Annotated in this window: 47 protein-coding genes; 18 read left to right on the forward strand and 29 right to left on the reverse strand. The window is 46.0% G+C overall.

Annotated elements, in window-relative coordinates; all coding sequences use genetic code 11:
• Positions 1-140 precede the first annotated feature (140 nt).
• The 5 genes from L5M28_RS18285 to L5M28_RS18305 all read right to left on the reverse strand — a co-directional run bounded on the left by L5M28_RS18285 (position 141) and on the right by L5M28_RS18305 (position 4855).
• A complete protein-coding gene (locus L5M28_RS18285; protein WP_263204121.1) occupies positions 141-602 on the reverse strand; it encodes an alpha/beta hydrolase in 462 nt (153 codons plus the stop codon).
• A gap of 259 nt (positions 603-861) precedes the next feature.
• Positions 862-2349: a DUF3300 domain-containing protein gene (locus L5M28_RS18290; RefSeq protein WP_263204122.1), complete on the reverse strand. Its 1488-nt coding sequence runs from the start codon at positions 2347-2349 to the stop codon at positions 862-864.
• Positions 2350-2497: 148 nt separating this feature from the next.
• A complete protein-coding gene (locus L5M28_RS18295; protein WP_105250673.1) occupies positions 2498-3862 on the reverse strand; it encodes an ATP-binding protein in 1365 nt (454 codons plus the stop codon).
• Entirely contained in the window at positions 3855-4550 is a 696-nt protein-coding gene (locus L5M28_RS18300) for a response regulator transcription factor (protein ID WP_105250672.1), read from the reverse strand. Before L5M28_RS18300 ends, L5M28_RS18295 begins: the two co-directional genes overlap by 8 nt.
• Before the next feature lie 2 nt (positions 4551-4552).
• Entirely contained in the window at positions 4553-4855 is a 303-nt protein-coding gene (locus L5M28_RS18305) for a PepSY domain-containing protein (RefSeq protein WP_263204123.1), read from the reverse strand.
• Positions 4856-5222: 367 nt separating this feature from the next.
• Between L5M28_RS18305 and L5M28_RS18310 the strand changes: the two genes are divergently transcribed.
• A complete protein-coding gene (locus L5M28_RS18310; RefSeq protein WP_263204124.1) occupies positions 5223-6167 on the forward strand; it encodes a choice-of-anchor H family protein in 945 nt (314 codons plus the stop codon).
• An 80-nt stretch (positions 6168-6247) separates the two neighbouring features.
• Positions 6248-6721, forward strand: a complete 474-nt coding sequence (locus L5M28_RS18315; protein WP_113940228.1) for a peroxiredoxin — start codon at positions 6248-6250, stop codon at positions 6719-6721.
• Between the two features lie 71 nt (positions 6722-6792).
• On the opposite strand, the gene L5M28_RS18320 is transcribed toward L5M28_RS18315, so the two are convergent.
• From L5M28_RS18320 to L5M28_RS18330, 3 genes are all read right to left on the reverse strand, one after another.
• Positions 6793-7182: a YgiW/YdeI family stress tolerance OB fold protein gene (locus L5M28_RS18320; protein WP_113940229.1), complete on the reverse strand. Its 390-nt coding sequence runs from the start codon at positions 7180-7182 to the stop codon at positions 6793-6795.
• A 154-nt stretch (positions 7183-7336) separates the two neighbouring features.
• Positions 7337-8602, reverse strand: coding sequence for a sensor histidine kinase (locus L5M28_RS18325; RefSeq protein WP_263204125.1), 1266 nt, complete (start codon positions 8600-8602; stop codon positions 7337-7339).
• Positions 8574-9242: a response regulator transcription factor gene (locus L5M28_RS18330; RefSeq protein ID WP_131525518.1), complete on the reverse strand. Its 669-nt coding sequence runs from the start codon at positions 9240-9242 to the stop codon at positions 8574-8576. Before L5M28_RS18330 ends, L5M28_RS18325 begins: the two co-directional genes overlap by 29 nt.
• Positions 9243-9328: 86 nt before the next feature.
• Between L5M28_RS18330 and L5M28_RS18335 the strand changes: the two genes are divergently transcribed.
• Positions 9329-10621: a DUF5666 domain-containing protein gene (locus L5M28_RS18335; protein ID WP_263204126.1), complete on the forward strand. Its 1293-nt coding sequence runs from the start codon at positions 9329-9331 to the stop codon at positions 10619-10621.
• Positions 10622-10658: 37 nt separating this feature from the next.
• Here the strand turns inward: L5M28_RS18335 and L5M28_RS18340 are convergent, their stop codons facing one another.
• From L5M28_RS18340 to ompR, 3 genes are all read right to left on the reverse strand, one after another.
• Entirely contained in the window at positions 10659-12629 is a 1971-nt protein-coding gene (locus L5M28_RS18340; protein WP_263204127.1) for a methyl-accepting chemotaxis protein, read from the reverse strand.
• Between the two features lie 128 nt (positions 12630-12757).
• Positions 12758-14074 (reverse strand): two-component system sensor histidine kinase EnvZ, encoded by a 1317-nt coding sequence (envZ, locus tag L5M28_RS18345; RefSeq protein WP_263204128.1) that lies wholly within the window; start codon positions 14072-14074, stop codon positions 12758-12760.
• Between the two features lie 42 nt (positions 14075-14116).
• Positions 14117-14842, reverse strand: a complete 726-nt coding sequence (gene ompR, locus L5M28_RS18350) for a two-component system response regulator OmpR (protein WP_006079507.1) — start codon at positions 14840-14842, stop codon at positions 14117-14119.
• A 394-nt stretch (positions 14843-15236) separates the two neighbouring features.
• Here ompR and greB point away from each other — a divergent pair, with 394 nt between their 5' ends.
• From greB to L5M28_RS18365, 3 genes are all read left to right on the forward strand, one after another.
• Positions 15237-15740, forward strand: a complete 504-nt coding sequence (gene greB / locus L5M28_RS18355) for a transcription elongation factor GreB (protein ID WP_006079584.1) — start codon at positions 15237-15239, stop codon at positions 15738-15740.
• Positions 15741-15903: 163 nt separating this feature from the next.
• On the forward strand, positions 15904-18267 hold the full coding sequence (locus L5M28_RS18360; protein WP_263204129.1) for a Tex family protein: 2364 nt from the start codon (positions 15904-15906) through the stop codon (positions 18265-18267).
• Between the two features lie 218 nt (positions 18268-18485).
• Positions 18486-20450 (forward strand): LTA synthase family protein, encoded by a 1965-nt coding sequence (locus tag L5M28_RS18365; RefSeq protein ID WP_263204130.1) that lies wholly within the window; start codon positions 18486-18488, stop codon positions 20448-20450.
• Between the two features lie 99 nt (positions 20451-20549).
• Here the strand turns inward: L5M28_RS18365 and L5M28_RS18370 are convergent, their stop codons facing one another.
• Positions 20550-21107 (reverse strand): hypothetical protein, encoded by a 558-nt coding sequence (locus L5M28_RS18370; RefSeq protein WP_263204131.1) that lies wholly within the window; start codon positions 21105-21107, stop codon positions 20550-20552.
• 61 nt (positions 21108-21168) lie between these two features.
• Complete coding sequence (gene bioH / locus L5M28_RS18375) at positions 21169-21963, reverse strand: pimeloyl-ACP methyl ester esterase BioH (protein WP_263204132.1); 795 nt, start codon at positions 21961-21963, stop codon at positions 21169-21171.
• A gap of 32 nt (positions 21964-21995) precedes the next feature.
• On the opposite strand from bioH, the gene L5M28_RS18380 reads away from it, so the two are divergent.
• The 7 genes from L5M28_RS18380 to nfuA all read left to right on the forward strand — a co-directional run bounded on the left by L5M28_RS18380 (position 21996) and on the right by nfuA (position 29211).
• Positions 21996-22778: a ComF family protein gene (locus tag L5M28_RS18380; protein ID WP_263141465.1), complete on the forward strand. Its 783-nt coding sequence runs from the start codon at positions 21996-21998 to the stop codon at positions 22776-22778.
• A gap of 177 nt (positions 22779-22955) precedes the next feature.
• On the forward strand, positions 22956-23702 hold the full coding sequence (locus L5M28_RS18385) for a helix-turn-helix transcriptional regulator (protein WP_173248236.1): 747 nt from the start codon (positions 22956-22958) through the stop codon (positions 23700-23702).
• A 2-nt stretch (positions 23703-23704) separates the two neighbouring features.
• Positions 23705-24382, forward strand: a complete 678-nt coding sequence (locus L5M28_RS18390) for a response regulator transcription factor (protein WP_263204133.1) — start codon at positions 23705-23707, stop codon at positions 24380-24382.
• Entirely contained in the window at positions 24369-25613 is a 1245-nt protein-coding gene (locus L5M28_RS18395) for a sensor histidine kinase (protein WP_263204134.1), read from the forward strand. The genes L5M28_RS18390 and L5M28_RS18395 overlap by 14 nt, the downstream gene beginning before the upstream one ends.
• A 174-nt stretch (positions 25614-25787) precedes the next feature.
• Positions 25788-26552: an outer membrane protein OmpK gene (locus L5M28_RS18400; protein ID WP_263204135.1), complete on the forward strand. Its 765-nt coding sequence runs from the start codon at positions 25788-25790 to the stop codon at positions 26550-26552.
• 92 nt (positions 26553-26644) lie between these two features.
• Entirely contained in the window at positions 26645-28393 is a 1749-nt protein-coding gene (gene urdA / locus L5M28_RS18405; protein ID WP_263204136.1) for a urocanate reductase, read from the forward strand.
• A 239-nt stretch (positions 28394-28632) separates the two neighbouring features.
• Entirely contained in the window at positions 28633-29211 is a 579-nt protein-coding gene (nfuA, locus tag L5M28_RS18410; protein WP_006079591.1) for a Fe-S biogenesis protein NfuA, read from the forward strand.
• Between the two features lie 74 nt (positions 29212-29285).
• On the opposite strand, the gene rdrD is transcribed toward nfuA, so the two are convergent.
• The 4 genes from rdrD to L5M28_RS18430 all read right to left on the reverse strand — a co-directional run bounded on the left by rdrD (position 29286) and on the right by L5M28_RS18430 (position 37009).
• Positions 29286-30008, reverse strand: coding sequence for an antiviral RADAR system accessory protein RdrD (gene rdrD, locus L5M28_RS18415; RefSeq protein ID WP_263175686.1), 723 nt, complete (start codon positions 30006-30008; stop codon positions 29286-29288).
• An 11-nt stretch (positions 30009-30019) separates the two neighbouring features.
• Entirely contained in the window at positions 30020-32743 is a 2724-nt protein-coding gene (gene rdrB / locus L5M28_RS18420; RefSeq protein ID WP_263175685.1) for an antiviral RADAR system adenosine deaminase RdrB, read from the reverse strand.
• Positions 32743-35475: an antiviral RADAR system adenosine triphosphatase RdrA gene (rdrA, locus tag L5M28_RS18425; protein WP_263204137.1), complete on the reverse strand. Its 2733-nt coding sequence runs from the start codon at positions 35473-35475 to the stop codon at positions 32743-32745. Before rdrA ends, rdrB begins: the two co-directional genes overlap by 1 nt.
• A gap of 169 nt (positions 35476-35644) precedes the next feature.
• Positions 35645-37009 (reverse strand): MATE family efflux transporter, encoded by a 1365-nt coding sequence (locus L5M28_RS18430; RefSeq protein WP_263204138.1) that lies wholly within the window; start codon positions 37007-37009, stop codon positions 35645-35647.
• A gap of 22 nt (positions 37010-37031) precedes the next feature.
• Here L5M28_RS18430 and L5M28_RS18435 point away from each other — a divergent pair, with 22 nt between their 5' ends.
• Positions 37032-38078: a polysaccharide deacetylase family protein gene (locus tag L5M28_RS18435; RefSeq protein WP_263204139.1), complete on the forward strand. Its 1047-nt coding sequence runs from the start codon at positions 37032-37034 to the stop codon at positions 38076-38078.
• Here L5M28_RS18435 and L5M28_RS18440 read toward each other — a convergent pair whose 3' ends face one another.
• The 5 genes from L5M28_RS18440 to L5M28_RS18460 all read right to left on the reverse strand — a co-directional run bounded on the left by L5M28_RS18440 (position 38079) and on the right by L5M28_RS18460 (position 42057).
• The gene (locus L5M28_RS18440; RefSeq protein ID WP_263204140.1) at positions 38079-38711 is read right to left on the reverse strand and encodes an SCO family protein; all 633 of its coding nucleotides are present in this window, start codon (positions 38709-38711) and stop codon (positions 38079-38081) included. It abuts the gene before it with no gap.
• 47 nt (positions 38712-38758) lie between these two features.
• Positions 38759-39664 (reverse strand): heme o synthase, encoded by a 906-nt coding sequence (gene cyoE, locus L5M28_RS18445; RefSeq protein ID WP_263204141.1) that lies wholly within the window; start codon positions 39662-39664, stop codon positions 38759-38761.
• Positions 39665-39678: 14 nt separating this feature from the next.
• Positions 39679-40656 carry a COX15/CtaA family protein gene (locus L5M28_RS18450; RefSeq protein WP_263204142.1) on the reverse strand — a complete coding sequence of 326 codons (978 nt, stop codon included), beginning with the start codon at positions 40654-40656 and terminating at the stop codon, positions 39679-39681.
• Positions 40656-41201 carry a hypothetical protein gene (locus tag L5M28_RS18455; protein ID WP_263204143.1) on the reverse strand — a complete coding sequence of 182 codons (546 nt, stop codon included), beginning with the start codon at positions 41199-41201 and terminating at the stop codon, positions 40656-40658. Before L5M28_RS18455 ends, L5M28_RS18450 begins: the two co-directional genes overlap by 1 nt.
• 91 nt (positions 41202-41292) lie before the next feature.
• Positions 41293-42057, reverse strand: a complete 765-nt coding sequence (locus tag L5M28_RS18460; RefSeq protein WP_263204149.1) for an SURF1 family protein — start codon at positions 42055-42057, stop codon at positions 41293-41295.
• On the opposite strand from L5M28_RS18460, the gene L5M28_RS18465 reads away from it, so the two are divergent.
• Positions 42056-42274: a DUF2909 family protein gene (locus L5M28_RS18465; RefSeq protein WP_263182675.1), complete on the forward strand. Its 219-nt coding sequence runs from the start codon at positions 42056-42058 to the stop codon at positions 42272-42274. The genes L5M28_RS18460 and L5M28_RS18465 overlap by 2 nt on opposite strands.
• A 4-nt stretch (positions 42275-42278) precedes the next feature.
• On the opposite strand, the gene L5M28_RS18470 is transcribed toward L5M28_RS18465, so the two are convergent.
• The 6 genes from L5M28_RS18470 to lexA form a co-directional block, all read right to left on the reverse strand.
• A complete protein-coding gene (locus L5M28_RS18470; RefSeq protein WP_105250644.1) occupies positions 42279-43154 on the reverse strand; it encodes a cytochrome c oxidase subunit 3 in 876 nt (291 codons plus the stop codon).
• Positions 43151-43732, reverse strand: a complete 582-nt coding sequence (locus tag L5M28_RS18475; protein ID WP_263204144.1) for a cytochrome c oxidase assembly protein — start codon at positions 43730-43732, stop codon at positions 43151-43153. The genes L5M28_RS18470 and L5M28_RS18475 overlap by 4 nt, the downstream gene beginning before the upstream one ends.
• A 1-nt stretch (position 43733) precedes the next feature.
• Positions 43734-45326, reverse strand: coding sequence for a cytochrome c oxidase subunit I (gene ctaD, locus L5M28_RS18480; RefSeq protein ID WP_105250642.1), 1593 nt, complete (start codon positions 45324-45326; stop codon positions 43734-43736).
• Between the two features lie 9 nt (positions 45327-45335).
• Positions 45336-46871 (reverse strand): cytochrome c oxidase subunit II, encoded by a 1536-nt coding sequence (gene coxB / locus L5M28_RS18485; RefSeq protein ID WP_263204145.1) that lies wholly within the window; start codon positions 46869-46871, stop codon positions 45336-45338.
• 403 nt (positions 46872-47274) lie between these two features.
• A complete protein-coding gene (locus L5M28_RS18490) occupies positions 47275-47787 on the reverse strand; it encodes a cell division inhibitor SulA (protein ID WP_263204146.1) in 513 nt (170 codons plus the stop codon).
• Positions 47784-48404, reverse strand: coding sequence for a transcriptional repressor LexA (gene lexA / locus L5M28_RS18495; protein ID WP_105250639.1), 621 nt, complete (start codon positions 48402-48404; stop codon positions 47784-47786). Before lexA ends, L5M28_RS18490 begins: the two co-directional genes overlap by 4 nt.
• A gap of 160 nt (positions 48405-48564) precedes the next feature.
• Here lexA and plsB point away from each other — a divergent pair, with 160 nt between their 5' ends.
• The 3 genes from plsB (at position 48565) to L5M28_RS18510 (ending at position 53166) form a co-directional block, all read left to right on the forward strand.
• Complete coding sequence (plsB, locus tag L5M28_RS18500) at positions 48565-50988, forward strand: glycerol-3-phosphate 1-O-acyltransferase PlsB (RefSeq protein ID WP_263204147.1); 2424 nt, start codon at positions 48565-48567, stop codon at positions 50986-50988.
• Complete coding sequence (gene mtr / locus L5M28_RS18505) at positions 50988-52244, forward strand: tryptophan permease (protein ID WP_173497974.1); 1257 nt, start codon at positions 50988-50990, stop codon at positions 52242-52244. The genes plsB and mtr overlap by 1 nt, the downstream gene beginning before the upstream one ends.
• A gap of 148 nt (positions 52245-52392) precedes the next feature.
• Entirely contained in the window at positions 52393-53166 is a 774-nt protein-coding gene (locus tag L5M28_RS18510; RefSeq protein ID WP_263204148.1) for a VOC family protein, read from the forward strand.
• Positions 53167-53262: 96 nt separating this feature from the next.
• Here L5M28_RS18510 and L5M28_RS18515 read toward each other — a convergent pair.
• The coding region (locus L5M28_RS18515) for a transposase (RefSeq protein WP_263196414.1) at positions 53263-53491 on the reverse strand (229 nt) is incomplete at its 5' end.

The following is a 53491-nucleotide window of genomic DNA, read 5'->3' on the forward strand; positions in this document are numbered from 1 at the left end:
TTAACGATTAACCAACCAGCAAGTTGCTAAGACACTTGATTTGATGATGAGACAGTCAGACTGATCTACTAAAAACCTTACGAAAACACAGGCTCTGATGAAGCCGCAGGGATGATAAGGACAGTAGAAGCAAATATCCATCAGGGCCAGAGGAATCCCTCAATAAGAGGCCGAATATATGGGTGCAATGAACTCTTCTCAAAATTGATATCGAATGTCTTGCAAACCGGATGGGTCCATATATGTTTTGGCAACAAGTGTTTGATCGTTTTAGTGCCATCGTGTTCAGGCAGAATGTGTCCATTCTCTGAAAATCGTGCTGGGGATGCTGGCGCGACTAAAATAGCTGCAGCTACCCGCTGTGGGTGACGAGCAATTGCCAAGCTTGTCGCTAAACAGCCAAAACTGTGGGCGAGGATCAGGATTTCACCTTCGATTTGATCGATTGCGCGGCAAATGGTATTGGCCCAGATATGAATCTTAGGCTCCAATAGTGGTAAGTTATTGACCCATATAGCTGATTCATATTTTTGTGCAATCCAACTTTGCCAATGTAAAGGGCCGCTACCACCAAACCCTGGCACAATTAATAAGGTTGCCATATTTCATCCTCCAAGATGTGAGTTTATAAGAGAGCCAAATGACGACCGGATGAAGCCAGTTTGACTCGCACTCTGACTATATCTACAAATTTGGTTATTAAAATTGTTATTTGTAGTTCATTTTGGAATATGAGATATATTTAGGATATTAACTCTGGAGGAAGTTGCCTTTGTGAGGTGATGTTACAGATAAATAATCCATAAAAATGCCCAGTAAGAGGGTGAGTCTTCTGGGCACTCGTTTTCAGTTTATATCTTGTTATTCCCTATGACGGCGTTCTTGATTTTGAGTTGATCGACCTTGGTTATGTTCTACCGAGCGAGCGGTTTGCGCATTTTGGCGTGGCTCACTTTGTCTCACTCTCACTTCTTCGTGTTGTCTAGGCGCCGCTTGTCTTGGTTGTTCAATCCGTTGTGGCTCTGTACGTCTTGTTTCAGGTCGTGGCGTCATAGTTCTTGGTTTTTCTTGCCTTTGAGACTGTGCCCTTTGTTGTTCGATATTACGCGGCTGTGACTCCCGAGTTTGATATTGCCTTTGCTGAGACTCCTTCGATGGCATTGGTTTTGACTCCACGGGTCTTGATTGCGCGTCATTACGCTCCTTGTGAGTCGGCGTTTGTACCATAGTCGCGGATCGACGTTCCTTTAACTCGGCTTGCGTTTTCTGATAACTCGGTGTGTGGTTATCACGTTCACGGCTGACGTTGTGATAGTCTTTATTATCACGACTTTTATTGCCCTGATTACTCATATTACCCAGATTACTATGGGTATCTTGGCGTTCTTTAGACTTCGAATATTGGCTATTGAAGTGCTGTTTACTGCCGCTTGAGTGTGAATCTCTGCCGCGATATTTATCATCACGGTAATAGCGTTGTTTCACCACTGGATTGTGATAACTCACGCCGCGTCTATGTTCGGGTTTATGTTTCCAAGGTTGTGCGCCATGGCTAACACTGTATCTTTCCCGTGGGCGATATCGGTGTGAATGGCGATAGTCGATCACCACCACTTTATGGTTGTGCCAGTGGAACGAACTGAAGAAGTAGTTAAAGGAAATATGGATGCCCGGTGACCAGTAGAAATGGTTATGACTCGGACGATAGGGATAGCCAGCATAGCCGCCAAATTCCCAATATACAGGTGGATAAGCCACACCCCAACGCCATGTGCCGTAAACCACGCGTGGATCGTAATAGGGGACGTAGACGATTTCTCGCTTAGCGGGTTCTATGATGATCTGATTGTTGGCGCGGGTAATTGCCATGTTATCCATGTCCGCTAAGCTATTCGCTTTATCAGCCTGTTGTCTAAGGGACTGAATGCTGTTCATCACTTGGCCTTCATCTTCTAAGAAGGCTTCACCGAGTCTTTGAGTCCATTCGAGATCTTCACTCATTTTTTGCAGCAGAGTCGGGAAGGCCAGCAAGGCTTTGACGCTCGGGTCCCAGTCCTGATCTTCGGCTTGCGACATAATTTGGTCGATCGATGATTTGGGGCGTTGGGTTAACCAACGCTGTGCCTGCACTATTTCGAGTGGATAAGTTGAGGCAATAAGTATGTGGGTCAATAAGCTATCGGGATACAGGGCAATAGGCGCCAGCATTTGTTCGAGTTCGGCTTGGCTTGCCGCTGTGCTCGATCCTTGGCTCGCAGATATGCCCGCAGCCTGTGCTGTGGTAGTGAAAGGTAAGGCCACTAATGCCGCCGTTAACACTAGCCAATTCCATCGATGTAGTCTGTTCATGGTTTGCTCCAATAATCCTGTTCGAGGATGTTATGGGCATATTAGGCGTGTGAATATGAACATAAGCTGAAAGTGTTTTGCGGTTAAATATTTATTTATAGCCAAGTTTTAAGAGAAGTAATAAATCTATCGCATTGAAAATAAAGACTTAAACTGAGTGTGCAAAGCTGATGCTAAATTTGGCACCACCTAAGGTTTCTGAACGAGACACAGAAATTCTGCCGTTATAGCTGTCGACTAAATCGCGCACGATAGCAAGCCCAATACCATTACCTTGAAGGTAGGAGTCTGCGCGAATACCACGTTCAAAGATTTGATTTTGCAGGGCTTCACTGATCCCTGGGCCATCATCTTCGATACAGATTAGCAGTTGATAGGCATCGCCTGTGACCGTTAATGTCACCGTAGACTTCGCGGCTTTACAGGCGTTGTCGAGTAAATTGCCTAGAATTTCAGTCAGATCTGCTTCATCCCCCTTGAATACTGCGTGTTCTACCATCTCGCCGCTGAGATTGATTTGTGGCTCTCGATAAATTTTAGCTAATGTGCGTAATAACTTAGCGGCGACTTCATCGACACGAATACCTAAATGCCACGAGGCCGCCGCTGCGGTTTGGGCGCGTTTTAGCTGGTGGCCAATGATCCGGCTGATCACTGATACTTGCTCACTAGAGGATTCGCTTAAGTCGGCCTGACTCTTGATCACCGCCAGTGGTGTTTTGAGGCTATGGGCTAGGTCGGCCAAGGCATTACGATAGCGTTTTCGTTGGGTTTGTTCGGTATTGAGCAAAATATTGAGCTGCCGAGCAACCGCTTGTAATTCAGTGGGGTATTGGCTACTTAGCTGCATCGACTTACCTTGCTCGACGGAATGTAGCTCTTGGGTAAAGCGTGCTAAAGGCCGCAACGTCCACAGTAACCAACTCAATTGAAACACTAACATGACTAACATTAAGATCAGCAGCCAAGTCCAAAGCTGTTGATTAAACTGATCAATTTGCTGCTGAAATTCTCGCTCATCTTTAATGATGTGGATTGTCACTGGCACGTTTTGATTTTGGCTGGCAAAACTGACACTAAAGCTATAAATCAAATGGAGTTGATCGGCGAGCTCAATTTGCTCAAATGCGCTTTGACCCGTGGCTGGGATGGTAAAATGTGGCGGTGGCGTAATCCCCATAAAAGATTGCGAATGCCACACTATATCTTGTTTGCCGCTGGCGTCTTCAGTGGTTGCAATGGCATACAGCCCTGATTGAATGAGGTTAAAACGATTCTCTAACACTAACTCTGGGATGGAGATTTGTTTGTTTTCGACTTCAGTCACCGCGAGAATCGAATAGACATAGGCACTGAGTTCATTCTTGGTTGCGCTTTTAACTTGTTCAGTAAAGGCATCGTTTAAGGCAACGCCGATCAAAGGTAATAACACTAAGATAAATAATAGCGCGCTGGCAACTAAGCGTGCTTTTAGGGAGTTCAACACTTGCCACGCCATGGCGCGTTTACTCATCGGCTGCTTGCCCGGACGTTAACGCTTTTAGGCGATAACCTTGGCCGCGCAGAGTTTCAATTAAGTTGTATTGATTATCTGGGTCGAGTTTTTTGCGTAACCGGCGGATAAAGACTTCGATGACGTTAGAATCTAAATCAAAATCCTGATCGTAGATGTGCTCTGTGAGGACGGTTTTTGATTTGACTTCGCCTTGATGCAACATAAAAAATTCGAATAACTTGTATTCAGAGCCGCTGAGGTTAACCAGTTCTTCGCCTTTACGTACTTCTAGACTGCTGGTGTTAAGGCTAAAGGGGCCGTTGTAGATCAGGGGGCTGGCCTTACCGGCGGAGCGACGGATCAGGGCTTTTAGTCGTGCGATGAGTTCTTGGGGATGGAAAGGTTTCGTCAGATAGTCGTCGGCACCGGCATCGAGTCCTTCAACCTTATCTTGCCAACTGTCCCTTGCGGTTAAAATCAGGATAGGAAAGTCGCGTTTTTGTTCACGCACGCTACGGATCAAGGCGATACCATCGAGTTTAGGTAAACCTACATCGATAATTGCTGCATCATAGTTGTATTCGAGCGCTTGAAATAAGCCTTCTTCACCATCACTCGCCACATCGATACTGTAATGGGCATCGAGCAGATGTTGCTTTAAGTTAGTCTGTAGTTCTATATCATCTTCAACTAGTAACAATCGCATCGTTAGTTCCTTGAGACTCGGCCCGTTGCGGCATCTACTGAAACAGAAAATACTTGGCCATCATTATTGAGGATTTTAATACGATATCCTGATCCGCTGGATTGTACGCTCAATACTTTGCCTTGAAATTGTCGTTGCGCCATTGCCACCGCTTGATCAGGGCTATTGACCGCTAGACGGCGCTGCTCATTCTTCGCACCTTGGTTACGAGGCTGATTACGATCATCATGTCTATCATTACCTGCTATGCTACCAAAGGAGGCTGATAAGCAAGTGATTAGGGCCAAGGTCAAACCAAGTTTCATATCGGGTACCCGCAATGTTCAGCGATCTTAAGTTAATGAGTGAGATGGATAACTTATCGAGTCGACTAAGAATACCTCATCACCTTAACAAACACATAGAGATCAGCCAATTGGTTGGCACAATTCCTTCAAAATTAACTCTGACAGTTATTTTGTTATTCGTGACAGAACTGAAGTTCTGTTGGCGAGTCTATCTCTATGCTCGCGCTTGTATCGTTTAAGTTTTGTGAGTGTTACCCATTCCAGATGAACTCGGGCTGAACGTATCTTCTGGCTGAGAACAGTGAGCGTTGATGTTCAGCTTATGTTCACCTTCATTGCACTTTAATAGCTCCAATTTGAACGGGTTATCCATAGGATATTCAAGATGAACACACTCAATAAGCAAGATATGGCAGCCACAGTTAATGTTAAGCTGTTTATGGCAACGGCTATTGCTGCGCTGTTTTTAGCGTCATCTGTCGCTAGCGCTCAGCCCCGCGAACTGGAGTCATCGCAAAGCTTAACGCCATTTACTGCAGCCAGCGTTGGCATTGCTAAAAAAGCAGAAAATAGCGAGCAAGCTGCCGAGCAGGAACAACAAGCCTTAGCTTTGTTACAACAAGCCGCGCCCGCAAAAAATGTCACTGACGTCGCCGCTGCGGCCGTGAAATCCTTGGCGCCAGCCTTATCATCCAAAGCGCCGACGGCAAACCGAGTGCAACTTATGGGCGCCTCGCCGATGACGCGTGAGCAAGTAACAGCGAAACATGCGAGCCAAGGGATTCCGAGTTCGAGCGCGACCAGTGAAGATCCCTACCGCGCACCTGTGTATCACAGCTTTTCGATTTTTGATGTCAGCAGTCGTTTGTTTGAAGACTTTGATTACGATGGGTTTTATCAAACGTTTAGCGTGACCTTCGACGTTGATGTCAATGGTGCATATCTTAATGAAAGAGCTGATTTATTTGCCGAGCTTTATCTCAGTCGTGATGGTGGCCCTTGGGTGCATTATTACACCACAGACGTATTTACCATTTACGGCGATTCGACACAGGACGATTACGAAGTATTGACCACGCTCTACACGGGTTATGCGACGGATCACTATGATGTGTTGATTGATGTGTATGAAGTGGGTTACAGCGATATTGTTGCGACCATTAGCGCCGATGAGACCGATAGTTTGTATGCGCTGCCATTGGAGAGTAGCGATCGAGACAGAGAGCCCGACATTATCGTTGTTGAGGAAAGTGGCGGCGCCTTCTCAGTATTAGGTTTGTTATGTCTTAGTTTGTGTACGGGGCTGCGGTTGAATCGAACTCGAGCCTAATCGCCCTTATTTCTCTCGGTGTTTATCTGCGGTAAATAGGGCTAGTATGGATGAGTTATTTTAACTAAATGGAGAAAGACATGATTGCTCAAGGTCAAACATTACCTGCTGCCACATTAGGTCAACTGACTAAAGATGGCATGGTGAATCACCAAGTTACCGAATTGTTCGCGGGTAAAAAAGTCGTATTGTTTGCAGTGCCAGGTGCTTTTACTCCAACGTGTTCAGAAGCGCATTTACCTGGCTATGTGGTATTAGCCGATCAATTTAAAGCGAAAGGCGTGGATTTGATTGCCTGTGTTGCTGTGAACGATGCCTTTGTGATGAAAGCGTGGGGCGAAGCACAAAATGCCTCTGAATTAATGATGTTAGCCGATGGCGATGCCAGCTTTACTAAAGCCTTAGGTTTGGAGATGGATACTGCCGGTTTTGGTGGCGTGCGTTCACAACGTTACGCCATGATCATCGATAATGGTGTAGTGACTCTACTGAATGTAGAAGAGCCAAAGGCTTTTGAAGCCAGTAAAGCTGAAGTTGTTTTGGCTGCTATCTAAGCGTATTTAAGACATGACGTTTGGATGTGACCAAAGCCAGCCATTCATTGGCTGGCTTTAACTAAATCAATTTATTGTACGATTTGAATGTTGTCTGCATCTATGGTCACTTCAGACCAATCTTTATCCACTTCACCACGAATAATGACCTGAGTCTCAGGTGTTACTGTGTTGCCGCGCCATAAATCATCATCAATTTCGACCTTAATATCACCCGTAGCGTCACGGAAAATATAATCATCGTGTCCAATGGAAGAAATGATATGGCCCGTTAACTCAATTTGGGCGTCATCACTGGCATTGAGCGCGCTCACTACATCATGAATCACTTGTCTTGCGCTCGGTCCTTGGAAGCCGCCCTGTATTTGAGGCTCACCCGTTGTAGGTTGAAAGCCTGCTTGGCTGGCCATAGTCGTGAATGAAAGTGCCATTGCGAAAACGGTAAGAGTCATTTTATTCATCTGTTTGTCCTTTCTATGGTTTTATGTAACTCAGCCTCAATGGCTATTACAGTGTTGCGAGCATAGTGCCAAGACAAGCGTGAAGCGGTTGTGAAGATTGGGTTTGCAACTCAGAATTTGCTAAAACGAGGTCATTTATTCAAGCTAACTTCAGTTAATGGGTATTATCTATAAACTGAACATAAGCCTGATAGCTAGCACCATCGTTTTGGGTTGAAAATGCCCAGCCCATTCGCTCGCAAATACGTTCAATAATAATTAATCCGCAGCCATAGCCTGAAGTATCAGTACTTTGAGTACTTAGTGGATTCAGTATCCATAATTGGTTGCTTTGCATCGTAATTTCAATGTTTCCGGCACTGTAATTGAAAGCATTTTTAATTAAATTACCTATCACTATGTCAATAAAGCTCAGTGGCGCCTTGATGCTCAAGCAATCTTTAAGCGTTAAGCTGTAGGTGATTTCTTGCTTGGCAAAGTGCTGTGCCATCTCAGCTAAAATGTGTTCAAGGCGTGGTGCTAAATCAATTTGGCTGTAGTGCTGGGATTCAATGTCTTCTTTTCCGAGAAGTAAAAAGGCCTCGGTGAGCGTTTTCATTTGATGCCCTGCGTAATCAATACGTGTAATGGCTTTTTTGACCATTAATTGTTGAGCCTCGGTTGCCGCATTGGGGATTTTTTTGAGCAATTCTACTGAACCTTGGATCACCATAATGGGCGTGCGTAGCTCATGGGAGGCAAAACGGCTAAATTCTTGTTCCCGAGTGAAGTAGGCGGCAATTTTAGCTTTGTTGCTTAATAGGGTTTGCTCAATCTGGCGGGTTTCACGGTATGAAGTACTCGGTGTTGATGTCGGTCTTTTGGGTGATAGTTGATTGATTTTATTTTCAATCTCAGCGAGTGGACTGGATAGCAGACGTACAAAATACAATCCATACGCCATGATAAACAGGAGCAAACCGATCCCCATAATAGAGATCAAAATGTGCATTCTATCTTCATAGCTATCAAGGAAATCGTCCGCGTCATCCTTATAAACCACATACAACAGCCCTTGCCCAGAAGGATGAGCGGATATCAAAAAATGTTTATCTTCGTCACCCAGTTGGTGTTCGTAAAATCCGGTATTTTGATAAGGTTGCAGCCAAGCTGGTACAAACTCTTTGCTCCAATATGTTTTCAATTCATTGATATCGGGGAGCTGTGCTTTATCACCAAACCTTTGATAATTCTTTAGATATTCGCGAGTCTCTGTGGCCAGCGTTTGCTCGAGGCTAATCTTCTCAATTTGTTCTTCGGCGATATAAATGAGGCTCCAAAAAATGGCAAACATCAAGCTAGTTAATACTAAAAAAGTGAGGCGGATTTTTTTATATAAACTCGGAAAATGCTCAGGGGATAAGTCGGTAACCTTGGCCATGGATAGTCTCTAATTTTGAGTCTGAAAAACCTTTATCGAGTGCACTGCGTAAGCTGTATATGTGGCTGCGAAGTGAGTCACTCGAAGGAGCATCATCTCCCCATACTGTATCTACCAATTGCTCTTTACTCACGATAGCGGGCGCATGTTTTAGTAACAGTGAAAGAATGGTGCGCTGAATTTTACTGAGCTTAATTTCTTTACCAGCACGGGTAACTTGATGGGTTTGCAAATTTAAACTGATATCACTGAAGCGCAAAATACCCACATCTAAACGTGGGCCACGATTATGCAGTGAATGTAGTCGTAAGCATAATTCTTCCATCGCGAAAGGTTTATTTAAAAAATCATCCCCACCTGATGTAAAAGAATCAATTTTATCCTGCAGACTATCTTTGGCGGTTAAAAATATAATCGGTGTATTACAATAAATTTCTTCACGCAGTTTTTTGACCGTATTAATACCGTCTAATTTTGGCATCATAATATCCATTATGATGACATCGTAATGGTTTTGTTGAATTAAATTGATTGCACTTTCCCCGTGATATGCACAGTCGGCAATAATCCCCTCTAGGGTTAAATAATCCATGATTGTTTCAATAACATCATGATTATCATCAACAATTAATACTTTCATAGGTTAATTCATTTCTTCACATTTGCTTGACGATCTTCATACTAAGATGCCCAGCACTGATTTAACAAGACATAATAGGGAAGAAAATGAATAAACTCTTAGTCTGTATTACGGCCATTTTGCTGGCAGGTTGCGGTGGTAATGATTCATCAACAGATACCTCTAAACCCGATCCTATCGTTCCACAACCTACGTTACCCGCAAAAATCAACGGTACAGTAACAAATATTGCTTCTGACAATAATTCGATTACTGTCAACGGATATAGCGTAAATATCGCTAATGCTAAGATTCACTATGGTCAACAGCCGTTAGAGGTTAATGCCATTCAAATGGGGATGAGGGTCAAAATTGATAGTGAAGGCCAACAGGCTAAAAATGTCATATTAGATCCAAGCCTTGTGGGTGAAATCAGTTCCGTTAATCAAAATACTATTGCCGTTAATGGGATTAATTTAGTCGTTAAACCAGCGGACGCGACCCAGTATAAAGTAGGCGATTGGGTGGCGGTAAATGGTTATCCAACGGTAATGGGAGAATGGCAGGTTAATTCTTTAAACCTTATCCCCAATTTTGCGTTTGCTGAAATCGAGGGACGTGTCTCTGGATTAAATAAGACTGCGCAACAATTCAATATCGGTTCGGCAGTGATTAATTATGCCAACGCACGTTTAGAAGGCAGCTTACAGGAAGGCGCATGGGTTGAAGTGGAAGGCCAGCAAAGTGGTGCTTCATTTTTGGCCTCTGAAGTCGAGGTGGAAGATACGGCGTCTTTTAACGATATGGAGCTAGAAGGGACTATTACTTGGGTCAACCAAGATAAAACGCAGTTTGAGCTTAATGCCCGTACTCGACTCTATGTCACTACAAATACTCAATTTGAAGATGGCAAGCAAGCTAACTTGGTTGAAGGCAAGTTAGTCGATGTAGATATTCAATCAATGCCGCAGGGTTTATGGGCCAGAGAAGTTGAATTTGAAACATCACATGATAATGGTGGAATACCTCCAACCTTAGGTAAAAAGTTCGAGCTAGAAGGTCTGGCGACACTGACTACCAATAATCAGCTACAAATTAATGGATTTACATTTGATATTGATGCCAGAACTCAATTCGATGACGGTTTAACCTTAGCGACACTTGACCAAAAATGGATTCAAATAGAAGGAGTTGAACTCGCAGACAACCAGTGGTTAGTGAAAGAAGTTGACCTTGAAGTGCGAAGCAATGAGCTTGATTTGTCGGGTTTAGTGATGCAAAAGACCTTGTGGGGCTATCAAGCGACTGATGCTTCATTAACGCCATTTGAAGGCAAATGGGTTGATGTCGAATGTCAGTTCGATGGCTCTAATATCCATAATTGCCGAATCGACGATTAAACACAAATAGAAAAATTAAGTGAATAAACGTGCGGTTTTAGGCCGCACGGTTTATTTGGCTTTGCCCAATCCCCAAGCTGGTTTCAATATCTTCTACACTCTGCTGTACTTCTTGGGCGATGACCTCACTCTGCTGTGAACTGGTTTGCGCTTGTTCTTTTAAACTATCCATAGTGCGAACAAATTCATCGAGATAATCGACTTGCTCTTTGGCATTTAGCGAGCCTTTTTTGGCGGTATTAGCCATTTCACTTGCTTGATTTTGCACTGTTTGCGCCACTTGCCATAGGCTTTGAGCGCGCTGTTTTTGGCTGCTTGTCGCCTCTGCTATGCCATCGACACTCTCACTGAGAGCATGATTCGATTGGGTCAGTTGCTGCAGAATCTTCACGATTTCGTTTAAGGACACTTGGGTGCGCTGACTTAAATTTCGCACTTCATCGGCCACCACGGCAAAGCCGCGACCTTGCTCGCCAGCCCGCGCAGCTTCGATGGCAGCATTAAGGGCGAGTAAGTTAGTTTGCTCGGCAATATTGCCAATCACATCAATGATTTTCGATACATCCGTCACTGAGTTATTTAGGCTTTCAAGGGACGAATGGCACAGACCGACCGCGGTTTGTGTTTGCTCGGTCGCGCTCAATACCGCCTCGGCTTGTGCTTGACTCGACTGCATTTGGCGCATGGTTTCGGCGGCGCTGTCTTCCACAAGTGCCGAAGTGTGGCTCACCTCATTGGCGAGGCTGCGGATATGCTCGGTCTGTGTTTGCGTATCGGCCACAATCGTTTGGGTGTGCTCTGTGTGTTGTGATAGCTGAGTAATGCGCGCCACCAGTTGGCTTAATGATTGAGAAACCTTAGTGATTTGCTGGCGCTGTGCCTCGTCTTCCTGTTCAAACCTGTGCAGTAACTGGTTGAAATGACCTGCTATTTGGCCCGTCTCGCAGCGACGATTAATGTCTAAACGCTCGCGGCTGTTCGATTCGCTTAATTTCATAAAAGCTTGGTTGAGACGTTTTAGCGGTTTGACGACGCGATTTTGCTGCAGGATTAAATAACCAATCGCAAACAAGGCCATGATGGAAACCATAGTGTAGAGGATTAGCTGTAACTCATATTTCAGCTGCTGGTTCTTTGCAGCCTGAGCCTCACCTAAACCAATAAGCTGTTGTTCCACATTGCTAATCGCATGAATGAGTTGATCTTGCATCTCTTGGTTGGTTTGCAGCAATTGGTGCGTATTGGCGACTTCTTTGTTATATCGATTGGCGAGACTGAGCAGTTCACTGCGGTCACTCTCGCCTATTTCAATTTGTTCCGGTTCGCTGGCACCGAGTGCAAATTCATCGGCTTCTTGCTGTTCATATACGCCGATTAACGGCAGTGCGCTGAGGGCGTCGTGCCACGTATTAAGCTCTTTGCTGGTGCTGTCTAAAATGCCCTTGAGTTGCTGATTTTTGCCGATCAGATAGCCATCGGTCAGCTGGGAAAGTTGGTAGACGATAGAAGGTAAATCGCGGCTCAATTGCAGATATTGTTCGGCGACCGCCGCATTTGTGGCTAAGCCTTTATCGGCATAGCTGCCCAGACGACGGTTGTAGTCGAGCATTTCAGATTCGGCGTGGGCCAGCAGTTGCCTAGGGTTGCCAGCGAGTTTACCCGCTGCGCGGTACTTGGTATCTAAATCTTGAATGAAGCTACTTAGACTTGCTTGCAAGTCATTATCGGTAGCGCCCATGGTGGCGAGATTAAGCTCTGTGAGCTGGTTCTTAATGGCGCTGAGTTTAGTTTTAGCTTGTTCAAGTTGGCTAGAGTTGCCGCTGGCGAGATAGCCGTCGAGATCGCGGCGTACGCCGACGAGAAAATCCTGCTGAATAGCTTGTAATGTAAGTGTTTGCTGCTCAATTTGTTGCCGCTGATCACTGCTCCACAGCACTACGGCTGCTAGCAATCCCGCGAGCAATAACAACAGGGCAGAAGCAGAAAGCGACAGCGTTGAAATTTTCATTTTGCAATCTTCATAATGGTCAGAGCCAGTAACTGTGCTGAGTTTATGAATTTAAGGTGACATTAATATGACAAGTAGCCACTTGGATGTCAGCGTTGTCATTTGATTTGCAAATATGTGATCTCGCGTTATTCCAGCGGCAGCCACACTTGGGCTCTTAAACCGCCTTCGGCGCGGTTGGAGAGGGTAATTTGCCCTTGGTGTCTATCAATAATCCGTTTGATAATGGCGAGGCCTAGGCCCGAACCAACACTACCACGGGCGATATCACCTTGGGTAAAAGGTTGAAATAGTTTGGTAATTTGCGACTCATCGATCCCTGGTCCATTATCTTCAACACTAAAACCGATACGCTTGCCATCGAACTGCGAGCTAATGCGGATCCAGCCAGAACCATAGCGAAAGGCATTTTCGACTAAGTTGCTCAGTACCCGTTTAATGGCAATCGCTTGAAATTGTGCTTCGGGGCAGTCAATTAACTGCACTTCAATTTCACCAGCGCGATTGGCTTCTGCTTGAGCGACATCTTGAATAAGTTTATTGATTTGGCCTAGCTCACGGCTGGTTTCCTGATCTTGGCGAATATACGCAATAAACTGGCTGATGATGGCGTCCATATCTTCGATATCATTGACTATGCCATCTTTAAGATATTGATCTTCCTCTACCATCATCTCAGAGGCGAGGCGAATACGGGTGAGCGGCGTGCGCAAGTCGTGGGAGATCCCCGCCATCAATAGCGCTCTGTCCTGCTCCAGTTGCTTCATGCTGTTCGCCATCTGGTTGAAAGCATTGGTAACTTCGACAATTTCACTCGAACCTTTTAGCGGCAAGGGATCGGGAAATTCACCGCGGGAGACTGAAATCGCGGCTTTTTGTAGTCGCCTAAGTGGGCGGTTTTGCTGGCGAGCAAACCACCATCCCCCAGCGACACTAAGTGCGCCAATCACCATTAAATAAAGGGTGAGTGGCGAAAGATCTGAAACATTTTGGCCGATAAGTGGCACTTTTATCCAAATCGAGGGCGCTTGTGGTGGACGGATCCAAATCTGTAATACGCTGCCATGGGTGACGCGCACTTCGGCGTCGCCGCCGAGATATTCCGACATCTGCGATGACCAGAAACCATAGTAAGTGGCTTGCTCAATACCCGCTTCATGCGCTTGCTGTTGATTGTAGATTTTCATGCCATCGTCGTGGACTTTGGCATTAAGGGCATCGACTATGGTTAAGTGTTCGCGGCCAATATCTATGCCATCGACAAACAGCAATTTGACTTGGCGAGCGATTAACTGATTGATTTGTTGGTAACTTGGCTTAAGTACATAGACGGCGACCGTGACGTAAGACACCAGCTGATTGATCAGTAATAGGCAACCAATCAGCATCACGGTTTGACTAAATGCGCTGCGAGGAACAAACCGCCACCAAAACTTAGGTTTCATCGTGGGCTCAATAACCGCAGGAGACTAAGATGGCAGCGCGGCTCATCGACGCGCGGCACCATCGGGTACAAATACATAACCTAAACCCCAAACCGTTTGAATGTAGCGAGGATTCGCGGGATCTTTTTCGATTAAGCGGCGCAGACGTGACACTTGCACGTCGATGGAGCGTTCTAGCGCCGAATAATCGCGGCCACGGGCGAGGTTCATCAACTTATCCCGAGACAAGGGCTCGCGTGGATGGGTGACGAGCACTTTAAGTACGGCAAACTCACCGCTAGTGAGTGCGATGGATTCGTCGCCGTGGTACATCTCACGGGTCGCTAAATCCAGCGAGAACTCACCGAAGCTAATCTGTGCTTCCTGCTGGGCTGGCGCACCGGGCACATCTTGGGTTTGGCGACGCATCACGGCTTTGATCCGCGCAAGTAATTCCCGTGGATTGAAAGGTTTTGGTAGATAATCGTCAGCGCCCAACTCTAAACCAATAATGCGGTCGACTTCATCGCCCTTGGCCGTCAGCATCACGATAGGAATAGGGTTACCTTGCTGGCGCAGCCTGCGACAGATAGACAGGCCATCTTCACCGGGCAACATCAAGTCGAGCACGAGTAAATGGAAGTTTTCGCGTTCTAATAGGCGGTCCATCTGCTCGGCATTGGCCGCGCTGCGCACCTGATAACCTTGCTCCATCAGGTAACGCTCGAGTAACGCTCGCAGGCGCATATCATCATCGACGACGAGGATTTTCGAGGTTTCTTGTCCCATGGGATGTCCTTTAATTGCTCAGATTGGTGCTTATTCTACTGACGAGAAACAGTTAAGATTAACCAACTGGCTGAAATTGAAAACGAATCTGCCTAATATAGCCGCATTCAACCAAGGCGACTAGCTCACCTTAGTAACTTGAATGCGATAAATGCTGACATTGATTGCCCAATGTTAATACTAAGCAAATGAAATTGCATGGGAATACTCGCGTTTATTCACGCTATAGCTGAAATTGTAACTAAATTGGCATAAGCAAAAGAGGTGATTTAAAAGCCATTATGCACAGAGATGATTTAGTGAGTTAACTTTAGCGTCCAGTCTGAGTATCATCAGTCCAATATATTATCCCGCATCAATTGTGGTCGTTTAATCCAACGATTGAGTAATGAGTATGAAAGCGCATTTGATCACCCGTCAGGGGTGGCAAACTTTAGATAAAGAATTGAAGTATTTGTGGAAGGAATATCGGCCGCAAATCACCCTTAAAGTCCAAGAGGCGGCGGCGCAGGGCGACCGTAGTGAAAACGCTGATTACACTTACAACAAGCGTTTGTTAAGACAAATTGACGGCCGAGTCAGGTACTTAGTTAAGCGGCTGGAAGAGTTAAAAATCGTCGATTACTCACCGCAGCAGGAAGGTAAAATATTCTTCGGCGCTTGGTTTGAGCTTGAAAATGAAGCGGGTGATCGCGTGCGTTATCGGATCGTCGGTAAAGATGAACTCGATACCAAATTGGGCTACATCACCATCGACTCGCCCATGGCGCGTGCCTTAATCGGCAAGCAAGTGGACGATGAGGTGGTAGTGCAAACGCCATCGGGTCCAAAAGAGTGGTATATCAATCAGATCCGTTACACTCCTTTTGAAACCACTCTCGCCAGCGAGGCAGATTAGCGACAGGGTTGCCGCCGTGACAACCGCTGCGGTCACCATGGCATAACGGGGAAAGATCAAAGACTCTGATTTGACTTAGGCTTTAGCATGAAACATATGGGGCGCCTGTGGTATCTTTGGCGCAATAACGACTTACTTTACAGTTAGGCACGACACTTTATTTATGCAAACTAATGCACATAACATCGCTCAGATTATCGCTCAAGAACTGAATGTTCGTGAGCAACAAGTTGCCGCAACCATCACTCTGCTTGACGATGGTGCGACAGTTCCCTTCGTTGCCCGCTACCGTAAAGAAGCCACGGGCGGATTAGACGATACGCAACTGCGTACCTTGTACACACGTTTAGGTTACCTGCGTGAGCTGAACGACAGACGCCAAGTGATCCTGTCTAGCATCCAAGCTCAGGGTAAGTTAACGCCAGAATTACAAAGGGCGATTGACGAGGCAGACAGTAAGACACGTCTCGAAGATTTATACCTGCCCTTCAAACCTAAGCGCCGCACTAAAGGCCAAATCGCTATCGAAGCTGGGCTTGAGCCATTAGCCGATGCCTTACTGGTTGATCGTAGCCTAGATGTCGAGACTACAGCGGCGGGTTATATCAATAGCGAAGCGGGTTTTGCCGATGTTAAAGCTGTGCTCGAAGGTGCGCGTTATATCCTGATGGAGCGCTACGCCGAAGACGCTGAATTACTGCGTAAAGTGCGTGAGCATTTAAGCCAAAACAGTGTGTTAGAAAGCCGTTTAATTGCTGGCAAAGAGAAAGACGGCGCGAAGTTCCGCGATTATTTTGAGCATACAGAACAGTTAGCTAAGATCCCATCACACCGTGCACTGGCTATGCTGCGTGGGCGTAATGAAGGTTTCTTAACCTTATCTATGAATGCCGACCCAGCCGCTGAAGCGGGCCAAGGTAGTTACTGCGAAGTGATTATCTGTGATCATTTAGGGCTGAAATTAGGTGATAGTAGCGTTGATCAATGGTTGAAAACTGTGGTGACGGCGACATGGCGTATTAAGATTGCCCTGCAGATGGAAACTGAGTTTATTTCGCAAATGCGCGAACGCGCTGAAGCCGAAGCGATTAAAGTTTTCGCCCGTAATCTAGGTGATTTATTGATGGCCGCTCCTGCGGGTGCGAAAGCCACCATGGGACTCGATCCTGGTTTACGTACCGGTGTTAAAGTAGCAGTGGTCGATAACACAGGTAAGTTGTTGTGCCATGCGACTATTTTCCCACACGCACCGCAAAATCTGTGGGAAAAGTCGATCCGTACTTTGGCTAACTTAGTCAAAATGCATAAGGTTGAGCTGATTGCGATTGGTAACGGCACTGCATCACGGGAAACTGACAAGCTGGCCGCTGAGCTGATTGCCGAAGTGAAAGATACCCATCCACATTTGACCAAAGTGATGGTCAGTGAGGCGGGCGCGTCTGTGTATTCTGCATCGGAATTGGCGGCGTTGGAGTTTCCTGATCTTGATGTGTCGATTCGTGGCGCTGTGTCTATCGCCCGCCGCTTGCAAGATCCATTAGCCGAGTTGGTGAAGATTGAGCCTAAGTCTATCGGTGTCGGTCAATATCAACACGATGTGAGTCAAAGCCAATTATCGGGTTCGCTGGAAGCCGTGGTGGAAGATTGTGTAAACGGCGTGGGTGTAGATCTCAACATGGCCTCTGTGCCGTTATTGTCACAAGTGGCAGGTTTAAATAAGACGTTAGCGAAAAACGTGGTCGATTATCGCGATGCCAATGGTCAGTTTAAGAATCGTAAAGAGCTGCTGAAAGTGCCGCGTTTAGGGCCTAAAGCCTACGAGCAAGCGGCGGGCTTTTTGCGTATTCGAGAAGGGGACAATCCACTCGATGCCTCGTCTGTGCATCCAGAGGCTTATTCGCTAGTGGAAACTATCGCTAAGACTAAGCAAGTAGAGTTGGCGAGCCTGATGGGTAACTCTGATTTGCTGCGCAGCATCAAGGCAGAAGAGTTTATTACGGCGGAATTTGGTTTGCCGACGGTCACAGATATTTTAGCAGAACTGGATAAGCCAGGACGCGATCCCCGCGGTGAGTTCAAAACCGCCAAGTTTAAAGATGGTGTTGAAGAACTTAAACATCTGAAACCTGAAATGGTACTCGAAGGCGTAGTGACCAACGTGACTAATTTTGGTGCCTTCGTTGATATTGGCGTACATCAAGATGGACTCGTGCATATCTCTTCTCTAACCGACAAGTTCATCAGCGACCCGCACACTGTGGTGAAAGCGGGAGATGTGGTGAAAGTCAAAGTGATGGAAGTTGACGTTGAGCGCCGCCGCATCGGTTTGAGCATGCGTTTGGATGAAGCTATCGACCAAAGTAAGCCGCAGCAAAGACCGCACAATCCTGCCAGAACTAATCATGGTAAAACACCGCAGTCAGCGAAACCGGCTGCGCGTCCTGCGCAAAAGCAAGCACCTAAAGCGCCAGCAAACGCGGCCATGGGCAATGCCTTTGCTGATGCCTTCGCTAAGCTGAAAAAGTAGACGCTGTAATGTTAATACTCGGACATACGTCATGTCCGAGTCGACTTTTTAACCTGTTACTCACAAAATTGTTGCATAAATGTCGTCTTAGGGAATATAAAGTCGGCATTTAATGCAACGTTAAGCAAAATCGGTTGTCATAGCACAGCTTATTCACCGATTTTTCAAATTGACACTCCAAAGCAGAGTGGCTCTTTTTACACGTTTTGGGGTAACACATGCAATCTGGTTTATCACCTCGCGGGCGAAACAATGCCCATGGGCCTTTTCGCGCCATCTTTATCTTTTCGTTATTAGTGCTTTTCATTGCCACCGCGAGCCGTATCGCTTTAGGGCTGTGGCAAGCCGATCGCGTGGCCGCTGTTGATGGTTGGTCGCATCTCTTAATCCAAGGTTTACGCGTCGATATCGCTACCCTGTGCTGGTTATGGGGTATTGCTGCCTTAGGAACCGCATTATTTTCAGGTGATCATTTTATTGGCCGTCTATGGCAGCCGATTTTACGGGTGTGGTTAACCGTCGGTCTGTGGATCATGCTCTTTTTAGAAGCATCGACCCCCGCTTTTATTGAAGAATACGGTTTTCGTCCGAATCGTTTGTATGTGGAATATCTGATCTACCCGAAAGAAGTGCTTTCTATGCTGTGGGCGGGTCGTAAGCTTGAGCTTATTTTCTCAATATTATTAACCATAGGTACACTCTGGGGCGGTTGGGTTCTCAGCGGTAAACTGACGAGAAACCTGCGCTTTCCACGCTGGTATTGGCGTCCAGTATTAGCGTTAATCGTTATCGCAATTACGATATTAGGTGCCCGTTCAACCTTGGGTCATCGTCCGCTTAACCCCGCTCTGGTGGCCTTTGCTGACGATCCATTAGTGAACTCTTTAGTTATTAACTCTGCTTATTCCTTGGTGTTTGCCATCAAGCAGATGGATAGTGAAGAAGATGCTTCTAAAGTGTATGGCAAGCTAGATAACGCGGAGGTTATTGCAACGATTAGGCAGGAAAGTGGTCGCCCTGAAAGTGCCTTTACTTCAACGGATATCCCATCACTGAGCTTTAACCAAGCCAGTTATACTGGTAAGCCAAAGAACTTAGTGATCCTACTGCAAGAGAGCTTAGGCGCACGATTTGTCGGCAGTTTAGGTGGGTTACCCCTGACACCGAATATCGATGCTTTGTCTAAAGAAGGTTGGTATTTCGATAACTTGTACGCTACTGGTACACGATCTGTACGCGGAATCGAAGCCGTGACAACAGGTTTTACGCCAACGCCAGCTCGCGCTGTGGTGAAGCTAGGTAAGAGCCAAGTTGGCTTTTTCAGTATTGCTGAATTACTTAAAAATCATGGATATACCACGCAGTTTATTTATGGTGGCGAAAGTCATTTCGACAATATGCGTAGCTTCTTCTTGGGCAACGGCTTTAGTGACATCATAGATCAGAAAGATTACAAATCTCCGGCCTTCGTGGGCTCGTGGGGCGCGTCAGACGAAGATTTAATGCGCAAGGCCAACAGTGAGTTTGAGCGTCTGCATAGCGAAGGTAAGCCTTTCTTTAGTTTAGTGTTTAGTTCGAGCAACCATGATCCATTTGAATTCCCAGATGATCGTATCGAACTTTATGAACAACCTAAGCAAACTCGCAACAATGCGGCGAAATATGCTGACTATGCGGTTGGTGAGTTTTTCAAATTGGCGAAAAACGCAGACTATTGGAAAGATACGATTTTTATCGTGGTTGCCGACCATGACAGTCGAGTGGGTGGTGCGGATCTGGTGCCAGTATCGCGTTTTCGTATTCCGGGATTAATTCTTGGGGATAATCTAACGCCAAAACGCGATCATCGTATTGTGAGCCAAATTGACTTGCCGCCGACTTTATTATCCTTGATTGGAATATCTGACTCTTACCCTATGCTGGGCCGTGACTTAACTCAGGTCAGCGATGATTGGCCAGGGCGTGCTCTGATGCAATACGATAAAAACTTTGCGCTGATGGAAGGTAAAGATGTGGTCATTCTGCAACCAGAGAAAGAGGCACAGGGTTTCGAATATAATGAAAAAAACGAGCAGTTAACGCCTCATCCACCCGCTGCTGCCGCGCTAGAGAAGAAAGCCTTAAGTTGGGCATTATGGGGCAGTTTGGCCTACCAGCAAGAGCTGTATCGTTTGCCTAAATAAGCGTTAAACAGCATAAAAAATGCCGCTATTTTTAGCGGCATTTTTGTTTATCACTCAGGTTAATTTTGTGCGCAAACGGATTCATACGATTGGAATAGGTTAAATCCACGTCGACATGGCTGATTCTTGTTCTGGCTGAGTCTGCTGCTGATAAAACTGACCAATACGCTGCCCGAGTTGTTGATAAAATTGACTCGATTCGCCTTGAAGCGATTGCCTTGCCGTACTGCTGGTATTCGCTTTAGCGCTACTACTGGCATAACTTGTTGCACCTTGACTGACCTTTAAGCGTATATCCTTACGTTGCAGCGCCGCTTGGCCTCTTGCTGCAATTTTTAGCGTTTTAGGTAAAACACGCTCGGCCACGACAAGGGGCGCTTTTTTCTCTTGCTGTTGTTGGTTCTGTTGCTGTGAGGATTGCTGTTGCTGCTGTTTTTCTTGAACTTGCTGCTGATTATGCTCGAGCGTTTTCGCCTGTTGTTGAGCTTGATCCGCTGTGCGTTCATTCTGTGGATTAAAGGCGCGTTCTTCGTGACCTTTAGTTGCCGCTTGTGGTGGGATGACCACAGGTTTCAGTTGGTTGTCGACCCGAGCCGAGTCCGTCGCGACATTACTGGTCGCTAGCGGGACTTGGGGGTAGTTACTGACAACTAACATGGAAAATTCCTTGGCACATTAATGGTTAAATACTAGTCATTAATTGCTCAAAGATAAAGCGTTAACGTGTCTGTAACGTTAACCAAGGCATAAATACCTGCAAAAACTCCTGCTGATGGGAAATAAAGGGCGCGTGAGAGGCTTTGGCGAGCATCACATCCACACTTTGAGCTGTGATGGGCATTTTAGGTGGTACGCGTTTGGGCACTAGCCCGTCGAGTCGGCCCCAGATCCTTAGCCAAGGTTGTTGCAACTCTATCAGTTGCTGCCTTAAGTCGACGTCGGTTAGCATATTTAGGCCTTGAGTTAAGGCTCTGGTATTGGGTAAAGGACGTGCGAGGACAAGATCGCGCAGTTGTTTGATGTCTTCCTTGGCGGTTTCGCTACCCATGGCTTGAATCGCCAGAAATCTCTCTATAGTTTTAGGTAAATTTTGGCCGAGTTGTTCTCTAAATTGATGAAGGACTTGTGGCGGAATGCCCGGCCATGCTTCGTCTTCCCTTGCCATAAAGCAAGGGGATGAGGCAATAGTAATCAAGCCTTTGATTTTTTGTGGATAACTTAACGCTGCCTGAGTCGCAACGAGCCCACCGAGTGACCAGCCGGCCCAAATAGCGTGTTCAGGTAATGCAGCGACTAAGGTATCGACCCAGGTTGATAGGCCACCTTCAACCATTTGGCTATGGCCGAAGCCCGGCAAGTCTACATAGTGCACCCTATACTGAGACAGTGACTCATGTAATGGCGTAAACACAGCGCTATTCACTCCCCAACCGTGAAGCATCACCAGATCTGGCCCTTGGCCGCTGATTTCAATATGCAAATTTGCTTGGTTTGTGGATGTGACTTGGCTCACTTGAGTGCCTCAAAAATGGATTAGGTGAATGTATGCCGCACTTTGTCAAAAGGATTTGGCCGCAATCTGCTTTGCGGATAATGCGTTTAGGCTATCAACTCGGTACAAGGTGGTTGGCGGGCAGTTTACCTAACCGTTGCCTGCTGTGCCACCAATCCATATCACTTCCCGAGACTGGCATTTGCGCCGTTTGTCTTCAATCTGGCTTATATCATGGGCCTATTTGCTTAGGTTGCGGTAAGTCGATGCAAATAGAAGTCGATTATTGCGGTGAATGCCAAAAGCGCCAGCCACGTAAAGTCATTGCGCCTTGTAGTTATCATCAAGGTTTGGGTGCTTGGGTTGGTGCGATTAAATATCAAGGTCAACTTGCCGCTTTGCCCGTGCTGTGTAGCGCCTTAGTGGCACGCATTAAGGTATTAGAACAGCAAGGATTAATCTCGCTGCCTCAAGCGATAGTGCCAGTCCCATTGCATCCAAAACGCTTACAACAACGGGGATTTAATCAGGCGTGGTTAATTGCCCATGAGTTATCACAGCTCTTGCAACTGCCGTTAGTGAGCGAAGGGTTAACGCGCCAACAAGACACTCGATCGCAGGCGGGGCTTTCGGGTGCACAGCGACGACGCAACTTACATGATGCCTTTATGTTAGCGGATGATTTTGCGTTCCAGCGTGTTGCATTGGTGGATGATGTGGTGACCACCGGCACTACAGTCTCTGAAATTGCTCGCTTATTCGAAGCACGTTATGTGCATGTTCAAGTATGGTGTTTGGCAAGGGCAGAGGCGCCAGGCTTGTTGGATGATATTTAAAAAGGTTAAAAGCATTGCTCCATTATATCTTTGTGTATGTCAAAATTATGTCAAAAATACTGCGTAAAAATGAATAAGTTTTAATTTTGCGACAAGATGTAAGTATCTGTATCAATGGGTTTTGTTTATTTTTTGTATTGAGATACCTTTCTATGTTATTTCGTTTGGAGGGTATTTATGGACGCTAAACTGGCGCGATCAAATGCAGATACTGCATCAACGCTGAAGGACGTTATTCAGGCGATAAACTACTCTTTGAAGCTACATGGTTTTTGTGGTTTCTGGTTTCAAGGAGTTCCACATTGTGCGTATGAAAATTATCACTTTCCAAAAGATACCAATCTGTTCTCTCCTACGGCACTAAGAAAACCTATCGCCAGCATAGCTTCTTCCCCTGTTATGGCTGAATTACAGCGTTTTTATTTAAATCAGATAGCCTCCCATGATTTCAATTTTGGTTTTTCATTGGATACTTCAAAATCTTATATGTATAGATTCACGAGTGAAAAAAATGATAAGACCAGCCTATTGTTTAGTAAGCATAATATTCAAAGTGTTTTGAGCTGGCCCATCTCATGCCACTCTAATCGTCATTGGACAGGCCGGTTTATACTACTTAGCCATCTTAGTGCTTCGGAGGTGGTGTTAGAGGGATTGGCAGACACTTTAAAGGAAGCTCAAAACAAGCTTTTTGAATGTAATAAACAATTGTTCAATCCATTTCTACAAAGCTCTCTGCTTAAAGATAATGCGAGAGATATCCTACTTATGGTCGCAAACGGTCTTCAAAACGACGAAATTTCAACTCAGCTCCCGATAAGTGTCAGAGGAGTTGAATATCATATGGAATCCATGCGTAAGAAATTTGGGGCTACAAATAGAGCAAATTTAATCCATTTAGCCCATCAATATGAGTTGATTTAAATATGTTGATATTACTGGTTGAAGATAATCGGCTTCTCTCTAACAACATCATTCAATATCTTGAATTGAGTGGCATAGAGTGCGATTACGCTTTCAACCTGGCACAAGCGGATATGCTCATTAGTCAGCAGCAGTTCGACGCTATTATTCTCGATCTAAATTTGCCGGATGGTGATGGGATTGAAGCGTGTGAACGCTGGAAAGCACAGTGCATTACCTCACCAGTAATCATGTTAACTGCACGTAGTGGTCTGAATGATCGCTTGAGTGGGTTTGCTGTGGGCGCGGACGATTATTTAGTAAAACCATTTGCAATGGAGGAACTAGTCGCGCGATTGAAGGTGGTTGCTCAGCGTCGTCCCGCGCCCCAAAGGTTGACTATTGGCGACCTAGAAATCGATTTTGCAAACCACATGGTGTATCGGCAAGGGCAACAGCTGGCTTTGTCTAAAACCGGATGGCAGATCCTGGCTTTATTAGCTAGGCGTAGTCCAGAAACGGTGAGTAGAGAAGAGATAGAGCGAATGCTTTGGCCCGACAGCGTACCTGATAGTGACAGCTTGCGCAGCCATATTCATCTTTTACGTCGAGTGATCGATCGCCCCTTTGAACGGCAAATATTACATACGATTCGTGGCGTTGGTTTAAGCCTTAGAGATGATATCAATGCAAGCGCCTAAACTTAGCCTCAAGCGTAGCTATCAAGTGTGGGGAGTTATTTTTCTATTAATAACCTTAGGCGTGAATAGTTTTATCCCGCTTTGCATGATGTGTGCCGGTATGATTTCTATGCATGAGGTCACAATGCACAATGCAGGGCAAGCGGCCGAAGCATTACTGAAGCTGGCGGAGCCAACTCAGCAATCATTACTTCATCAACCACTTCTAAAAACCGATAACTTAACTGTCTATCCTCATTGGCGAGATATTCCGCTGCAAATTCGTGAGTTAAGTAACAATGAAGTCTTAACTGATGCGAGCACAATTCACTATGAGCATGCAGAAGGTCCCATTGTTAACGCGTTAAGTGTGTACTACACCCAAACTGGCCAGCCGCTCTACGTTTGGCTGCAGTTTAGTGTTACCCATGATTTGCAATTTGCCCCTAAAAATATGACGGCGATCTTGCTGCTTGTCTTGATAACCTTTTGTGCCAGTGCAAGTTTAGCGTTTTATATGCAAAGCAAAGTGATTACGCCTGTTCATCAAATTAGTCATGCGATTAAACAACATGATTGGGAAGGAGGAGGAAAACTGAGTTTACCAGAACAAGAATATGCTGAATTAAAGGCAATTGTTGATGCTTTAGATAACTCGATTTTACAACTTCAGGAGGCTCAGCAGCGAGAACTCAATTTTTTACGCTTTGCTAGCCATGAGTTACGTACGCCAGTCGCCATATGCCAATCTTCATTTGAAATCCTCGCATTACAACAAGGTGAGCTTACGGGGGCAACTCTGTATGCTTCCCAAGCGACCAATCAAATGAAGTCACTCATTGAAACCCTACTATGGTTAACTAATAAAGAGTGTTCAAACCTAGAAAAGGAAAACGTAGCATTATCGCCTTTACTTGCCAGTATTATCGAGGAGCAGCAACGGGCACATGGTTATGAGCAAAAAATTCAATTATTGTGTGACGATACTTGCTTGCCAGTTCAGCTTCATCCGCTAAAAATAATATTAAGCAATTTATTAAGGAATAGTATTGAGCATGGTGGGATGGATATTCGCATTACTCAAGATGCTTGTTGTATAGAAATAACCAATTCCTACAATAGTAAGGGCCGTCATGGATTTGGTTTAGGGCTTTTACTGGTGAAACGTCTCGCTAATCAACTGGGTTGGACTTTTACTAGCTCATCTGCAAATAATTTATTTACAGCTAGGCTGGTAATATCTAATAACTAAAGAATGAGAACTATAGATTTACTGCATTAAACCACACACTTTTAAAATGCAAAAGCGCCGTTGGGCTTAGATCACATAGTCATCATGCTATTCGTAGTAACTTTATTATATAAAGTTTACTGGTCGATAAGTATTTTAAAATACTTCCTAGAATACATGGTTGAGAGGAACTCTATGTGTAAAAAAAGTGTGGCATCTATTTTAGTCAGTGCAATTATTTTTAGTGGTTCAGTATATGCTGATGTGAATAAAACGAGCGTGGATTTAGGTTATAAGTTTTATACTAGTGACGCAAAAAATGATAACCCAGGTGTTTTTAATCAACCTTTTGTAAAGTTGAATCATTTAGGAATTGCAGATTGGGGTACTTACTTTGCTAATCTTAAGCTCGAAAACCCTGCTGAAATCGCGGAAAATCAGAAGAACCTTGATGGTAAAACTACCATTAAGTCATTATTGATAATTGAAAATAAGCTGGGAGAGTCGCAGTTCAACTTCTGGACTCAGAACTTTATCTCTGCGAGTGAAACGCTAGTTGAAGATAATCTTTACTTAGGTATTACCCATAATGCAAAAATTCAAAATTTATCACTAAACTATGGTGTCGGTTTAAATTATACCATTGGTAGCTTTTCCCCCACATCAGAGAAGTTTAATGATCTGTCAGGTTATGCCGTGGTTTTAAATGCAAAGTACCCATTTGAGTTGCTAGGGTTAAAACATAGTTTAAGTTTGAATTATGAAGCACAAATTGATAGGGATGCAGCGCATCAAGCATTATTTTCATATGACAGCTATGGCCATCAGATAATTACAACATTACAAACAAGCCTCACAGATTCAATATTTTCAAAGTTATATATCACCCATTATGATAGCTGGGGTTCGCAATATAATGATGGGATTGAATACGGTATATCTGTTGGTTATCAGTTTTAACGGTTTATCAAATAGGTTGAAATTTTGATAAGTAGAATCACATTTAATTTGGTGCTGTTCTAAATTTTATCAAAAATAATAAGGGAATTGTAATGCATTATAAAAAATCCATTATTGGTATTGCTGCAACGGCAACAGCAATTATTGTCGGTTGCCAAGTTACCCATCAAATAGTAAAAAGCCAGGGAACCGCTCAAGGCAAGCATGGCGAAGTGCAGGTCGAAACCACATTCAAAGACGGACACATTGTGGCGATTGATGTACTAAAGCAAAAGGAAAATAAAGTCCTTGCTGGTGCCGTATTTAAAGATGTTAAACAGGCGATTATTGATAATAACTCTATCGAGGTTGACGGTATTGCAGGCGCAACCGTAACGTCTAAAGCGCTTAAAGAAGCCGTGGGTAAAAGTATTGAAGCCGCAGGTGTTACGTTAGTTGCTGTCGCTTCAGCTAAAAAAAATGAAGCATTAACACCAGCAGAATATACCTATGATGTGGTGATTATTGGCTCGGGTGGTGCAGGTTTCAGTGCTGGTTTAGAGGCTATGACTGCGGGACGAAGTGCAGTGATTATTGAAAAGATGCCTATTATCGGCGGTAATTCTTTGATTTCTGGCGCTGAGATGAATGTGGCCGGTAGTTGGGTGCAAAAAAATATGGGGGTGACCGATAGCAAAGAGCTGTTTATTAGCGACACGCTAAAAGGCGGCGATTTCAAAGGTGACCCTGAAATGGTTAAGACCATGGTCGATAATGCGGTTGATGCTGCTGAGTGGTTAAGGGATTACGTCAAAGTAGAATTTTACCCAGATCAATTATTTCAGTTTGGTGGACACAGCGTTAAACGAGCGCTAATCCCTAAAGGTCATACCGGAGCAGAGGTGATCAGCAAGTTTTCTATTAAAGCTGAAGAAGTTGGCTTACCAATTCATACCAATACTAAGGCTGAAAAGTTAATTCAAGATCAAACGGGCCGAATTGTGGGTGTAGAAGCGACTCATAATGGCAAAACGGTAACCTACTATGCAAAACGCGGTGTTGTGATTGCCACAGGTGGCTTCTCGTCTAACATGGAAATGCGTAAAAAATATAACCCAGAGTTAGATGAACGATATGGCAGCACAGGTCATTCAGGTGGTACTGGTGACGGTATTGTGATGGCAGAAAAAATACATGCAGCAGCTAAAAATATGGGATATATCCAGTCATATCCCATTTGTAGCCCAACCTCGGGTGCGATTGCCTTGATTGCTGACTCTCGCTTCTTTGGTGCGGTGTTAATCAACCAGAAGGGTGAGCGCTTTGTTGAAGAATTGGAACGCCGAGATGTGATTTCACATGCCATTCTAGACCAACCAGGCCGCTATACTTATGTGCTCTGGAATCAAGACATTGAAAACGTTGCCCATACAGTTGACATGCATCAAGGCGAACTTAAGGAATTCACAAAAGACGGGCTAATGTATAAGGTCGACACCCTAGAAGAAGCCGCTAAAGTCTTTAATATTCCTGAAGACAAGTTGTTATCAACGATTAAAGACGTTAATCGTTATGCCGCAACAGGAAAGGATGAAGCCTTTAATCATCGCTCAGGATTGGTTGATTTAAGTAAAGGACCTTATTGGATTTTAAAGGCTACACCTTCTGTGCACCATACAATGGGTGGACTAGCGGTTGATATACGTACTCGTGTACTTGATGAACAAGGAAAAGTGATTCCGGGCTTGTTTGCTGCGGGTGAAGTGACTGGTTTAACCCATGGAACCAATCGACTCGGTGGAAATGCTTACACTGATATCATTGTCTTTGGTCGTATCGCTGGACAAGAAGCGGCTAAATAGTTTGTATTTTATGTCTGGCTTAAAGCGACCCAATTGGGTCGCTTTTGTTTGTAAATGATGCAGTTCACTCGCGTACAACACATTCGTTTAAAGCTTGTTTATGATGAATAAATCGTGATCGCTATGGCAAAAATCCATAAACTTGCTATCCAAAGGACTACAAAGCGAAGGTGAGTCGGAGTATCATACGGCTAATTCTTACTAAAACACTCAGGTATCCCCTGACGGAGCAGGTTTTCATGATTACCATTTCCGATGCGGCTCAAGCCCATTTTGTTAAGTTGTTAGCAGATCAACCTGAAGGCACTCATATTCGCGTATTTGTGATCAGTCCTGGTACCTCGCAAGCCGAGTGTGGTGTGTCTTATTGTCCACCGGATGCAGTAGAAAGTGATGATATTGAAATCGAGTTCACTGGCTTCAATGCTATGGTCGATGAGAAGAGTGCACCTTTCCTTGAAGATGCCACTATCGATTTTGTGACTGACCAGCTCGGCTCACAGCTCACGCTCAAAGCCCCTAACGCAAAAATGCGTAAAGTGTCTGGTGATGCACCTTTAGTCGAGCGTATCGAATACGTGATCCAATCTGAAATCAACCCTCAGTTAGCTGGCCATGGTGGTAATATCATGCTGGTTGAAATTACCAAAGAAGGCGTAGCCGTACTGCAGTTCGGCGGTGGATGTAATGGTTGTTCTCAAGTTGATATCACCCTGAAGGATGGTATCGAAAAACAATTGTTAGACATGTTCCCAGGTGAGTTGACTGGCGTACGTGACGTGACAGATCACCAGCACGGTGAGCATTCTTACGCTTAATCTTGTTTGTTAAGCTGAATGAAAAACGCGACCTCAGAGTCGCGTTTTTCATATTTGGCTTCGCTAGAGGCAAATTACTTCGATGCATCTTTTAACCGCTCGACTTGAGCAAGTAGATAATGCGAGTCGGAGATCGTGTCGTTATGCTTATTTAGTCTCAATGCTTCATAAAATTGACCAAGTTCGAGTAGGTGAGACTCTACAAATGGAACGCCAAGCTTTTCTCGGCTAGCAAATAAAATACATAAGCCCTCAGCTCGACTTGCAAAAAGCTGGTATCGTTCATTACGACGGGTAAAGCCTAGAGAGCGTTCAATTAACATGGCAGAAAGAGTTACCACAGAAAATAAAGCTAAGCCTAGTTGAAGCGGATATGGGCTGGTAATGACCACTAACCCCCCGACTAACAACATATCTAACAATAAAGAATTCGTAGCAAATTTTGAAAGCAGACTAAGTGCTTCTACATCAGACTGTTTTGTCGAGGAAACAAATAAAAATATCAGCAACAAAAGAAATGAAATACCCAGGATCCATTCCGGCCAATTGAAATCCAATGAAATTGGTTGTTTTAAAAATTGATCGATCACTTTAAACCCAATCTGATCAACCATTGCCATTGCTAAACACACGGCAAAAAAAATCAAGCCAGTGGCCGAATATAATGGAATACGTCTAAATGTATATCTAAGCCAGTTTGTTTCTTTGACTTTGTCTTTTAGTTCCACCTTGGTTGCATTAAGGACTGCGAGTAACTCAGTGTAATTTGTAATGGGTTTTATATTGTTCTGTGACATATCTGTCCTTATTAAACAGGTTCAAACACTGGCAAATGGTTGCGATGAAATTGCTCAATGCCGTATTGTCGCAGCGTTTCCAGCCAGCGTTCGGCTACAGTACGGCCAACTTTTAACTCAAGAGCCGCTTCGCGTAGCAATAAAAATTCAGTGCGCAGTGTGGTCGGCATAATACCTGGGTCATCGGTATTTACCAGTACCCGTACTGGCCCACGACGAAGTCCGTACAAGTTGGCTGCGGCCCCTTTTTCTAGCACCGACTCATCAGGTGGACTCCAGCGGAAGATGGGATGTTCAGAGTGTGATTTTAGCCGGGCAATATACACATTAGAGGTTGGATTAGCCTCGATGATTAGCCCTAGTCCGTCGTATTCGGTCAATAACCAATCTTGTAATGCATGCATGAACGCTAGCTCTGCAGGGGTTTCTACATCTTCCAGTAGATTATCCTTACGCTTGTGGCCAATTTGTGCGTGAGCGTTGCTTTCATCACCCATACGAATTATCACCAGTCGCTCTTTCTTGTTTGTCTTCAGCCATTGATGACGCGCTAAGTAGAGCTGAGCGGGCAGATTGTTATCAATCAGCTGCCGATGATCCGGCAAGGCAAGCACGTCTTTGGAGTCATGCATTGCCCCACCCAATAGCTCTTGCCAGCGATATTGGCAATTACGTCGTAGCAACCAAGCCTGATACAAATCATCCGCAGTGGCACGACTAAGAAGTGAACTACTAAAATTGGCAGAGCTTGCCGGTAAATTCTGTGGTTCCATAGGGTTCGGCACCTGCCACCAGTCGGATTCACGCCAGAAATGGGCAATGCGCCGCTCTAGCAAGGGCAGCACCTGCAGTGCCAACGGCAAATTGCCGCTCAGCATAGTGGCGTAATGCCATAGCCACACCAGATTATCTAAGTGTTCATCTATGGGGAGTATCATATCGCCCTGACGCCCAGCCCACTGTTTCGGCTCAATGCCCAGCGCCAATCCATGGCCTAGTCGATCACCTTCGCGCATCTCGCAAAAGCGGACTGTTTCGTCAATATGACGCATACCCGAGGCGGGGTGGGCGTAGTCTTCGCCCGCATGGATACTTAAATGAAACCCCGTACCAGCCCGCTCGCCATTCGGACTCATTTTGAAACCGCCTCGAAGCCAACGCAGCACTGGGGCAAACCATTCGATTTTTAGAGCGTTTTCATCACCAGCGACATCCAAGCCGCGAAACCAACGTGCAGGCTGAAAGTGGAAATTGTGGTTCAGCTTACCGCCCAAAAACTCAGGAGCTACCCAGCCAGCATCGCTTTGCAAATTTCGCATTAGCTTTTCGGCCTCTTTCCATAGGGCCTTGCTATCCGACTTGGAGCGCTGGTTTTGCTTATGTGGCTTTGATCGTGAAAAATGGCCACAGAATTGCCAACGCTCCAAATTTTTCAAATATGCCTGTGTTTTTGCATCGGGATGAATTTCATGCTCACCAAAAATATAAGGTGGTCTAGGTTGGCGCAATCCGGCATGTTTCGCCATTGCTTTAGCAAAAGGCCGTGTGTATTGAGCAGAAAATCCGTCTGGACCTGATTTGATTTCTGCAACATCACTGGCACCAACCCATAGGCGATGGATATTCCCTTGTGTATCACTACCACGCCCCAGAGTCGCACCAAAATAACGCTCAGCAAAGCGTGTTAGCCCCTGACCATCCATGATCAGGCTGCGCCGCAGCAGGTTAACGGTCTGCCAAAAACATAAAATAGCGGCACGTTGTAGCGGATGTGTATCTGTTGCTTGATAACGGCGACATAGATAAAGATACAGCCATAACCAACGGTTAGTACGCCCCCGCTGCATGATGTTAGCAAGCTGCCCCAGCAACCAGTCGGCACTCCCAACGTTGGTAGCAGCTTGTATATCGGTCAATAATTCCCAGTCAGGTAGTTTGATAGGGGTATCCATAGGCATAGATAAGCGATTGAGCTTTTTCTGCCAACTTTGCCATTTCTGGCTCTGATTTGTTGGAGTCGGATCAGCCGTTGCTGAGGGAGAAGCCATGTCAGGCTCAAGCAACAGTATCAATAATTGGCGCGCCCGCTGTAGTAAGGGCTGCAGATTGTCGTGCTGTTCTTGCTGCCAATGGTTGTTATTTGTGCTTAGTGTCAATGCACGACCAGCTAACAAATAATCATCCAGAATCGCACTATCGGCGGTTACGCCCCAGAAATGCACATGCCCTTCAGCAAAAGGCAATGACGGATTGCCCTGTGGTGCAAAAAATGCGGTTTGGGCAGAGACTATACGCTCGATATCATGTGCTGCTGGTTGGGGGATATCTTCTAACCAGTGTGCCAGATGCCAGCCCGCCAACAGGGTAGGGTCCAGTCCCGCGGCGAGGCGTACATAGGCTTGACATTCTCGCTCACGGTAACACAGTAGATCACCATTGCGTTGTAATAGCCGTTGTTGCAGTTCATCCAGCCAGGGTAATTCTGGCGTGACTAGCAAATCGCCATCACACATCTGCCCCATTAACTGGCGAACATCGGTTAGCCGATGTTCGCGTGGATAACGAGCCTCCACACTCTCGACTAGCAAGTGGTAGACATGGCCTTGCAGTTTTTCCCAAAAATCAGCCGCAAAATCGACTGCAGTTGGCTGCAAGTTTTGCCATAACCAATCAGCCAAGCGTTCATCACCGTAAAAACATTCGGCGACATGTTCGGTTAGAGATCGATGGAGCATCAGAGGCGCTCAGCTTTTTGCTTGATGGCCTGATCGAGATTGTCGACGGTGTTCTTGCTCGACTTATCCGAGTAAATACTCTTCATCTCATCAAGTAACTTATTACATTGATCTAAATTCCGACTACCTAATGCTTTTTGGATTGCTGGGACAGTGAGCTTTGTTGAGGCAGCTATTTTTAACTTGTCACACAGCCATACTTTTGCCGATATTTTCGTTGGAGTTTTCTGCGATTTCCCTCCCTGCACAGGTTCAGGCTTAGGCCAGTCAAGTGCAATTAACTCATCTATCCATATTTTTAATGGATGATCGGCCAGACAATAACTGATGGTGCGCGTCTCTTTTCCAAACTTATTGCGATTTTGGTAGGGCTCATCTTTATTTGTAATTTGCGTGCTAGTTGGTGCAAATGGCCCAACATTCATAGTGAAATGATCGTTGCTTTCAAAGTTTTTCAGCTTTTTCGGATTAATATTGGTGGTGGCTACCACATTAGGTAAACCAAATAACTCACCTTTCTCAAAGCTGCCAAAAGCAAACCAAGTAGCGTAAAAAATATGAGCAACCCTATCAAGTGCAGTTTTAATGTGCTTCATGCCGTTAGGTATTATTTCGCTACTGGCAACTTGGCTATAGACCTTGTTAAACACCTTATAGACTAACCAGGGTGAGAGCTCGATTTGACTGACGCCATGTGTCTCACGCCATTTTTTTATATCAGCCTGCAACTGGATAATGAGTGCGTTTTGTGGTTCATCTTCCGTATTATCTTCGTCAGCTTTTTCCTGCTCTTCTGCTGCGTTTTTAGTTTCATCATCAAACAGCAGGGTTTTGGTAGGAGCTAAAGCTGCTGTCGAAAAGAAGGGCGCCCGATTCAAAATGCCATACACATCTTCAACGGAAACAGGTCCTGCAATACTGGCAATCATCAGTTCAAAAATACGGCCGATATTCAGCAGCATGCTCTGCTTGGCATTGGTATAAAAATTATGTTGTGCCAGCAGGCTAATTAAGATTGTTGCTTTGTGCTTCCTGTCGTCGAGGCCATCCAATGTAAGCGAAGAAATGTCTTTTTCATAATTCCAGCTTTTTGATGAATTAATCCCAACCTCGGCCACAGGATAAGGCAAAATAGTTTGCTGTGATTTCAGACCTGCCAGCCATTCTTCAGGCAAACGCTCATGCAACGCACTCGCCCAAGCTACCAGATCGTCAGGTTTGTCGAACAAGCCAAGGCTGCCTACATTGTGTTCTAGAGGTTGGAATAATGGCGTATCAAAAATACTGCCCGGATCAGACGGTGTACGATGTTGCCAATGTTGCTTAGCGAGCAGCACCAGATAAATTGCTCCGGCCTTAGGTTCGAAACGGAAATATTCTGCGAGTTTTTTGGATAGATCTTGTTGCTCTGCCCCTCCTTGCTCCACCTTGGTATATGAATAGTCAACAGGTGGAAGTGTTTTCATTTTATCGGCAAAGAGTTTGTACGCGTCGGCATAATCCCGTTTTGTCTTGTTATCGCTTAGTTCCAGATGCTTCTTCTGAAACTCATACACAGCCTCCAATGGCACTGTTGGCATTTGCCAGACTCGGCGCACTTGCAGCTCACTGTTTGCAGTACGAATGGCATTGGGCAATGCAGGAATAAAGTCGCTGCAATGATTAACCAGCTGGGTCAAGGCACGAATGGACGGTATGGGCAAGGGTAGACGACTATTTTCTTGACCGTTTACTGGGCCTGTTAAATAGATTTCCAGCCAGGAAATAAAATTAGCCAAAGGCATTGCATCGCTGGTGTTACCAAGCATCACGCCTTTGCCATCGGCTTCTTTTCTATCATAGCTCCACTGCCAATAGCAGCTGACTTCTGGCATGCTTTGGCGGCGAGGGAAGGGCAACACTTTACGCTGATATTCTTCTGCTAGCTTCAGCGCTGTGCCATATGCAGCAATTGATTTATGCCTAGAATCCTTCGTCAGACGACCATGAAAGTCGCGCCACGTTACTTCGTGGTACAAGGCGCGGTCACCACTAACGATTGGCAATACATAAGGCGTAGTTAAATAACGGCGGATGATTTCAAGGTTTTCAAAAGCCATATTGAGTGAGGTATCGACATCGTCAATCGGCAGAATGAGCAGTTTTTTATCAAGCAGCCTAACAGCTTCTAAGAAAAACTCATGCACGCTGTCTGCTAACTGTTTGTTGTTATACATGGCGCGCACTTTATCCATGCCGTGGCGTTCTTTTTGGGTGTCAACGGCTTCCAGCGAGTGTGCGAGCTGATCAAGCGCTTGATTCAATTTTCGCGATTTTTCTGGGTTGTTACATTGTGCTTGTTTGATGTCATCATCATGAAGCACTGCTGCCACTATGATATGCAGAAACAATGACTCGCCATCTTCCAGCAGGGTGGGGTCGATTGGCTTCAAAATGTGTACATCGTTCAACAAATCTGCATGTTCAAGCTTAAGATAATCTTTGAGGTTGACCAGCACGGCAGTTTTGCCTGTGCCGCGGTCACCATCTATAGAGATCGCATTATGTTCTCGCAGAGCATCTAGCGATTGACCATTAGACTTAGCTTCATTTGCCCGATTTCGTGCTTGCCGGATAAGTTCTGCCAGCGGTTTATATATTTCGTCACGCGGAAGTATGGTGTTGGTATCATGCAGTACGGCTGTTTCACTGGCATTGAGGGGAATGTATTTTCTTTTTTCTTGCGAATCCATTTGCGATACCCAGTAATAGCCTTTCGGCAAGTCATTAGTTTTATATATATTACAATACATTGTAAGTGACTGGGTAGTAATGCTTATTTTTACGACATGACCAAAAGATGTCGATATCAGGCAATGGTAGGTAAAGCTGGCCGTAATCAAATTGAATTAAACAATTTACCTATGTCAGAAAGCCTTTGCTGAAATAATAGTGCCCACCCAGTGTGAGGCTTCTTGTTAGCATAAAGACACTCATCGCGGCCCAGAGGGCATGGTTGCCTTGCTCTGGTAGTAATAGCTGTTGCAGTAAATACCATGTTGGGAAAAACGCGCCAAAGGTGGCGAGTATCATGCTATTGCGCATCACTTTTCCTTTAGCGGCACCTATGTAAACACCATCGAATAAATACGAGCTAAAGGACCATAAAGGCAAGAATATTAGCCAGATAAGATAGGTTTGCGCAGTGGCTCTGACCTCATTAATGCTGGTCAATAACGCGATAATATTACTGCCAAAAAGACTAAATACAGCGCAGAATCCTAGTGCCGTTATGGCCGACCAGCACCAAGCTAAGATCACAGCTTCCCTTAATTGTTCTGCCTGTTTTTGCCCATAAGCTCGACCGACTTCTGCCTCGGCATAATAGGCAATGCCATCGAGTGCATAGGAGATTAACAGCAGTAAATTCAATAACACGGCATTGGCCGCAACGGTATTATCACCTAGACCTGCACCATGGAATGTCATAAAGGCAAAAGCTGCCTGCAAGCAGAGGCTACGGACAAAAATATCTGTGTTGAGCCTCAGTAATTTGCCATAACCCGTTAAGGTGACATGGGGGAATAGCTGAGATAAGTGAAACTCGGGTGCGCGCTTGAGTTGTTGTAACACCATAGTGAGTGCGACTGTGAAAGCGGTGATATCGGCAAATACTGAGGCAAGGGCAGCGCCTTTAACTCCCCAGCCCAAGCCGAGGACAAACACCACATCGAGAATAATATTGGCAAGGTTGGCTAAAATCAGCTGCCACATGGCGGCTTTAGGTTGTTGTCGCCCTAAGAGCCAACCTAACATCACTAAATTGAGCAGGGCGAAGGGCGTTGACCAAATCCGTACCTGAAAATACTCGCGGCAATAACGTTCGACCTCGCTACTCGCTTCGGATAATCCTAACGCTAAATTCAATATCGGGACTTGCAGTGCGATAACGCCTGCGCCCAATAACATCGCTAGCATAGCGCCTTGGACTAAGAGTTTGTGCTGGGCGTGAAGATCGTCAGCACCAAAGGCTTGCGCGACTAAACCTGTCGTCGCCATACGCAAAAATCCCAATAACCAAATGATTAATGTGATAATCGTTGACCCGACAGCGACTCCCCCTAAATAATAGGCCTCACTCAGATGACCTATAACAGCCGTATCGACTAAGCCCAACAGCGGGATAGTGATATTGGAGAGTATCATCGGCAGGGCGAGCGCTAGTAACTGGCGATTTTTCGCGCCGTTGAGCATGAGGTCGAGCCAAGTTGATTTAGCAGTATTCATTAATTTCAGAGGTGTTCACATTATGGTTAAACGTGTGCTGTTGGCACTCATAGGGCTAATGACGTTTTCTGCCCATGCCGTGGTCATTCTGCAATATCACCATGTGTCAGAAACCACTCCGGCGGCAACCAGCGTTACGCCCGCGCAATTTCGTGAGCAAATGCAGTTTCTCGTCGATGACGGCTTTAAGGTGATCCCGCTTTCTAAAGTGGTTGAAGCGATCAAGCAAAAACAAGATTTACCCGCTAAAACAATCGCTATTACCTTCGATGATGGTTATCGCAGTATAGCGACTACGGCGCATCCTATCCTAAAGGAATTTGGATTCCCCTACACCTTGTTTGTGGCAATTGAGCCGATTAAACAAAAGTTTACCGAGATGATGACTTGGGATGAACTCATCACATTATCCAAGGAAGGCGCCGATATTGCTAACCACAGTTGGGCGCACGAACATTTGATCCGCGCCTTAGAAAACGAATCACAGGCGCAGTGGTTAGCGCGGATAAAAGCCAATATCTTAGATACAGAAAAAGCGATTGCAGATGCCACAGGGCACAATTTTAAAATGTTGGCGTATCCCTACGGTGAGTACAATCAAGCGTTGCAGGATATGTTAACTGAGAACGGCTTTGTCGCTTTTGGGCAACAGTCCGGTGCCGCGGGGCCCTATTCGCCATTAACGGCACTGCCGCGTTTCCCCGTTGCTGGACAATATGCTGACCTAAAAAGCCTTAAGGCAAAGTTATACAGCTTAAATATGCCTGTGATTGCACAAACCCCAAGTGATCCTGAGTTAAAGGGTGGTCATTGGCGTCCAGAGCTTAAAGTGACCCTCGATATGAGTGATATATCTGCTAAGCAAGTGATGTGTTATATCCAAGGTCAAGGCTCAAAACAGCCGACTTGGCTCAATGAAAACGAGTTTAGTGTTCAAGCGGATTTAGCCTTGCCTGCGGGGCGCTCGCGTTATAACTGCACAGCGCCGAGTAAGGCGCGCAATGGCTACTATTGGTTTTCTCAGCCTTGGGTAAGACCAAAGGACGATGGCTCTTGGATTAAAGAGTGATCAACGGCTAGGTTTGTATTGCGCCACTATTTTTTCAAAATCGCTAATTAATTTATCATTTAATACCTGCGGCGGTTTGCCTAACGCTGCCGTAGGTTTAAATACCGCAACTCGCGTTCCCTGCGGCGACACCAACACATAACCCGCACTATGGTCGACTTGGTAATTTTCTCCTTCACCCACCATGGCATAAGTGAGTCCTAAGCTGCGGGTGAGGGGAAATATTTGCGTTTGTTCACCCGTTACAGCTTTAAACTCTGGATTGAAAAAATTTACATAGGTCAGGAGTTTATCCGGTGTGTCCCGTTTAGGGTCGACGGATAGAAACACCACCTGCAATGGCGCAATTTTGTTTAGATCGGGATAAGCCGCCGCGAGTTTATTTAAGGTCGTCGGGCAAACATCGGGGCAAAAGGTAAAACCGATAAAGAATAAGCTCCATTTCCCCTGCAAGCTGGCGTTGGTAAAAGCCTGCTGATGTTGATCGACCAATTCAAAGGGCGCTAATTCATAGGCTTGCGGAAACAAAAAACCACTCTCTAGCTCGATAGGTTTCGGGGGATTAAATTTCACCGCAAATAGGCCGCCAAGACCGAACAATAAAATGGCGATGATTAAAATTCTTTTCTGCATTATTAGCTCCATAACGACAGGTTAGCGCGACAAACGAGTTGCATACACTAGTTCCACAAATAGTGGTCGAGCAGTAATGCCATGAATAACAACATCAAATGATAGATAGAGAAGCGGAACACTTGCATCGCCAAGCCATCATGATCCCGATATTTAAGTTGCCATGCTTTATAGATAAATCCGCTACTGAGTAAACTAGAGCAGACGAAATACACGGGCCCACACATGCCGACCAGCACAGGTAATAGGCAAGCAATCGCCAGCAATACTGTGTAAAGCAGAATACAGGTTTTAGTAAACTCGACACCGTGGGTAACCGGCAGCATAGGAATATCCACTTTGGCATATTCGGCGCGTCTGTGAATGGCCAGAGCCCAAAAATGTGGCGGCGTCCACGTAAAAATGATGATCACTAACAGCAACGCATGACCATGAAATTCGTTCGTCACTGCCGTCCATCCCAGCAAGGGAGGCATGGCTCCCGCAAGGCCGCCGATCACAATATTTTGTGATGTCGCGCGTTTCAAATAGGCAGTATAAACCAAGGCATAACCAATCAAGCTGGCAAAGGTCAGCCAAGCCGTGAGTGGATTCACCAAGGAATATAAGACGATAAAGCCAAGGCTACCTAAGCTGGCAGCGAAAATTAACGCGCGCGTAGCCGAAATGCGTCCCTTAGGCAGCGGGCGATTGTAGGTGCGCGCCATTAAGCCATCAATACGGCGATCGATCAGATGATTCAACGTCGCCGCTGAACCCGCCATCATGGCAATGCCCAGCATACCAGCGAGTAAAGGTTGAACGGGCACCGCATGGGGCACGGCCAGACACATGCCGACTAAGACAGTGAGCAGCATCAGTGCGACCACTTTAGGTTTGGTCATTTCAAAATAGGCGCGCCATGTCACGCTGAAAGTGGGTAGGCTACTGGTGATTGAGAGTGGTTTTGCCATCTTGGATCCCTCGCTTATGCTTTGCGCCATAAAAAATAGTTGATTGCGACTAAGGTCAGCAGCAGTAATGCCGCCCCGCCGTTGTGAGACACGGCAATGCCGAGTGGTAAATGCATCACTACGTTAGAAATACCTAAGCTCACTTGCAGGATCACTAACCCTACCAATAAGAGGCTTAAGGCCCTCATCCCAGCTGCGCCAACAAATAATCGATAGGCGAGCACGAGTAATAAACTCGCGGTAACGATAGCGCCAATTCGGTGGGCGATGTGGATAGTCATACGGGCTGGGTAATCGAGCACTCCAAATTCGAAACTGTGGTGTTGGCCTTGGAATGGCGAAAAAGCTTCCGCTATTGCCAAGTTATCCACCCAGTTACCTTCGCAAATGGGTAAAGCGGTGCAGGCGAGCGCCGCATAGTTAGATGATGTCCAAGCGCCCAGCATAATCTGACCTACAAGAACGAATAGGCTCACCAGTGCCAGCGGTGCCAGATTGCGGGCATGGGTTTCGCTATTAAAGATCCGCTGTGGTCGGGTTCGCAGATAGAGGAGTAACAGCAGTGAAATCAGGCTGAAGCCACCAATAAGATGAGACATCACCACTATGGGCATGAGTTTCATGGTCACTGTCCACATGCCGAGTACCGCTTGAAAGAGGATCAATAACACTATGATGAGCGGTAATTTTTTGGGTGCTTCTGGCGTTTTCAGGCACAAAACTAAGATGAATAACACTAGTAAGCCAAGTCCGCCGGCGATATATCTGTGGATCATCTCCAGCCAGGCTTTCTCTGGATGGATATCGTGATCGGGAAAGATGGTTTGGGCATGGGCGATTTCATGGTCTTGGGTAGGCACCTTGATATGGCCGTAGCAACCCGGCCAATCGGGGCAGCCTAGACCTGCATCCGATAGGCGAGTGTAAGCACCCATTAAAATCACTAATAGGGTAAAGACTAAGGTTAAGCGTAGAACCCAAGTTAGCTGCATCAATCTACCCTCGACAGTTTTAACAACTTACGCAGATCCGCAATCAAGGCCTTGCCTTGAGCTAAATGCGCTTCTCTACCCTGCACTTGGGGATAGCGCAGCACTAAGCTGCCTAAGGGATCGACTATGATCAACTGCTGTTCATCTAGCCAGTGGCTTAAGCCAGCATTGGCGGGACGTGTGTTGAAGTTAAAGGCGCTTAAAGCATTAAGATCGCTGTCGGGATGAGTGAGAATGAGTGGTTCGACTCGCGCCTGATCTGGCCCTAGCGCAGTGTGGCTTTGGCGTAAAATATACAGACGTTCGCGACAAGCATCATCGCATTGGGCGGGCAGTAAATACAGCAGTTGCCATTCTTTGGGATTGGGATTTTCAACCCCAAGGCTGGCATAACTGGTCTCAGGATTGATCAGCTCGCCATGATTAGTGGCGCCGCCGTGGTATAAATTCAGGCTCAGCACTAGCTTGGCTATCACCACGGGCGCGATAAACGCCAGCAACAACAAGCCCAATGCTTTGTGTTTAGATTTATTCTGGGAGTTCATGCTTGCTCCTCTCATTCAAATTATCCCTAATTTATTGTTTTATATTTATTTAGTTTTTATTTGTGTCTTGCTAAGTATGGTACGAATTTCCCTACTCGCTCCTTGAGTTTGCGATTGTTTCGGCACTCTGGCGTTTTACATATTTAACCCCTTGCCACAACATGAGCCCAGCAAACACGGCTGCCATCGAAAACCACTGCAGCGCATAACCCCAATGTTTTTGCGCCGGCAGTGGGAAGGGTTGCCAAGGATGCGGCAAGGCGAGGGCGGGTAGCGTATCCGGTTGTAGCACTGCATCTAGCAAAGGGTGGCCTAACATCTGCGCCATTTCCGGTATATTCAAATTCTGAAAGCGAACACTTGTCCCCGTTTCTGCCATTAAAGCTTGGCTCAAGGGATTGATTTGCTTTTGATAAAGCCTGCCTTCGATATTTAATGCCCCGCTTAGGGGAGTGATGTGGGGCAACTCATCCCGATGGGAGCCTGCGGCAACAAAGCCTAACTCGACCAGCAACCAAGGTTTTTCAACTTCTACTTGCAATGGTTGGAAGGCTAAATAGCCCACTTGACCTTGATAGATTTGATTATCCAGTAGCCAGATTTGTGAGCTTGCGGGAGTGGCGCGTACTTGCAGTCGATAACCCGTTACGCCTTCTTTGCTGACCTTGAGCTGGAGCTGCTCAAAACTTAATGGCAGCAAAGCTTGCCTTGCTTCCATTTGGGCTAAAAGCGTCGTTTTATCTTCACCACGGGCTAACTGCCATAAACCCAACTTGACCAATATAGTTAATACAGCCACAGTCAATATCAGTAGAAAAACCGTTAATTTATTCAGCAGAACATGAGGATATTGTATGAATAGCCTGTTCATTTTTAAGTTGGTCTTAGTTCTGCTGTTGCTATTCATCATTTTTAATCTAGGTCGCGCCTTGTTTATTATGGGGAAAGGTGATGAAAAAGTGTCTATGAGCCGTTATCTTGGGCGGCGAGTGATTTTCTCCGTGCTCGTTATCCTGTTATTGCTGGTGGCCTTAGGGACTGGGTTAATTAGCCCCAATCCCACGCCTTACTAAAGCACTAGAGAACGTAAACGAAAATAAACAGACACAGCCAGACCACATCCACAAAGTGCCAATACCAACTCCCCGCTTGGAACGCAAAATGTTTATCTGCGCTAAAGTGCCCCTTCAACACTCTGAAAAACAACACGAATAAAAAGAGAGTCCCCAGAGTGACATGCATGCCGTGAAAGCCAGTTAACAGGAAGAAGGTGTTGCCATAAATCCCAGAGGTCAGAGTGAGTCCCATTTCCCGGTAGGCATGCATATATTCTTCTGCCTGTAAGGCAAGGAAACCCATACCCAAGAGTATGGTGATACCGAGCCAGAGAGTAATGGCAGAACGTTTACCTTTTTCTAGGCTGACATGGGCGAAATGTAAGGTAACTGAGGAGGTTAGCAGTACGATAGTGTTGATTAATGGCAGTCCAGTCCATGGCATAGCTTGGGTTTTAGTGCCATCTGGCGTAGTTATGAGCGGCCAAATAGCTTCAAACTGAGGCCAGAGTACTTCGTGGGTCATGGCATTATTCGATGCGCCACCGAGCCAAGGCACTGCGAACATGCGGGCATAAAATAGTGCCCCGAAAAAAGCCCCGAAAAACATGACTTCCGAAAAAATAAACCAGCTCATACCTTGGCGAAACGATCGATCCATTTGGCTAGAATAGAGCCCTGCCATCGACTCTTGGATCACGGTTCTAAACCAACCCACCAGCATGAATAGGATCACCGCTATCCCAACCAGCAGCACATAACCGCCACCGGATGCACCTGATTTCAACTGTTGCACGAAAAGGCCTGCACCAGAGGCGATTAAGAACAAGCCAATGGCACCTACAATAGGCCAGACACTTTGGGATGGAACGTAGTAAGACTGATGTTTCGTTGTCATTTTGCAGCTCCTTGCTCTATGGCAGACGCTAACTGCTTGTCGGTAATGTCGTAGAGAGTGTAAGAGAGGGTCAGAGTATGGATAGACTCAGGTAACTGAGGATCCACATAGAAAATGAGCGGCAGCTCAGCGCTAGTGTCCGCCGCTAAGGGTTGTTGATTAAAGCAAAAGCATTCTGTTTTATTAAAATAAGCGGCACCTTGGCCGGGCGAAACTGAAGGTATCGCTTGGCCAATAGTTGCTTTAGCGGACATATTGCGCGCCAAAAATGCCGTATGGATTAGCTCGCCAGGGTGAACTTCGAGCCGTTTGGTTTGTGGCGCAAATGTCCATGGCATGCCTGTTTGTACCTGAGAAATAAATTCCACAGTCACTATTCGGCTTGTATCTACTGTGATTGCTTGATAACTACTCGCGGTATTGGAGGGTTTTCCATTGATACCGAGTTGCTCGCACAACACATCGTAGAGCGGCACCAGCGCGAATCCAAAGCCAAACATGCCAATACAGCCTATAACTAATATGCTGATAAGTTTACGATTTGACTTAGATTTATCTTGCTGGTGTTGGGTTGCCATTTCATTTCACCTCAGGTGGTGTCGTGAAGGAGTGGTAAGGCGCAGGGCTTGGCAATGTCCACTCTAAACCCTCGGAACCTTCCCAAGGTTTAGCGGGAGCTTTTTCGCCGCCACGGATGCACTTAATTACTAATACTAAGAAAATCAATTGCGATAAGCCGAAGGCGAACCCACCAATCGAGACGATTTGATTAACATCGGCAAATTGAATCGAGTAGTCAGGAATACGCCTTGGCATTCCTGCCAGCCCAAGGAAATGCATCGGGAAAAATAGCACATTGACTGAAATCACCGAGCACCAGAAATGCCATTGTCCCAGTCGTTCGTTGTACATGTGTCCCGTCCACTTAGGTAGCCAGTAATAGGCCGCAGCCATGATGGAGAAAATCGCACCAGTCACGAGCACATAATGGAAATGTGCCACAACAAAATAAGTATCGTGGTACTGGAAGTCGGCGGGTGTAATGGCGAGCATTAATCCCGAAAAACCGCCAATAGTGAAGAGTATGATAAAGGCTACAGCAAACAGCATGGGCGTTTCGAAACTGAGTGAGCCGCGCCACATAGTGGCAACCCAGTTAAACACTTTCACCCCAGTTGGCACTGCAATCAACATAGTGCAATACATGAAAAACAGCTCGGCAAACACTGGCATACCTGTGGTGAACATATGGTGCGCCCACACGAGGAACGACAGAATTGCAATACTAGCGGTAGCATAAACCATGGATGCATAGCCAAATAAGGGTTTACGACTGAAGGCGGGCACTATGGCAGAGATGATGCCAAAGGACGGCAAGATCATGATGTAAACTTCAGGGTGGCCGAAGAACCAGAAAATATGCTGGAACATCACAGGATCGCCGCCGCCAGCCGCATCGAAGAAACTCGTGCCGAAAAACTTATCGGTCAGCACCATAGTCACTGCGCCCGCGAGTACGGGCATAACCGCGATCAGTAGGAATGCCGTGATAAGCCAAGTCCACACAAATAATGGTAACTTCATCCATGTCATGCCTGGCGCGCGTAAATTCACTATGGTCACAATCACGTTGATTGCGCCCATGATCGAACTTATCCCCATGATGTGAATAGAAAATACAAAGAGCGCCGTGCTATCTGGACTATAAGTGGTAGACAGTGGCGCGTAGAAGGTCCAACCAAAGTTAGGTCCGCCACCTTCCATAAATAGCGAACTGAGAAGGATAGTGAAGGCGAAGGGGAGTATCCAAAAACTCCAGTTATTCATCCGTGGCAGCGCCATATCAGGCGCCCCTATCATCATAGGGATCAGCCAGTTAGCTAGCCCTGTAAAGGCCGGCATTACCGCGCCGAATACCATGATCAACCCATGAACAGTTGTCATTTGGTTGAAAAAGTTGGGCTCGACCAATTGTAATCCAGGTTGAAAGAGTTCAGCGCGGATCACCATGGCCATAGCGCCACCGGTTAAGAACATAATGAAGCTGAACCATAAATACAAAGTACCTATGTCTTTATGGTTGGTGGTTAGCAGCCAGCGCATAATGCCCTTTGGCGCACCATGATGATGGTCATCATGGGCTGCGGTTTGATCTTGAGTCGTAGTGCTCATCATTATCCCCTACTGTCCATGACTTGCGATATCAGCAGGTTGCACTGTATCGCCGGTATTGTTACCCCAAGCATTGCGTTCATAGGTAATGACTGCTGCAAGTTGCTGTGGGCTAAGCTGTTTGCCAAATGCCTGCATAGCCGTGCCCGTTTTGCCGTGCATCACAATATCGATGTGATTGGCGACTGGTCCAATGGCGATAGCACTACCCACTAGCGCGGGGAAGGCGGGTGGTATTCCTGCACCTGTCACTTGATGGCAGGCAGCACAGAAGGTCGCGTAGACAGTTTCACCTTCGGCCATGAGGGCGTCATGGCTGAGTGTGGGGAGGCTTGCGGGATCGACTGCAGCTGAGACGTCTGTTGCAGGTGCGGGTGTTGGGGTTGTACTGCTTGGTACCGCGGCGGATGTTTGTGCAGAACTGCCGTTCATGTACTCGTTGACGTCTTTGGCTTGCACTGCATCGCCAGTATTATTGCCCCAAGCATTACGCTCGTAGGTAGTCACTGCCGCGATTTCTTGTGCAGTCAATTGCTTACTAAACGCTTGCATGGCTGTACCCGTTTTACCGTTGAGCACAATTTCAAGGTGAGCGCTGAGTGGTCCTGTTGCAATCGGGCTACCTTTAAGGTGCGGAAATACGCCTTGCAACCCTTCGCCATTGGGCTGGTGGCAGGCTGCGCAGTGCCCGAGGTAAACTTGTTCGCCTAGAGTCATCAACTCTTCTTTACTTAGGATTTGTGATAAAGCGGCTTGAGCGGCTTCAGCCGCAGCACCTGCGGCTTGTTTCTGCTCTGTTACCCAAGCCTCAAACTCGGCTTCGGGTAACGCTTGTACTACGATAGGCATAAAACCATGGTCTTTACCGCAGAGCTCGGCGCATTGACCACGGTAAATGCCGGGTTTGTCGATGCGAGTCCAAGCTTCATTGATAAATCCTGGATTGGCATCTTTCTTAATGGCAAAGGCGGGTACCCACCAAGAATGGATGACATCCTCTGAAGTCATCAGAAAGCGGATTTTGCGGTTTATCGGTAGAACGAGCGGTTTATCGACTTCCAATAGATAGTTTTCACCCTTGGTTTCGGTGCCTTCGATTTGTGCTCTGGGTGTTGTCAGTATGCTATAAAAATCAATATCTTGATCGAAATAGCTGTAATGCCATTTCCATTGGGACCCCGTAACTTTTACGGTGAGATCGGCGTTGCTGGGATCTTCCATTGCGATTAAAGTTTTTGTCGCTGGAATCGCCATTAAGATCAAAATGATAAATGGCAGAATCGTCCAAGCGATTTCAACTTTAGTGCTTTCGTGAAAGTGGGACGCGACAGCGCCTTTGGATTTTCTGTGGTTGATCATGGCGTAAATCATGACGCCAAAGACCACTAGGCCTATTGCGCAGCAGATATACAAGATGGTCATGTGCAAGTGATAAACCTTGCCACTGATCTCGGTCACGCCAGGGGTCATGTTGAACCGCATGTCCGCGGCGGTCAACGGTGGTGCGAAAAGCACCACGAGTAAACAATACAACAATTGCTTCACAAGACTTCTCCTCTGCCAATTGCGAATAGCAACTACAAAGAAGAGCAACACAGTAAGTCTCAACTCTATGCAAACTCTTCAGTTCCCAAAAAAGCTTTTTTGACTTCAACGTGCGTTGGCGGCTGTTACTTTTAATCAAGTATTGTTACTGCTGGTAATTAGCCACGCTGGCACATACTGCTGAAATAAATCTGTTCTCTATTTTTAGTGGCGCTTCGAGTTCGATAAATACTCGATTCATTGACCACGGTGGGTGATATATCATCACCAACTTAACCAACCATACTTGCTGTTTAAATATTGATCAAGATCACTTATTTATCTAATTATCTGAAAAATTGCCAAAAAAAAGCCTCACATTCATAGGTGAGGCGGCTTTCAAGGTAAAAAATTAAATGAATATTTAGTGTACAGCGCTAAAAAAAGATTGCTGACCGAAGAGATTGCCTTGCTCAATACGTACGTCTGCATGTAAGTGACTGTTTACGTCTTCAAGCACTATGCCCATAGCTCTGGCACTTTTAGCCACGATTTGTAGGCGTCGATTATCCCGCGCATCCAATGATTGAGTCCAAGTAATGACTGCACTGGACGTACCACTTGTCAGGGCTTTTTCCATCGCCCACAGGGTTTCGACTTCATCTTTAGCATGTACCAGCAAAACTCTATCCATACGCACACCTGCGCTGGCGAGCATTTGCTTGTAGCCAATACTTGGAGGGTTGATGAGCACTAACCAACGGCCCTGTTGGCTTAACTGAGCGAGTTGTGCACTCAGATGAATTAATTCGTGGCGACCTTGAGTCTTGGTTGGCATACAGGCGATAGGCGCATGGTGCCAGTCATAGTCGGCATCACGGACTTCATCGAGCCACAAGCCCGGATGGCGGGGGGCATTGCCAAGTAGTTTATTCATAGCCAATCTCCATTACGGATCACACCGACGGCGAGTCCTTCAATTGTTAAACTTTGGAAGCCTAAATCCACTTTAATCGGGGAGTAATCTTCATTTTCGGCATGTAGATAGACTACATTACCTTTTTTTTCGAAACGTTTAACAGTGACATCGTCATCGACTCTAGCGACAACCACTTGACCATTTCTAGCTTGTTCTACTTTATGAACTGCCAGCAAATCACCTTCGAGAATGCCGATATTTTTCATGCTGTCGCCTTTTACTCGCAGTAAAAAATCGGCGGCGGGATGGAACATGCTTGGGTCGACTTGGTAGTACTGTTCAACATGTTCTTGGGCGAGGATAGGTTCACCCGCGGCCACTTGGCCGATGAGCGGTAAACCTGTTTCAGTCAAATCTTCGATTTCCGCAGGCAGACGAATGCCCCGAGATGTGCCTGGCATGATCTCAATGCAGCCCTTTTTCGCCAACGCTTTAAGGTGTTCTTCAGCCGCATTGGCGCTCTTAAAACCTAAACGGGTTGCGATTTCTGCCCGAGTGGGTGGCATGCCAGTATCGGCAATATTTCGTTTAATTAGCTCTAAAATTTCAGCTTGGCGTGGCGTCAAAGGTCTCATGGTGTTTCCTGTTTTTCTATACAGTTACTGTTAGTATATACAGTATTATTTGCAGCGCAAGTATTAACCACTTTTTAGCTATGTTGGAGAGAATTAGCGAATATTGCCCATAGTCTGGTATTCTATCGGGCTAGTAAACGCACTTAATTGCATAAGAATAATGCCTAAACACGACTCTCTTTGGTTGAAATCATTACGTTGGATCCAAAAACACTTAGTGCACACTATTGTGGTGCCTCAGGATCCCTTTGCCGATCTGAATCTGGATGCTTCCAGACCCCTTGTTTATGTGATGAAAACAGAATCCCTCAGTGACATAGCTGCTTTGAGCGAAATAACGGCTAAGTTAGGTTTACCAAGCCCTTATGAGCCTCTAGTGGCTAATGGTGTGACTGCGCCTCGGGTTGTCTGTCTTCAAGGACGTAAGCCACTGTTTGGCGAGCGTGCTGGTAATGAGCCTTTCCTCGAATGCTTTATGCGTTTGTTAGCCGTGCATAAGGAACGTCCTGAATTGGATATTCAACTGGTGCCCGTGAGTTTGTATTGGGGTCGCACGCCAGGGAAAGAAGACGACACTATGAAGGCGGCCGTATTTGAGCGGGAAAACCCGACTTGGCTGCGCAAGTGCTTGATGATTTTGTTCTTAGGTCGACATAACTTCGTGCAGTTTTCGAATGCCGTATCCCTGCGTTACATGGCAGACGAACATGGTACCGACATGGGGATTGCCCATAAGTTAGCACGGGTTGCACGCGTGCATTTCCGTCGTCAACGTAAGGTAATGACAGGGCCTGTGCTGCCAAACCGCCAAGCATTATTTCATTCGCTGCTCAAATCTGAGTCGTTGCGTAAAGCGATTCAAGAAGAAGCGGCCAACAAAAAGATTTCTGAGACCCAAGCGCGCGAGACGGCCATTGAGTATCTCGATGAAATTGCTGCCGATTACTCAGATAGTTTAGTGCGTATTGCTGAGCGTTTCTTAACTTGGCTGTGGAACAAGCTTTACAGCGGGATCAACATTAAAGGCGCCGAGCAAGTTCGGCAGTTGCACCATGATGGCCACGAGATTGTTTATGTGCCTTGCCATCGCAGCCACATGGATTACCTGCTGTTATCGTATATTTTGTATTATCAAGGCATGGTTCCGCCGCACATTGCTGCCGGCATTAACCTCAATTTCTGGCCCGCGGGACCTATGTTCCGTCGCGGTGGTGCCTTCTTCATCCGCCGTAGTTTTAATGGTAACAAGCTGTACACCGCAGTATTTCGTGAGTATTTAGATCAGCTGTTTGCTAAAGGTTATTCAGTGGAATACTTCTCCGAAGGTGGCCGTTCACGTACTGGCCGTCTGTTGGCGCCGAAAACTGGCATGATCGCCATGACGATGAACAGCGTACTGCGCGGTATTGAACGTCCTGTCACACTTGTGCCTGTGTATTTAGGCTATGACCATGTGATGGAAGTGGCGACTTACCATAAAGAGTTAAGCGGTAAGAAAAAGAAAAAAGAATCTGTGTGGCAGGTGTTCGGTGCCATTCGCAAATTAGGTAATTTTGGCCAAGGTTATGTGAATTTTGGCGAGCCTATTACCCTGCAAAATTTCTTAAATGAGCGTGCGCCAAACTGGCGTGCTGAGTTGGCCGATGATCCCGAGCAGAAACCAAGTTGGTTAACGCCAGCGGTAAACGTGCTGGCTAATCGGGTGATGACGCGTATCAATGATGCCGCAGCCGCGAGTTCGGTGACTTTGACCAGCTTAGTTTTGCTGGCGACAGATCAAAACGCCTTAGAACGTAGTCTGCTGGAGCGTCAGCTTGATTTGTATCTGACCCTACTCAAAAAAGTGCCTTACACTTCTTATACATCTGTTGCCGAAGGTGATGGTAAGCATTTAGTGCAGCAAGGTTTAGAGCTGAACAAGTTTGTTGTTAGTGCCGATCCTTTAGGGGAAATAGTGTCTATTGAAGCGAGTCAGGCTGTGTCTATGACTTACTATCGTAACAATATCATTCACTTATTTATCGTGCCGTCATTAATTGCGAGTTGTTTAACCCACAATGAACAGATCCCGCGCCAGCAAGTCGTTTCAATCGTTGCCGATTTTTATCCACTGCTGAAAGCCGAACTCTTCATGGGAATTAAAGACTTACCAGCCTATGTTGAGCAAGTGTTGGATTTCCTGATTGGGCAAGGTTTAGTGGTTGAGACAGATACTTTAGCTGTCGTGCCTGAGCACTCAAGCCAATTATTATTGTTAGCCAGTTCAGTGAGCGAGACTCTGCAACGCTACGCTATTATTTTCAATCTGTTAGCGAACAGACCTAAGATGGAGCGCTCAGAACTTGAGTCTGAGAGCCATTTACTTGCCCAGCGTTTAGGGGCTTTACATGGCATTACCGCGCCTGAGTTCTACGATAAAAAACTCTACGGTACTTTGAGCGTGAAGCTCAAAGAATTGGGATATCTGGCGGATAGTGAAGATAAGTCCAATATCAATCGCATACGAGATCAGGCCAATAGCTTATTACGTCCGTCAGTGAGACAAACGATAGTGGCAAGTGTCACCGCGGAGCACACAGTTTAATGGCAAATCATATGAATGCGGCTAAGCATAAGCCCGCAGGTAAGTCCTTGCTTGGTGGTGCCATGATTATTGCTGGCACGACCGTAGGTGCTGGGATGTTTTCTCTGCCCGTAGTCGGTGCAGGTATGTGGTTTGGCTATTCGATTTTAATGTTATTGGGTATTTGGTTTTGCATGTTGATGTCGGGTTTATTGTTGCTCGAAACCAATTTACATTTCGAACCCGGTGCTAGCTTCGATACCTTAAGCAAGCAAACTCTTGGGCAGTTTTGGCGGATAGTGAACGGCGTTTCTATCGCTTTCGTGTTGTATATTTTGACCTATGCCTATATCAGCGGCGGTGGTTCGATTGTGAATCACAGCTTGCAGGGCATGGGAATTGAGTTACCGCAAAGTGTGGCTGGGCTGGTGTTTGCCATAGTATTGGCGAGCATAGTGTTGATCAGCACTAAGGCTGTGGATCGGATTACCACGATTATGCTCGGCGGTATGATCATTACCTTCTTCCTCGCGATCGGCAATTTATTGATCGAAATTGATGTGACTAAGTTGCTCGAACCCGATGGTAATAACAGCTTTTCACCTTATCTGTGGGCGGCGCTGCCCTTTGGTCTCGCCAGTTTTGGTTACCATGGTAACGTTCCCAGCTTAGTGAAGTATTACGGCAAAGATTCCTCCACCATTATCAAGGCGATTTTCGTCGGCACCTTTATCGCGCTGGTGATTTATGCCTGTTGGTTAGTGGCGACTATGGGCAATATTCCCCGCAGCCAGTTTATCGACATTATTGCCCAAGGCGGCAATATGGGTGTGTTGGTGGGCGCTTTGTCTGAGGTGATGGCGAGTAGCTGGTTAAACAGTATGTTGACCTTGTTTGCCAACTTGGCTGTGGCTTCATCTTTCTTAGGGGTGACCTTAGGTCTGTTCGATTATCTTGCCGATTTGTTTGGTTTTGATGATTCACGCTCTGGCCGAATGAAAACCGCGTTAGTGACCTTTGTGCCGCCAACGATTTTAGGATTACTGTTTCCCGATGGCTTCTTAGTAGCGATTGGCTTTGCGGCATTAGCGGCAACTGTGTGGGCGGTAATCGTCCCGGCGCTGATGGCCTATAAATCGCGGCAGTTGTTCCCCGATAGCACAGGTTTTAGAGTGATAGGCGGTACACCGCTGATTATTCTTGTGGTGTTATTTGGCATAGTCACAGGTGCATGTCATCTGCTCGCGATGGCAAATTTACTGCCGCAATATTCCTAATTTGTTGTGATGATTTAAGCCCTCCATGTGAGGGCTTTTTTGTCTTTAGCGGTTGAGTTTTGTCTTACAGATCTTTTTAACCTGAATACTGGACAGAAATACAAACTCAGGCTTAACTCGAATGATTGTTAAAACAAAGGAGCCGATAATGAAAATGACTCAGTACGCACAAGGACATGCATGTTGGGTTGAACTTGCAAGCCATGATTGGCAGGGAGCTACAGCATTTTACCAAGCGTTATTTGGTTGGAACTCGGTCGAAATGCCGATCCCCGAAGGTCACTTTTCGCTATTTAATTTAGCGGGAGATGACTTAGGCGCCATGTATCAAATCCCTGAGTTAGAAGCACATATTCCCAGCCACTGGCGTATCTACTTTGCCGTCGATGATATCGATGCCAGCATTGCAGCGATTCAAGCGGCGGGCGGCCAAGTGCACATGGGGCCGCATATTGTGGGTGATGCGGGCGTGATGGCGCAGGTGAGCGATCCTGAAGGCGCACGTTTTGCCTTATGGCAAGCGAAGAACCACATAGGTGCTCGCCGTCAGGGTGAACTCAATACCCTTTGCTGGGTTGAGCTGGCTTGCAAAGAGCCGCGTACTGAAGAAGCCTTTTACTGCAAAATCTTCCCTTGGACCAACATGCCAAGTGACATGCCTGACATTGAATACTCAGAATGGCAGCTTGATGGTCAATCCATCGGCGGTATGATGACGATAATGCCCGAATGGGGTGATATTTCTCCCCATTGGTTGCTCTATTTTGTGGTGGCGGATTGCGATGCGTTTGCTGAGAAGGCCCAAGTCTTAGGTGCACAAGTGTGCATTCCGCCTAGTGATATCCCTGATGTGGGACGATTTTCTGTCATTGCTGACGCCCAAGGCGCTACCTTTGCGGTGATCAAGCTTAATCAAATGTGACTGCCATATTAAGGACTGTCATTAAGGTTAAAAACGGCGACGCTAAATCGCCGTTTTTATTTGTCTAACTATTTGTTTAATTAACCTGAGATCGGTTTAACAAGCCATAACTGTAATAGCATTAAACTCTGCGTTAGTGAGGTTCAGTTGTGGCTTATTGTCTTTCAATTGATAGGCGATGAGTCCGGCAATCATATTTAGCATAAAACCATGCACGCTGCGGTGTCTAGAGTGTTCTATTTGAGAGATATTTTTTAACTGGTCGTTGATGGTTTCTATGATGAAACGTCTCGACAGCATCGCTCTATCCCACAACAACATTGCC

It is taken from the genome of Shewanella sp. SW32 (assembly GCF_025653365.1).
In the GTDB taxonomy this organism is placed as follows: Bacteria; Pseudomonadota; Gammaproteobacteria; order Enterobacterales; family Shewanellaceae; genus Shewanella; species Shewanella oncorhynchi.

Coding starts and splice junctions, on each gene's coding strand:
- L5M28_RS18285 (WP_263204121.1), bottom strand. CDS start 602: ATGGCAACCTTATTAATTGTGCCAGGGTTTGGTGGTAGCGGCCCTTTA.
- L5M28_RS18290 (WP_263204122.1), bottom strand. CDS start 2,349: ATGAACAGACTACATCGATGGAATTGGCTAGTGTTAACGGCGGCATTA.
- L5M28_RS18295 (WP_105250673.1), bottom strand. CDS start 3,862: ATGAGTAAACGCGCCATGGCGTGGCAAGTGTTGAACTCCCTAAAAGCA.
- L5M28_RS18300 (WP_105250672.1), bottom strand. CDS start 4,550: ATGCGATTGTTACTAGTTGAAGATGATATAGAACTACAGACTAACTTA.
- L5M28_RS18305 (WP_263204123.1), bottom strand. CDS start 4,855: ATGAAACTTGGTTTGACCTTGGCCCTAATCACTTGCTTATCAGCCTCC.
- L5M28_RS18310 (WP_263204124.1), top strand. CDS start 5,223: ATGAACACACTCAATAAGCAAGATATGGCAGCCACAGTTAATGTTAAG.
- L5M28_RS18315 (WP_113940228.1), top strand. CDS start 6,248: ATGATTGCTCAAGGTCAAACATTACCTGCTGCCACATTAGGTCAACTG.
- L5M28_RS18320 (WP_113940229.1), bottom strand. CDS start 7,182: ATGAATAAAATGACTCTTACCGTTTTCGCAATGGCACTTTCATTCACG.
- L5M28_RS18325 (WP_263204125.1), bottom strand. CDS start 8,602: ATGGCCAAGGTTACCGACTTATCCCCTGAGCATTTTCCGAGTTTATAT.
- L5M28_RS18330 (WP_131525518.1), bottom strand. CDS start 9,242: ATGAAAGTATTAATTGTTGATGATAATCATGATGTTATTGAAACAATC.
- L5M28_RS18335 (WP_263204126.1), top strand. CDS start 9,329: ATGAATAAACTCTTAGTCTGTATTACGGCCATTTTGCTGGCAGGTTGC.
- L5M28_RS18340 (WP_263204127.1), bottom strand. CDS start 12,629: ATGAAAATTTCAACGCTGTCGCTTTCTGCTTCTGCCCTGTTGTTATTG.
- envZ (WP_263204128.1), bottom strand. CDS start 14,074: ATGAAACCTAAGTTTTGGTGGCGGTTTGTTCCTCGCAGCGCATTTAGT.
- ompR (WP_006079507.1), bottom strand. CDS start 14,842: ATGGGACAAGAAACCTCGAAAATCCTCGTCGTCGATGATGATATGCGC.
- greB (WP_006079584.1), top strand. CDS start 15,237: ATGAAAGCGCATTTGATCACCCGTCAGGGGTGGCAAACTTTAGATAAA.
- L5M28_RS18360 (WP_263204129.1), top strand. CDS start 15,904: ATGCAAACTAATGCACATAACATCGCTCAGATTATCGCTCAAGAACTG.
- L5M28_RS18365 (WP_263204130.1), top strand. CDS start 18,486: ATGCAATCTGGTTTATCACCTCGCGGGCGAAACAATGCCCATGGGCCT.
- L5M28_RS18370 (WP_263204131.1), bottom strand. CDS start 21,107: ATGTTAGTTGTCAGTAACTACCCCCAAGTCCCGCTAGCGACCAGTAAT.
- L5M28_RS18380 (WP_263141465.1), top strand. CDS start 21,996: ATGCCGCACTTTGTCAAAAGGATTTGGCCGCAATCTGCTTTGCGGATA.
- L5M28_RS18385 (WP_173248236.1), top strand. CDS start 22,956: ATGGACGCTAAACTGGCGCGATCAAATGCAGATACTGCATCAACGCTG.
- L5M28_RS18390 (WP_263204133.1), top strand. CDS start 23,705: ATGTTGATATTACTGGTTGAAGATAATCGGCTTCTCTCTAACAACATC.
- L5M28_RS18395 (WP_263204134.1), top strand. CDS start 24,369: ATGCAAGCGCCTAAACTTAGCCTCAAGCGTAGCTATCAAGTGTGGGGA.
- L5M28_RS18400 (WP_263204135.1), top strand. CDS start 25,788: ATGTGTAAAAAAAGTGTGGCATCTATTTTAGTCAGTGCAATTATTTTT.
- urdA (WP_263204136.1), top strand. CDS start 26,645: ATGCATTATAAAAAATCCATTATTGGTATTGCTGCAACGGCAACAGCA.
- nfuA (WP_006079591.1), top strand. CDS start 28,633: ATGATTACCATTTCCGATGCGGCTCAAGCCCATTTTGTTAAGTTGTTA.
- rdrD (WP_263175686.1), bottom strand. CDS start 30,008: ATGTCACAGAACAATATAAAACCCATTACAAATTACACTGAGTTACTC.
- rdrB (WP_263175685.1), bottom strand. CDS start 32,743: ATGCTCCATCGATCTCTAACCGAACATGTCGCCGAATGTTTTTACGGT.
- rdrA (WP_263204137.1), bottom strand. CDS start 35,475: ATGGATTCGCAAGAAAAAAGAAAATACATTCCCCTCAATGCCAGTGAA.
- L5M28_RS18430 (WP_263204138.1), bottom strand. CDS start 37,009: ATGAATACTGCTAAATCAACTTGGCTCGACCTCATGCTCAACGGCGCG.
- L5M28_RS18435 (WP_263204139.1), top strand. CDS start 37,032: ATGGTTAAACGTGTGCTGTTGGCACTCATAGGGCTAATGACGTTTTCT.
- L5M28_RS18440 (WP_263204140.1), bottom strand. CDS start 38,711: ATGCAGAAAAGAATTTTAATCATCGCCATTTTATTGTTCGGTCTTGGC.
- cyoE (WP_263204141.1), bottom strand. CDS start 39,664: ATGGCAAAACCACTCTCAATCACCAGTAGCCTACCCACTTTCAGCGTG.
- L5M28_RS18450 (WP_263204142.1), bottom strand. CDS start 40,656: ATGCAGCTAACTTGGGTTCTACGCTTAACCTTAGTCTTTACCCTATTA.
- L5M28_RS18455 (WP_263204143.1), bottom strand. CDS start 41,201: ATGAACTCCCAGAATAAATCTAAACACAAAGCATTGGGCTTGTTGTTG.
- L5M28_RS18465 (WP_263182675.1), top strand. CDS start 42,056: ATGAATAGCCTGTTCATTTTTAAGTTGGTCTTAGTTCTGCTGTTGCTA.
- L5M28_RS18470 (WP_105250644.1), bottom strand. CDS start 43,154: ATGACAACGAAACATCAGTCTTACTACGTTCCATCCCAAAGTGTCTGG.
- L5M28_RS18475 (WP_263204144.1), bottom strand. CDS start 43,732: ATGGCAACCCAACACCAGCAAGATAAATCTAAGTCAAATCGTAAACTT.
- ctaD (WP_105250642.1), bottom strand. CDS start 45,326: ATGAGCACTACGACTCAAGATCAAACCGCAGCCCATGATGACCATCAT.
- L5M28_RS18490 (WP_263204146.1), bottom strand. CDS start 47,787: ATGAATAAACTACTTGGCAATGCCCCCCGCCATCCGGGCTTGTGGCTC.
- lexA (WP_105250639.1), bottom strand. CDS start 48,404: ATGAGACCTTTGACGCCACGCCAAGCTGAAATTTTAGAGCTAATTAAA.
- plsB (WP_263204147.1), top strand. CDS start 48,565: ATGCCTAAACACGACTCTCTTTGGTTGAAATCATTACGTTGGATCCAA.
- mtr (WP_173497974.1), top strand. CDS start 50,988: ATGGCAAATCATATGAATGCGGCTAAGCATAAGCCCGCAGGTAAGTCC.
- L5M28_RS18510 (WP_263204148.1), top strand. CDS start 52,393: ATGAAAATGACTCAGTACGCACAAGGACATGCATGTTGGGTTGAACTT.